This is a genomic window from Kocuria sp. CPCC 205263 (assembly GCF_040981075.1).
GTDB classification, from domain to species: Bacteria; Actinomycetota; Actinomycetes; order Actinomycetales; family Micrococcaceae; genus Kocuria; species Kocuria rosea.
On sequence record NZ_JAVKPV010000007.1, the window covers coordinates 1 to 55,159 of the forward strand.

Here is a 55,159-nt window from a genome sequence, read left to right on the forward strand (position 1 = left end):
CCCGGTCAGCACATCGTGGAGCGGTTCGTGCGCCAGGGCGGCTACGACGACCACCTGGCCGGCCTGCGCACGGAGTACCGGCGGCGCAAGCAGGCCATGGACGCCTCGATCGCCCGTCACCTGGGCTCCCGGGTGGTCACGACCGACCCCGAGGGCGGCTTCTTCCTGTGGGTGACCCTGCAGGGCGACGACGCGGCCGTGGCCACCCCCCGGCTGTTCGAGATCGCCCTCGCCGAGGGGGTCGCCTTCATCCCCGGTCCCGCGCTGTCCCCCTCGGGCCGGTTCCAGGACGCCTTCCGGCTGTGCTTCGCCTCCACGAGCCCGGAGCGCACGGAAGTGGGCGTGCAGCGCCTGGCCCGGGCCCTGGACCTCGCCCGGGCGGAGCTGACGGGACGGTAGTACCGGGCCGGCCTGGGACCCGGCGGCCGGGACGGCCTCGCCCAGGACCATGTCCACGGCCAGCTGGAGGTAAATCAGGAGTGGGATCCACACCATCGCGTCGCTCACGTCCGCGGCGCGCCCGCCCTCGGCCTGCGATCCCGCCGGCCACTCCGACCGCTGCCAGATCACGGCGGGGTCCAGCCAGGTGATGGGGTCCGTGGCGTGCTGGTGGTAGGCGATCCGCGGGCGCTCCCACGGCCCGTGCACGGCGTCGAACAGCGCCCGGCTCGAGGCGCGGGGCAGCTTCGGGGCGAAGAGGAAGGAGACCCAGCTGGGCCGGTAGGAGTACTGCGTCGCCACGATCGCCGTGCGCCCCGCGTTGAGGTACTCCACGGTGTCCACGGGCTGGCGCTCGAGCCAGCCCGACCCGGTGGGCGCGGCGACCACCGGCACCTCCCGCTCGAAGCCGCCGCGGGACGGCCCGTCACCTCCTCGATCTGTGCCGGGGTGGGCCCGCCGCCGACGAAGACGCGGCCCTGCATGCCGAGCGCCTCCCAGCGCACCGGCGAGTCCTCGCCCGCCGAGCGCCACCGGGAGCCGGACTCGACGACGCCCTCGGGGTCGTCGCGTCCCGTGCCGCGTAGACCCGGTCCGCCACGGCCAGCACGCCGAGCACCACGAGCAGGACGGCCAGGAGGACGGCCGAGGCCGCGCCCGGAGGCCCGGGCCCGCGGGTGCGGCGGGCGGCGGCCCGGAGCACGAGCCCCGCGAGCAGGACCCCCAGGCGGCAGCCGAGCGTGAAGCCGACCCCGGCGAGAAAGCCCTGGAAGACGGGCGGCCGCGGTAGCAGGGAGGGCGTCACCGCCGCCATGGAGAGGCCGAGCCCGGGCACGAGGCCGATCGAGCGCGCCACGGCGGGGGCGCTGGAACCGGGGTCCATGGCACGAGCGTGGTCGCCGCCCACCCCGGCGCCTGCGGGGCGCCTCACCCGCGGGTGGCGGGGGCCGGACCGGTGCGCTCCGCGGGCGCTGCCAGGAGCCGGTCGGCCACCAAGGACAGCACGGCGGCGAAGACCGGGCCGCCCCGCGCCTTCGGCGGCGCCCGGGTAGGCTTCGCGGATGAGAATTCCTCGTTCCTCCGGGCCCCGCCTGCTCCGTTCGTTCGCCGTCCGCTCCGCCCTGGGCATGGTGGCCGTGCAGGCGGCGGTGGTGGCCACCCTGGTGGCCACCGACGCGATCAAGCGCCGGAGCCGCTCGCGGCGCTCCGGGTTCCCGCGCCCGGGCACGTTCGAGCACACGGTCGCGGAGACCGGCACCACGATCTACACCTACGGCGAGGACCTCTACCGGGACATGCTCGCCGCGATCCGCGGCGCCCGGCACCGGGTGCTGCTGGAGACCTTCATCTGGAAGGACGACGAGGTCGGGCGCGAGTTCCTGGACGCCGTCAACGACGCCGCCGCCCGCGGTGTCGAGGTGCACGTCATGTACGACGGCTTCGGCAACCTCGTGGTGCCCCGCGGCTTCTACCGCTTCCACCCGGACGTGCACGTCTTCCGGTTCCCCGTCCTGCGCCCGCGCCTGCTGCTGAGCCCCCTGCAGGCGACCGGGCTGACCCACCGCAAGCTGCTGGTGGTCGACGACGAGGTCGGGTTCGTGGGCGGCTACAACCTCGGCTCGCTCTACGCCACGCAGTGGCGGGACACCCATGTGCGGCTCACCGGTCCCGCCGCCTTCGAGCTGGGCCACTCCTTCGCCGCGGTGTGGAACCACCCCTCGGCGCGGCGGACGAAGCTCCCGCACGTGAACCCGGGCTCCTGGGACTCGCGGGTGCGCGCGATCAACAACATCCCGGCCAGCCTCGTGTACCCGATCCGCAGCGTCTACCTCGACGCCATCCACCGGGCCACGGACCACATCTACCTGACCACCGCCTACTTCATCCCCGACCAGCAGATCCTCTCCGCCCTGATCGAGGCGTCCCGGCGGGGCGTGGACGTGCGCGTCATCCTGCCCGAGGACTCCAACCATGTGCTCGCCGACTGGCTCTCCCGCGGCTTCTACTCGACCCTGCTGGCCGCGGACATCACCGTGCTGCTCTACCGCCACGCCATGATCCACGCCAAGACCGCGACGATCGACGGGCAGTGGTCGATCGTCGGCACCGCCAACATCGACCGGCTGAGCCTGGGCTTCAACTACGAGACGAACCTCGAGATCCACGACCGGGACGTCGCCGCGGACATGGAGGCGGTCTTCGCCGCCGACAGCGAGAACTGCCGGGAGCTGACCGCGGGCCGGTGGGACGAGCGGTCCCCCGCGGCCTGGTTCGCCGAGACCGTCCTGGTGCCGCTGCGGCCTTTCCTGTGACGCCGTGGCCCCCCGGGCCGCTCAGTCCTGCGCGTCCGGCTCGTCCCCGGCCGGGGTAGGTCCGTCGTGCGGCCTCCCGCGGGCGTCGTGCTCCGTGGCCCCGAGCCGGCCGCCGGGGCGGTGCTGGTAGCGCATCCGCTGGTACTTCCACCGCTCGGCCATGCTCGCCTTGGACCGGGCGGTGTCCTGGGGGTCGAGCGGGTCCGGCCCCAGCACCGGGTCCTCCCCCGCCTGGTACCGGTCGCTCCACACCTGGATCACGGCCCAGCCCACCGCGGTGATCGGCACGGCGAGGATGGCCCCGAAGATCCCGCCGACGATGGTGCCCACCGTGAGGGCCAGGAGCACGACGATCGCGTGCAGGCTCAGGGTCCGGCCCATCACCACGGGCTGGAGGAGGTCGCCCTCGATCTGGTTGACGACGACGACGACGCCGGCCACGATCAGGGCGGTCCACGGGCCGTTGGTCACGAGCGCGACCAGGGCGGCCAGGATCCCCGCGACCGTGGCGCCGACGATCGGGACGAACCCGCCGATGAACACAATGACGGCCAGCGGCAGCGCCAGGGGCACCCCGAGCAGGGCCAGGGGCACCCCGATGAACACCGCGTCGACGGCGGCGACGACCGCGGTGCCGCGCACGTAGCCGCCGAGCACCTGGATCGCCCGGTCCCCGGACTCGGCGAGCCGCGCCCGGGTGCCGCCGTGGAACCAGCGCAGCGTGAAGTTCCACATCTTCGCGCCGTCCTTCAGGAAGAAGAACAGGACGACGGTCATGAGCACCACGCCGGCGAGGAACTCGGTGGCGGCCGTGAGCCCGCTGATGGCTCCCCCGGCGAAGGCGCTGGACGTGAGGAAGTCGGTGGCCCGCTGGAGCAGCGCGTCCAGGGAGGCGGTGTCCACGGGCAGGGGCCCGGACATGATCACGCGCTGCAGCTCCTCCCACCCCTCCACGGCCGAGGCCGAGAGGTTGTCCCACTCGCTGCGGACCGCGAGGACGATGCCCGTCACCACCCCGCCCACCAGGGCGAGGATGCCCAGGAACGCCGCCGCGGTGGCCAGCAGGGGCGACCAGCCCCGGCCCGTCAGCCAGCGCACGAGGGGGCTCACGGCCGAGGCCAGGATGAGGGCCACGAGCACGGAGATCACCACCAGCGACACGCGGAGCAGGATCCACGTCAGCCCGGCGAGCACGGCGGCGACGAGCAGGACCTGGGCGGAGCGGGAGCCCGCCCGTCCCAGGGGGTCCGACCACGGGCCCACGGCGGGGAGCACGGCCCGGGCCACGTCCCCGGGGTCCGCGGCCGGCCCGTCCGGCGGACCGCCGGAGGGGGCGGATGCCGCGCGCGCTCCGGGCGCGTCCGTGTCCGCTCCGGCGCCGGTGAATCCCGTCCCGGGCAGCGGGGAGGGTTGGTCGGGGGTGGGTGAGGTGCTCATGGGACGACTCCTGGTGGTGGGCCCGGCCGTTCCGTTCGAGCGGCCGGCGCTGGACGGCCTGCGGGTGCTCCCGCGTCCAGTAGAGCACCGCGGGCCGGGGCGCGGGAGACGGTGCTACCCTCGGGCGTCGGCGTGACGCGGGAGAGGCGGTGGTGGCCGTGGTGGCGGTGGTGGCCGTGGTGGCCGTGGTGGCCGTGGTGGCCGTGGTGGCCGTGGTGGCCGTGGTGGCCGTGGTGGCCGTGGTGGATCTCGACCCGAGCGCGGCCTTCGACGCCGTCGACCTGCTCGGCGTGCTGACCAACGGCATCCTGGGCGGGGTGGTGGCGCGCCAGCTGAAGATGGACCCCGTCGGCTTCGCGTTCCTGGCCGTTGTCTCCGCGCTCGGCGGGGGACTGCTGCGCGACACCCTCCTGCAGGTCGGCTTCCCCGTGGCCCTGACGAACCCCGCGTACCTGATCACGGCGATCGCCGGCGCCACCATCGCGTTCTTCCTGCAGTTCCGGGGGAAGTGGACCAACCGCGTGCTGGTGGTGGCCGATGCCCTGGCCCTGGGCTGCTGGGCGGCGACGGGCACGGGCAAGGCCCTCGACGTGGGACTGACCTGGCTGCCGGCCGTCATGATCGGGGTGATCACCGCCGTGGGCGGCGGGATGATCCGCGACATCGCGGTGGGGCGGGTGCCGATGATCTTCGGCGGCAACACCCTCTACGCGACCGGGGCGGTGATCGGCAGCGCCGAGATGGCGGTGCTGCACGGCCTGGGCTACCCAAAGTGGGGCATGGCCGCGGCGATCCTCACCGCCGCCACGGTCACCGTGGTGGCCCGGCGCCGGGGGTGGCGGCTGCCCGGGGCGGGCGAGTGGAACGTGCGCCTGCCCCGACGGGACTGGCCCCGCCCGACGTGGCGTCCGCGCCGGCCCGGCGGTCCCGGCCGCGGCGAGGAGCCCGGCGCGTCCTGACGCCCCGCCGGCCCGCGCGCGGGCAGGGGCGCGGCCCGCTCAGGCGCCCAGGACCCGCTCGAGGCCGTCCTGCATGTGGGCCCGCAGCAGCGTGTCCGCACGGTCCGCGTCCTGCCCGTCGAGCGCCTCGGCGATCTCGGCGTGCTCCCGGAGGCGGGCGTCGGCGGACCCGTAGGTCCCCTGCATGCCGGTCAGGGACATCCGGATCTGGGTGAGCAGCGTCCGGTGCATGCCGAGCAGCCGGGGGCTGCCGGCGAGCTCCACGAGCAGCTCGTGGAAGTGCAGGTCCGCCTCCGACATCGCACGCCCGTTCGGCTCCGGGGCGGCGGCCCGCATCTCGGCCAGCGGCACGGCCAGCGCCTCGGCGGCCCGTGAGCCGGTGCCCGTGGCCACGATCCGGCGCACGGCCGCGCACTCCACGGCCTCCCGGGCGAGGTACATGTCCCGGACCGCGTCCTCGGTCAGCTCCATCACGAACAGCCCGCGGTTGCGGTGACCCACCAGCAGGCCCTCCTGCGTGAGCCGCTGCATGGCCTCGCGCAGGGGTCCCCGGCTCACGTTGAGCTCCCTGGCCAGCTCCTGCTCCACGAGCTGGCTCCCGGGCGGGAAGCGGCCGTCGGCGATGGCCTCCCGCAGGATTCTGGCGATGAGCGCAGGGGTCGACTCCTGGACCACAGGGGGAAGGGCCGACCGGGCTGCCATGCTGCTCTCCATCTCTCGTCCGGCCCGGGGCGGGGCGCCCGGGCCGAGGATCCATCCTAGTTCGCGCCGTGCCGGCCGGCTCAGGGCTCCTCCGCGCGGGCGAACCGCAGGGTCTCGCCCCGGGCCCCGCCCATCCACACGTCCTGGCACGCGGCGGCCAGCTCGTCGAGGCCGTCCTCGATCGTGGCGAAGACGTTGCCCGGCACCCACCCCACGTCGCCGTTGAGCAGCAGGTTGTTCCGGCCGTAGAAGACGGCGAGGTCGATGAGCAGGCGGTGCTCGGAGGTCCCGGAGGAGGCGTCGTAGCCGTAGGCGGGGTTCTCGAGCACCCCGTCGAAGCTGAAGTAGCAGAGGTCCCCCGGGATGGGCGTCACGGTCTGGTTCTCGGGCCCCGGCTCCTCGGGCGCGAACGCCGGGACCAGGGCGTAGATCTCGTTGCGGGCGAACTTCCCGTGGAAGACCTGGCCGGCCAGGGGCAGCGCCCGCCAGACGGCCTCGGCGGTCCGGGGCGCCTCGCGGTCCAGGAGCCGGGCGCGGGCGGTGACGGCGCGCCGCTCCAGGCTGACGGTGAGGTAGCGGGTCACGGGGTGCTCCGCACCGGCACCGCGGCGGAGGACCGGGCCGCGGCCGGTGGGCGGAGGGCGCCGTGGCCGGCCGCGGCCTCGTAGGCGGCCGCGGCGTCGAGCACCCGCTGGTCGCCGTGGCGCGGGCCCACGATCTGCAGGCCGACGGGCAGCCCCTCCGCGGAGAGCCCGCACGGGACGGTGACCGCCGGCTGCTGGGTGAGGTTGAAGGGATAGGAGTAGGGCGTCCAGCTGGTCCAGTCCTGGCTCGGGGACCCGGCCGGGACGTCCGTGCCGGCCTCGAAGGCCGTCCGGGGCAGGGTGGGCGTGACGAGGACGTCGTAGCGCTCGTGCAGCAGGCCCATCCGGTGGCCCCATGCCATGCGGCAGGCCGTGGCGTCGAGGTAGTCCTGGGCGGTGAAGCCGTGGTGCCGCTCGAGCGCGGCGCGCAGGGAGGGGTCGATCCGTTCGAGCGCGCCCGCCCCGCCGCCGGCCACCACGGCCGCCGCGCCGCTGAACCAGAGCACGTGGTAGGCCCACACGGGGTCCTCCTGGCCCAGCTCCACCTCCTCGACCACCGCGCCGAGCTCGGCCAGCACCCCGACGGCCGCCCGCACGGAGCGCTCCACCCCGGGGTCGTTGACGCCGTAGCCGAGGTCCGGGCTGAAGGCCACCCGCAGGCCGGCTGCCCGCTCCGGGCCGGCCAGCCGGCCGAGGAAGCTCCCGGTGGGGGTGGGCAGCGCGGACCAGTCGCGGGGGTCGTACCCGGACAGGGCGTCGAGCATCGCGGCGGCGTCGGCCACGGTGCGGGCCAGCGGTCCGGTGTGGGCCAGCGTGCCGAAGGGGCTCGCCGGGTACAGGGGCACCAGCCCGTAGGTGGGCTTGAGCCCCACGATCCCGCAGAAGGAGGCCGGGATGCGGACGGACCCCCCGCCGTCGGTGCCCACCGACAGGGCGCCGAGCCGGGCCGCCACGGCGGCGGCCGAGCCGCCCGAGGAGCCGCCCGGGGTCCGGGCGGTGTCCCAGGGGTTGACCGTGACACCGGTGCGGGGGCTGTCCGTGACGCCCTTCCAGCCGAACTCCGGGGTGGTCGTCCTGCCGACGAGCACTGCGCCGGCCTCCTTGAGCCGGGCCACCGACGGGGCGTCCTCGACCCACGGCCCGGCGTCGTCGACGAGCAGGGAGCCCCGCAGGGTGGGCCGATCGCGGGCCAGGAGCAGGTCCTTGACCGTGGTGGGCACCCCGTCCAGCGGCCCGCGCCCCTCCCCGCGGGCCCAGCGCTCCTGCGAGTCCCGGGCGCCGCGCAGCGCCTCGTCGCCCTCCACGAGGCAGAAGGCGTTGAGGACCGGGTCCACGGCCTCGATCGCGCGCAGCGTCGCCTCGACGACCTCGACCGGCGACAGCTCGCCCGCGGCGTAGGCCGCCGTCAGCTGCAGCGCGGACAGCTCCAGCACGTCCTGCACGAGACCCCCTCCGGCCGCTACGATTGTCGACAATCAAACTGTAAGCTTTTCGCCGATCCCGTCCAACCCTCCCGGGAGGAGGCGCCCCGACGTGCACACCGTGGTCATGCTCTATCCGGGGCACAGCGCGGAGGACGACTACGCGGTGCTGGAGCGCCTCGTGCCGGACGCCGCCTTCCCCGTGGTGCACACCTGGGAGGGCGGCACCGCGCACGACGTCGGGGCGCTGCTCGACCTCGGCGCCCGCCGGCACCTGGAGCCCGCCGCCCGCCGGGCGCGCGCCCACGCCCCGGACGCCGTGCTGTGGGCCTGCACGTCGGGCAGCTTCGTGCACGGCCGGGAGGGCGCGCTCGTCCAGGTCCGCTGGGTGGCCGAGGCCGGCGGCGCTCCCGCCTCCTCGACGTCCTGGGCGTTCTCGGCGGCGGTCCGCCACCTGGGGGCCCGCCGGGTCGCGGTGGCGGCGACGTACCCGGCGGACGTCGCGGCCCGCTTCACGGCCTTCCTGGCCGGGGACGGCATCACGGTCACGGCGCTGTCCGCCCACGGCGTCCCCAGCGGCGAGGACGCCGGGCGCCTCGACGCCGAGTGGCTGCTCGGGGCCGCGCGTGCCGCGGACGTCCGGGGCGCCGAGTGCCTGCTCGTCCCGGACACGGCCCTGCACACGGTGACCGCCCTGCCGGGCCTCGAGCGGGCGCTCGGGCTGCCCGTGCTGACCGCCAACCAGGTGACGGCGTGGCACGGGCTGCGGCTGGCCGGACACCCCGCCCGCGCCGACCGGCTCGGCGCCCTCTTCCGGGCGTGACCCGGGCCGGCTCAGCGCAGCTCGGCCTCGCGGGACGGCAGGGCGCACAGGCGCTGCCCCGGGCCCTCCGGGGCCAGACCCAGCCGGCGCAGGCCCGCCCACAGCGTGACCTGGTTGGCGGTCAGTACCGGCTTGCCCAGCTCCTGCTCGAGGGGCGCGATGAGGTCGTAGGTGGGCAGGTTGGTGCAGGCGACGAAGACGGCCCGGGCCTCCTGCCGGTCCGCCCGGCGGACGAGGTCCGCCGTCACGGCGTAGGGGACGTGCCAGATGAGCCGGTCCAGCCCCAGGCCCGCGCAGGCGACGACGTCCCTGCCGTCCTCCGCGAGGAAGTCCTCCAGCCGCTGCGTGAGCCGCTCGACGTAGGGGGTGGCGATCGCGAGGGCGGTCACGCCCAGGGCGTCGAGCGCCTCGAGCAGCGCCTCGGAGGTGGTGAGGGCCGGGACACCGGTCTCCTCGGTGATCGTCCGGGAGATCCGCCGGGCCCCCCGCCAGCCGTGCACGAAGCTGCCGGACGTGCAGGCGTAGACCACGGCCTCCGGGCCCACGGCCGCCAGGGAGCGGGCCGCCGCCCTGATCTCGGCGTCGTCGCCGATGCGCGCGGCCATGAGCTCGTCCACGACCAGGGGATGGTACGGCGTGCGCGCCACCGCCAGGGACGTCGTCGCGGGCATCCACCGCCACATCTCGCGGTCGAGGGCCATGTCGTAGGGGTTCACCACGCCGAGCACGCGCTGGACGCCGGGGCCCTCCGGGATGGGCGTCTGCGGGGCGGCCATGCCTCCATGCTGGCACCGCTCCGGCCGGCCGACAACGGTCGTGACCGGACACGACGAGGGCCCGGGAGCCGTCCTCCGGCGTCCCCCGGGCCCTGGCGACCGCCGGGTCAACGCTGCAGCTGCTCCGCGGCGGTGGGGTCCGAGTCGTTGAGGAACTTCTGGATGCGCTCGGCCTCGTCGAACTCGCCGATGGCCGCGGCGGCCCGGCCCAGGGCCGCGAGCGCCCGCAGGAAGCCGCGGTTGGGCTCGTGGGAGAACGGGACGGGCCCGTGGCCCTTCCACCCGTGGCCGCGCAGGGCGTCGAGGCCGCGGTGGTAGCCCACGCGGGCGAAGGCGTAGCCCTCGAGGACGCGACCCTCGGCGAGGGCGTCCTCGGCGCACATGGCCCACGCGAGGGAGGCCTTCGGGAAGCGCGCGGCGAGGTCCTCCGCCTCGTCGCCCGCCTCGATGCGCTCGACCAGGCCCGGGTCCTCGGTGAGGAAGGTGGGCTCGGGGCCGCCGAGCAGGTTCTTGCCGGTGAGGCTCATGGGGGACGGGGTCCTTTCGGTGCGCGGGACTGCGGGGGCGTGCGGGACGGGCGCGGGAACGACGGCGGCGCCCCGCTCGGGCAGGACGCCGCCGTCGTGCTGCGCGGCCGCGGAGGGGCGGCTACTTGACGGAGGTCCCGGCGGAGCCGAGGTTCTGGCAGGCCTCGACCACGCGGGCGGCCATGGACTCCTCGGCCAGGGCCCCCCACACGCGCGGGTCGTACTTCTTCTTGTTGCCGACCTCGCCGTCGATCTTCAGGACGCCGTCGTAGTTGGCGAACATGAACCCGGCGATGGGGCGGGTGAAGGCGTACTGGGTGTCGGTGTCCACGTTCATCTTGACCACGCCGTAGGAGACAGCGTCGGCGATCTCCTGCGCGGAGGAGCCGGAGCCGCCGTGGAAGACGAGGTCGAACGGGCGGTCCTGGCCGAGCTTCTTGCCGACCTCCGCCTGGATCTGCTGCAGCAGCTCGGGGCGCAGCTTGACCCCGCCGGGCTTGTACACGCCGTGCACGTTGCCGAAGGTCAGGGCGGTGAGGTAGCGGCCGTTCTCGCCGGCGCCGAGGGCCTCGACCGTGGCGAGACCGTCCTCGACGGTGGAGTACAGCTTCTCGTTGATCTCGTTCTCGACGCCGTCCTCCTCGCCGCCGACCGCGCCGATCTCGACCTCGAGGATGATCTTGGCCTTGTTCGTGCGGGCCAGCAGGTCCTGGGCGATCCTGAGGTTCTCGTCGAGCTCGATGGCGGAGCCGTCCCACATGTGGGACTGGAAGATCGGGTCCTCGCCGCGGGCCACGGCCTTCTCCGACTCCTCCAGCAGCGGCAGCACGAAGCCGTCGAGCTTGTCCTGCGGGCAGTGGTCGGTGTGCAGGGCGATGTTGACGTCGTAGTTCTTCGCGACCTCGCGGGCGAAGGCGGCCATCGCGAGCGAGCCGTTGACCATGTCCTTGACGGAGGCCCCGGACCAGTAGGCGGCGCCGCCGGTGGAGGCCTGGATGATGCCGTCCGAGCCGGCCTCGGCGAAGCCGCGAATGGCCGCGTTGAGGGTCTGGGAGGAGGTGACGTTGATCGCCGGGTAGGCGAAACCCTTCTCCTTGGCCCGGTCGATCATCTCGGCGTAGACATCAGGGGTTGCGATGGGCATGCTGGCTCCTTCGGTTCGGGTGTGGCCTGGCTCCCACTCTAGCCAAAGCCGCGCCGCGGGACGACGGGGGAACGGCGGGTGGACACGGCGGGTCGCCCGTCAGGCGACCGGCTGGCCGAAGACGTGGCGCCGGATCCAGGCGTGCATCGCCACCGCGGCCGCCGCGGAGGCGTTGATGGAGCGGGTCGAGCCGAACTGGGCGATCGACAGGGTGGCCCGGGCCGCGGCGTGCATCTCGGGGCTCAGCCCCGGCCCCTCCTGGCCGAGCACCAGCACGCAGCGCTCGGGCAGGTCGTAGGTCTCGAGCCGCTGCGAGTCGGGGAAGTTGTCGATCCCGATCACGGGCAGGCCCTCGGCGTCCGCCCAGGCCGCGAACTCCTCGACGCTCGCGTGGTGGCGCAGGTGCTGGTACCTGTCGGTGACCATCGCTCCCCTGCGGTTCCAGCGGCGTCTGCCGATGATGTGCACCTCCCGGGCGAGGAACGCGTTGGCGGTGCGCACCACGGAGCCGATGTTCAGGTCGTGCTGCCAGTTCTCGACCGCCACGTGGAACCCGTGCCGGCGAGTGTCCAGATCGGCCACGATCGCGTCCATCGTCCAGTACCGGTAGACGTCCACGACGTTGCGCCGGTCCCCGTGCTCGAGCAGCTCCGGGTCCCACTGCTCCCCCTCGGGCCACGGGCCCGCCCAGGGGCCGACGCCCACCGCGGGGGCCGGTCCCGCGGCGCCGGTCTCGGCGGCGGGGTCAGTCAAGCCCGAGCTCGTCCTTCGTGAAGGCGTAGAGGCACGGCACGCCCGCCGTCTCCTCGATGCGCTCCTTGGCGCCGGTCCGCCGGTCCACGATGATCGCCACGGCCACCACGTTGGCGCCCGCCCGCTGCAGGGCCTCCACCGCGGTGAGCGCGGACCCGCCGGTCGTGGAGGTGTCCTCCACGACGACGACGTCGCGGCCCTGCACCGGGGGGCCCTCGACCTGGCGGCCCATCCCGTAGCTCTTCTGGGCCTTGCGGACCACGAACGTGTCGACGGCCCGGCCCTGGTCCCCCGCCGTGCGCATGATCGCGTGGCCCACGGGGTCCGCGCCCATGGTCAGCCCGCCCACGGCGGCGCAGGAGATCCCGGCCTCGTCGAGCAGCGCCAGCATCACCTGGCCCACGTAGCGGGACGCCTCGTGGTGGAGGGTCACGCGGCGCAGGTCCACGTAGTAGTCGGCCTCGATGCCGCTGGCGAGCGTGACCCGGCCCCGCACCACGGCGAGGTCGATGATCAGCTGGCGGAGGCGGTCGCGGGCCGTCGCGAGGTCGACGGGCGAGAAGTCGGTGGTCATGGGTCCCAGTCTATGGGGCGGGCTCTCAGCGGGGCGCCATGCGCAGCGCCCCGTCCATCCGGACGGTGGTGCCGTTGAGGTAGTCGTTGTCGAGGAACGCCGCCACGAGCTGGGCGAACTCCCTGGGCCGGCCGAGCCGGCGCGGGAACGGCACGCCCGCCGCGAGCGCGGCCCGGAACTCGTCGCCCACCGCCGCGAGCATGGGCGTCTCGATCACGCCGGGGGCGATGGTGTTCACCCGGATGCCGGCGCTCGCGAGGTCTCGGGCCGCGGTGATGCCCAGGCTGTGCACCCCGCCCTTCGACGCCGCGTAGGCGGCCTGCCCCACCTGCCCCTCGAACGCGGCGACGGAGGCCGTGTTGACGACCAGCCCGCGCTGGCCGTCGTCGTCGACGGGGTCGGTGGCGGCGATCCGCTCCGCGGCCAGGGCGAGGACCGTGAAGGTGCCGAGGAGGTTCACGCGCAGCACGGTCTCGAACAGGTCGAGGTCGTGCACGCCCTGCCGGCCCAGCACCCGGGCCGAGGGGCCGATGCCGGCGCAGTTGACCACGGTGCGCAGGGGCCCGGAGCCGGCCGCGGCCGCCACCGCCTCGCGCACCTGCTCCCGATCGGTGACGTCGGCGGGCACGCGGGTGACGCCGGGGGCGTCGGGGGCGTTCTCGAGCGCGGCCGGGAGGTCCACGCCGAAGACCCGCACGCCGCGCCCCGCGAGCATCGCGGCGGTGGCCGCGCCGAGGCCCGAGGCGGCGCCGGTGACGAGGGCGGAGGTGTCGGTGACGTCCATGCGGGGTCCTTTCGGAGGAGCTGCTCGAGGCGGTGGGGGGCGGACGGTGGTGCGGGGACCGCACTCAGACAAACGCGGAGACGCCGGTGACGGCGCGGCCCACGATGAGGGCGTTGATCTCGTAGGTGCCCTCGTAGGTGTAGAGGATCTCGACGTCGTTGAAGAGCTTGGCCATCTCGTGGTCGGTGACCACGCCGTTGCCGCCGAGCAGGTTCCGGCCCAGGGCCGCGGACTCGCGGGCCAGGGACGTGGTGGTGGCCTTGGCCAGCGCGGCGTGGGGCATGTCGAAGCCGCCGTCCTCCTGGAGCCGGGCGATCTGGGCCATGAGGCCCAGGGCGGCCGTGGCGTTGCCGAGGATCCGGGCGAGGGGCTCCTGGACGAGCTGGAACTTCGCGAGCGGGCGGCCGAACTGCCGCCGGGTCAGGGCGTAGTCGCGGGCGACGTCGAAGATCGCGAGCTGGACCCCGGCGCTCTGCCAGCCCACCCAGGCGCGGGAGTTGCGCAGCATCACGTTGGCCGCGGCGAAGTCCCGTGCCCCGGGCAGGGCGCCGGCGGCGGGGATCCGGACCTCGTCCAGGACGATGTCGGCGTTCTGCATGATCCGCAGCCCGATCTTGTGCTCGATTTTCGTGGCGGACCAGCCCGGGCGGTCGGTCTCCACGAGGAAGCCCTTGACCTTCCCGTCGGCGGTGTCCCGGGCCCAGACGATCGCGACGTCGGCGATCGTGCCGGCGCCGATCCAGCGCTTGGTCCCGGTGAGCACCCACTCGTCCCCGTCCCGGGTCGCGGTGGTGGCCAGGCCGCCGGCGATGTCGGAGCCGTGCTCGGGCTCGGTGAGGGCGAAGGCGCCGAGGGCCCGGAAGCGGCGCAGGTCGGGCAGCCAGCGGGCCTTCTGCTCCTCCGAGCCCAGGGCGGCGATCAGGTCGACGATGAGCTCGTTGTGGATCCCCACGAGGGCACTCAGCGACACGTCGGCCCGGGCGACCTCGACGTAGGCCAGGCCCCGGTAGAGCCGGCTCGCCCCGGAGAGCTCGAGCTCGCCGAGCCCGTGGGCGGCCAGTGCCGGGAGCAGGTGGGACGGGAACTCCTCACGGTCCCAGTAGGGCGTGACCACGGGGCGGACCTGCTCCTGGAGGAAGGTGTGCAGGTCGGCCAGCCGGGCGCGCTCCTCCGGGGGGAGCAGGGCGGCGAAGCAGAAGAGGTCGGCGTCCGGGAAGGGGATGCCGGGGTGCTGCTCCACGGACGGGGATTCGCCGCGCAGGACGGGAGTCATGGGTGGTCCTCTCGTCGGCCCGTCACGACGGGGTGGGTCGTGTGAGCCGGGTCATACGAAAACGGTGGTGGTCCCGATCGTACTGCGCGGGCCGGGGAGGCGCCGGAGCGCTCCGGCGCGGTGCTCAGCCCGCCGCGACCCGGCCGTGCTCGAGCACCACGACGTGCTCGGCGAGGGCGGCGGCGTCCCCGGGATCGTGACTGATGACCAGGGCCGTGCGCTCCGCCAGCACCCGGACGAGCAGCTCGCGGACGAGGGGCCGGGCGGCCGCGTCCAGGGCGGAGAACGGCTCGTCCAGCAGCAGCAGCCGCGGCTCGGCCGCCAGGGCCCGGGCGATCGCCACACGTTGCGCCTGGCCGCCGGAGAGCTGGGCCGGGCGGCGGTCGGCGAACTGCTCGGCGCCCACCTCGGCGAGCCAGTGCCGGGCGGCGGTCCGCGACCGGGCGCGGCCCGCCCCGCGGCTGCGCGGGCCGAAGGCCACGTTCTCGAGCACGCTCAGGTGCGGGAACAGCAGCGGCTCCTGGGCCATGAGCGCGATGCCGCGCTCGTGCGGGGGCATCCAGCGCCCGCGCCCGGTGGCGTCGAGGTCGAAGAGCACGGTCCCGCCGAGGGTGCACCGGCCGGTGTCCGGCACGAGCAGCCCGGCGAGGACGGCGAAGAGGGTGGACTTCCCCGCGCCGTTGTGGCCGGTCACCGCCACGGTGGCCCCCGGCGGGACGCTCAGCGAGAGGTCCACGTCCCGGGCGGCCAGCCGGGCGGTCACGGACAGCCCCTCCGTCGTCGCCGCCCCGGTCACCGCCGGCTCGCCGTCCGGCGCACGGGGGCGGAGAGCCCCACGACGAGGACCGCCACGACCACGAGCACGAGCGAGAGGGCGACGGCGGCGTCCGGGTCCGTCTCCCGCAGCAGGTAGATCTCCAGGGGCAGGGTCCGGGTGGTCCCCTGCAGGCTGCCGGCGAAGGTCAGGGTGGCCCCGAACTCGCCCAGGCAGCGGGCGAAGGAGAGCACCGCGCCGGACGCCAGCCCCGGCAGCACCAGCGGGAGGGTGACCCGGCGCAGCACGGTGGTGGGCCGGGCGCCGAGCGTGGCCGCGACCTCCTCGTAGCCCGCCGCCGCGCTGCGCAGCGCCCCCTCGAGGCTGACCACGAGGAACGGCAGCGCCACGAACGTCTGGGCGAGCACCACGGCCACGGTGGTGAAGGCGATGCTGATCCCCGCCAGCTCGAGGTGGCGCCCCACGAGCCCGTGGCGCCCGAAGGTGTGGAGCAGGGCGATCCCGCCGACCACGGGCGGCAGCACGAGCGGCAGCAGCACCAGCGCCCGCAGCAGCCGTGCCCCGGGCAGCCGGGCGCGGGCCAGCACCAGGGCCAGCGGGGCGCCCAGGAGCACGCACAGCGCGGTGGAGACGGTCGCGGTGCGCAGGCTCAGCCACAGCGCGGTGCGGGAGGACTCGGAGGTGATCAGGCCGAGGAAACCGCCCCCGTCCACCCGGGCGAGCATCCCGAGGACCGGCAGGACCACCACCAGGGCGCCCAGGGCCGCCGGGATCCACACCCAGCCGGGGACGGTGCTGAACCCGCGGGGACGACGCCGGGTCACGGCGCCCCGAACCCCGCCCCGGCCAGGACCTCCCGGCCGCGGTCGCCGGCGACGAGCTCGGTGAACTGCCGGGCGAGCTCCGGCTCGTCGGAGTCCGTGAGCGCGGCGACGGGGGAACGGGTGACGGCCTGCGCCGCCTGCGGGACCTCGACGACCTCGACCGCGTCCCCGGCCGAGCGTGCGTCCGTGGCGTAGACCAGGCCGGCGTCCGCCTGGCCCGAGACGACCTTGCCGAGCACGTCCGTCACGGAGCCCTCCTCGCTCACCGGGCTCAGCCGCACGCCCGAGGACTCCTGGACCCGCTCGCCGGCGGCGCCGCACGGCACCTGCGGGGCGCACACCACGACCTGCACGCCCGGCTCCGCCAAGTCCTGGAAGGACGCGACGTCGGCGGGGTTGCCGGCGGGCACGACCACGGTCAGGACGTTGGTCGCGAAGACCTCGGGCTCGCCGTCGACCAGGCCGGCCGCCACGGCCCCGGCCATGCTCCGCTCGTCCGCGGTGGCGAGGACGTCGGCGGGCGCCCCCTCCGTGAGCTGCTGGACCAGGGTGGAGGACCCGGCGAAGCTCAGGGACACCTCGACCCCCGGGTGCTGCGCCTCGAACTGCTCGGCGAGCTCGGTGAAGGTGCCGGTGAGGGAGGCGGCGGCGTGGACGTCGAGAACGGTCGCGGGGTCCCCACCGGCCCCGCACCCGGTGGCGCCGAGGTCGAGGGCGGCGAGGAGGACGGCCGCGGCGGGGGCCCTGGCGCGCACCGCCGCCTCACGCCCCGGGGGTCTCGACGACGACACTGGTCGACTTGACGACGGCCGTGGCCACGCGGCCGGGCTCCAGGCCCAGGTCCCGGACGGCCTCGGTGCTCATGAGCGAGACCACCCGGTGCGGACCGCACTGCAGCTCCACCTGGGACATCACGGTGTCCGAGACGACCTCGGTGACCAGTCCCACGAACCGGTTGCGCGCCGAGCTGGCGACGTGCGCGGGGTCCTCGGGCCGGACGGCGCGCTCCTTGAGCAGGCGGGCCAGCTCCAGTCCGTCGACCACGGTCTGGCCGGTCGCGCTCCGGGTGCTGTGCAGCGCGCCCTGGTCGATCCAGCGCCGGACGGTGTCGTCGCTGACGCCGAGGAAGCGGGCGGCTTCGGCGATCCTGAGCTCGGTCATGGCGCCATGCTATCCGCACCTGCGGTCATTCGTCCGGCATTGCATCCGCAGGTGCGGATCCTCAGGCGTCGGCGACGACCTGGCGGACGGCCTCGCCGTAGCGCTCGAGCTTGGCGTCGCCGACGCCGGAGATGCCGCGCAGCTCCCCCAGCGAGCTCGGCCGGGCCTGGGCGATCGCGGCGAGGGTCGCGTCGTTGAAGACGACGTACGCCGGCACGCCCTGCTCCTTCGCCACGGCGGAGCGCCAGGCCCGCAGCTGCTGGAAGAGCTCCTGCTGGGGCTGGTCGAGGACCGGGGGCGCGGCGCCGGTCCTCGGCGTGCGGACGGTCCTGGCCCGCTCCGGCTCGCGCCGCAGGCGCACCTCCCGCTGCCCGCGCAGCACCTCCCCGGCGGCCTCGGTGAGCGCCAGGACGCCGTACTCGCCCTGCACCTGGAGCAGGCCCTGGGCGAGCAGCTGGCGCACCACCCCGCGCCACTCCTGGTCGCTCAGCTCGGTGCCGATGCCGAACGTGGTGAGCTCGGTGTGGCGCATCCGCACCACCCGCTCGGTCTCCCGGCCGAGCAGGATGTCCACCAGGTGCCCGGCGCCGAACTGCTGGCCCCGCTCCCGCTGCAGCCGCACGATCGTGGACATGAGCTTCTGCGCCGGGACCGTGCCGTCGAAGGCCTCGGGCGGGTCCAGGCACGTGTCGCAGTTGCCGCACGGCTCGCTCGCCTCGCCGAAGTAGCGCAGCAGCTGCCGGCGGCGGCACTGCACCGTCTCGCACAGCGCGAGCATCGCGTCCAGGTGCAGCGTCTGGGCGCGCTTGCGCTGCCGGTCCCCCTCGCCGTCCTCGATCATCCGGCGCTGCTGGACGACGTCCTGCAGCCCGTAGGCCAGCCACGCCGTCGACGGCAGCCCGTCGCGCCCGGCGCGCCCGGTCTCCTGGTAGTAGCCCTCGACGCTCTTGGGCAGGTCGAGGTGGGCGACGAAGCGCACGTCGGGCTTGTCGATCCCCATGCCGAAGGCGATGGTCGCGACCATGACGACGCCGTCCTCGCGCAGGAAGCGGGTCTGGTGCTGCGAGCGCACCTCGGCGGGCAGGCCGGCGTGGTACGGCAGCGCGGTGACGCCCTGGCCGGCCAGCCACTCCGCGGTGCGCTCGACCGAGGCGCGGCTGAGGCAGTAGACGATGCCGGCCTCGCCGTCGTGCTCGGTCCGGATGAGCTGGAGCAGCTGTCGGCGGGCGTCCTTCTTGGGCCCGACCCGGTACTGGATGTTGGGGCGGTCGAAGCTGGAGACGAAGACCCGGGCGTCGTCCAGGCGGAGGTTGTGGACGATCTCCTCGCGCGTCTCCGCGGTCGCGGTGGCGGTGAGGGCGATGCGCGGGACCCCGGGCCAGCGGTCGTGGAGGATCGTCAGCCCGAGGTAGTCGGGGCGGAAGTCGTGGCCCCACTGGGCCACGCAGTGCGCCTCGTCGACGGCGAAGAGCGCGATGCGGGCGCGGTCGAGCAGGTCGGCCGCGACCGGGAGTCGCTCGGGAGCGAGGTAGAGCAGGTCGAGCTCGCCGGCCAGGAGACGACGCTCGACGGCGCGGCGCTCCTCGACGGTCTGGGTGGAGTTGAGGTACGCGGCGCGCACGCCGACCTGCTCGAGGGCGTCGACCTGGTCGTGCATGAGCGCGATGAGCGGGCTGATGACCACCCCGGTGCCCTCCCGGACGAGCGCCGGGATCTGGTAGCACAGGCTCTTGCCGCCGCCGGTGGGCATGAGCACGAGGGCGTCCTCGCCGCCGGTGACCGCGTCGATGATCTCGGCCTGCTGCCCGCGGAAGGCGTCGTAGCCCCAGACGCGGGTGAGCACCTCGAGGGGCGCGGGGCGCGTCACGGCGTGCGGGGGGCGCGCGGGGCGCGTCCCGGGGGCTGGCGCGGGGTGGGGGTGGGCGGGTGCGGCGTGTGCAGCGGCGCGGTCGCGGGGCGGTCGGCCGTGACGGCCAAGGCCTGGCCGTCGATCCGCAGCGCCACCTCGCCGGCGTCCCCGTCCAGGACCCGCACGGTCGTGCCCGAGCGGGTGATCTCCACGCCGAGCCGGCGGCCGTGCCACCGGAGGCGGAAGGCGATCCGGTGCAGCCGCTCCGGGAGCCGGGGGGCCAGGCACAGCTCGCCCCCGTTCGTGTCCAGTCCCCCGAACCCGCAGACCACGGCCAGCCACGACCCGGCGGCGGAGGCCAGGTGCAGCCCCTGCTCGGCGTCCTGCTGGATGTCCCGCAGGTCCACGAGGGCGGACTCGCGCAGGTGCTCCAGGGCGAGGTCCAGGTGGCCCACGCGGGCGCAGACCACGGCCTGGACGCAGGCCGAGAGGGACGAGTCGCGGACGGTGCGCTGCTCGTAGTAGTCCAGGTCCCGGGCGGTCTGCTCCGGGGTGAACGCCTCGGCGCACCACCACAGGGCGAGGACCAGGTCCGCCTGCTTGACGATCTGGCGGCGGTAGATCTTGGCGTAGTGGAAGTGCTCCTCCACGGGGTAGCCGTCGCGCTTGGCCTCGAAGTCCCACTCGCGGTAGGTCGTGAACCCCTCGTTGGCGGGGTGCACGCCGCGCACGGCGTCGTAGGGGACGTGGAGCGCGTCCGCCAGGGCCCGCCACCGCTGGAGCTCGTCCGCCGTCACGGAGAGCCGCCCCACGTGCTCGGGGTGCTCCTCGCACGCGTCGGCGGCCGCCCGGAGGTTGCGCCGGGCCATGAGGTTGGTGAAGACGTTGTCGTCCACCACGCCGGTGTACTCGTCCGGCCCGGTCATACCGAGGAGGTGGATGCCGCCCTCGTGGTCCTCGTGCACCATGGCCGCCCACACACGCGCCGTCTCCACCAGGACGTCGACCCCGCCGACCTCGGTGAGGTCCTCGCCGGTGGCGTCGGCCCACCAGCGGAAGGCCCGCGCGATGTCGGCGTTGACGTGCATGGCCGCCGTGCTGGCCGGCCAGTACGCCGACGTCTCGTGCCCGTCGATGGTGCGCCACGGGAAGGAGGCGCCGCCCAGGTCCAGGACCTGCGCCCGCTCCCGGGCCCGGTCCAGGGTCGAGGAGCGCCACTGCAGGAGCCGGGCGGCGTCCCGGGGGCGCAGCAGCGCCAGGGCCGGCAGCACGAAGCCCTCGATGTCCCAGAAGGTGTGCCCGCTGTACCCGCCGCCGGTCAACCCCTTCGCCCCGACCGGGGCGCGGCTGACGCAGGCCGCCGCCTGCAGGAGCTGGAACAGGTCGAAGCGGATCGCCAGCTGCAGCTCGGGGTCGCTGTCGATCTCCACCTCGGCGCCGTCCCAGTACTCGTCCAGCTCCGCCCGCTGGTCGGCGAGCAGCCCGTCCCAGCCGCGCCGCCGAGCCCCGGTCATCGCGGCGAGCACCCGCTCCCGCAGGTCGGCCGAGGGGTCCGCGTCCGAGGACGCGTGGCAGAGGTACTTGACGAAGCCCACCCGCTGCCCGGGCCGGAGGTCGGTCACGACGGTGGTGACCACCTGGTCGTCGTCGCACTGCGTGCTCACGGCGCCTCCGGCCGGCAGGTCGACCTCGTGCTCGACCGCCGCGGCCACCCCGATCCCGCTCCCGTGGGTGCGGTGGACCAGGACGCCGCCGGTCTCGTGGCAGCGGCTCAGGCGGGCGCGGAACGGCTGCTCCAGGACCGCTGCCACGCGCGGGTCCTCGTTCTCCACCTTGGGCGGGGTGCCGTTGACGACCAGGTCTGAGCGCAGCACCGCCTGGACCGTGCGGTCCAGCGCCTCGACCTCGTAGCGGATCGCCGTGACGGAGCGCTGGGTCAGCGAGACCAGGCGGGTGGACGTCAGGCGCATCCGGGCGCCGCGCGGGGTGACCCACTCCGTCTCGCGGCGCAGCGTGCCCGCGCGCAGGTCGAGCACGCGGTCGTGCTGCTCCGGCGGGGACTCCCGGACGTCCAGCGGCACCCCGTCCACCTGCAGGCGCACGGTGCTCCCGTCGGCCACGCCGATGATGGCCTGCCCGTGCTCCGGGTGCCCGTAGCCGCCCTCGGGGTAGGACAGCGGGTGGTACTCGTAGACCCCCGCCAGGAAGGTCCCGCGGGAGGCGCTGGGCTGCGCCTCGTCCAGCGTGCCCCGGACGCCGACGTACCCGTTGGACAGGGCGAAGACGGACTCCAGGGCGCCGTGCGCGCCGGGGTCGAGAGCGGACTCGCGGACCTGCCAGACGGAGGCATCGTTCGACGGTTGAGGCATGGCACCACGTTAGCCTCCGCGGCCGGGCGGCACCCGGCCGCGGCGGGGGTTCAGCGGTGCGTGAACCGCGGCTCGCGCTTCTCCGCGAACGCGGCCATGCCCTCCTTCTGGTCCTCGGTGGCGAACAGCGCGTGGAAGAGCCGCCGCTCGAGGTGCACGCCCTGCGCGAGGGTGGTCTCGAACGCGGTGTCCACGGCCTCCTTGGCCGCCAGGACCGAGGGCAGGGACTTCGCCGCGATGGTCGCGGCGACTTCCAGGGCCTCCGCCAGCAGGTCCGCGGCGGGCACCACGCGGGAGACGAGACCCGCCCGCTCCGCCTCCGCGGCGTCGAGGTGCCGGCCGGTGAGGACCATGTCCATGGCCTTGGCCTTGCCCACCGCACGGGCCAGGCGCTGGGAGCCGCCCATCCCGGGGATCACCCCGAGGTTGATCTCGGGCTGCCCGAAGCGGGCCGTGTCCGCGGCGATCAGCAGGTCGCACATCATCGCGAGCTCGCACCCCCCGCCCAGGGCGTAGCCCGAGACCGCGGCGACCACGGGGGTGCGCACCCGGGTGAAGGCGTCCCAGCCCGCGAACCAGTCCGCGAGGTACATCTCCGGGGCGCTGCGCCCCGCCATCTCCTTGATGTCGGCGCCGGCGGCGAAGGCCTTCTCCGAGCCGGTGAGGACGATCGCCCCGATCCCGGGGTCGGCGTCCAGGGCGGTGGACGCGGCGACGACCTCCCGCAGGGTCGCGGCGTCGAGGGCGTTGAGCGCCCGCGGCCGGTTCAGGGTGATGATCCCGACCCTCCCGCGGGTCTCAACCAGGATGTTCTCGTACGTGCTCCCCGAGGCGTTCTGGGAGGCGTTCTGGGAGGTGTTCCCCGGGGTGTCCTCGGCGGTGTTCCGGCGGTCGGTCCCGTGCTGCTCGCTCATGCTGCGCTCCTGGTTCGCTCGGTCGGTCGGATCCCGGTGCTCCCGGGGGCGGCTCCGGTGCGGGGGCATGGCCCGCATCCTACGCAAGGGCCCCGCCGTTCCGGGACCGTGTTCCCCTTGCCCTCCCGGGCGCGGCCCGCACTAGCATGGGCCCATGCGGACACTGCAGGCAGCAATCATCGAAGAGATGGGCGTGAAGCCCGAGATCGACCCCGAGCAGGAGATCGAGACGCGCGTCGGCTTCCTCTGCGACTACCTGCGGGCCAGCGGCACGAAGGGCTTCGTGCTCGGCATCAGCGGGGGCCTCGACTCCACTCTGGCCGGCCGGCTCGCCCAGCTGGCGGTCGAGCGGGTGCGCGCCGAGGGCGGCGAGGCGGAGTTCGTGGGCGTGCGCCTGCCCCACCGGAAGCAGCACGACGAGGAGGACGCCCAGGCGGCCCTGCGCTTCGTCGCCGCCGACCGCACCATCACCTACGACATCGCCCCGGCGGTGGACGGCTTCGAGCACGGCTACGAGGGCGCCACGGACCGGGGAATCTCCGACTTCAACAAGGGCAACATCAAGGCCCGGATGCGGATGATCGCGCAGTACGCGATCGCCGGGGAGCACAACTACCTGGTGATCGGCACCGACCACGGCGCCGAGTCCGTGACCGGGTTCTTCACCAAGTACGGCGACGGCGGGGCGGACGTGCTGCCGCTGTTCGGGCTCGACAAGCGGCAGAACCGTCTCCTCGCGAAGACCCTCGGCGCCGAGGAGCGGCTGTGGGCGAAGGCCCCCACCGCCGACCTGCTCGACGACGCCCCGGGCCAGACCGACGAGGCGGAGCTCGGGCTGTCCTACGACGACATCGACGACTACCTCGAGGGCCGCGAGGTCGCCGACACCGTGGCCGAGCAGATCGAGCACCGCTGGCGCATCACCCGGCACAAGCGCACGACCCCCGCCACGATCCTCGACGACTGGTGGCGCTCCTGACGCCCGGAGCGCCCGTACCACCACGGAGCCGCGCACCCTGATCGGGGTGCGCGGCTCCGTCGTCGTCGGGGCCCCTCGGCTCAGCGAGTCGGAGGTGCTGGGGAGAATGGTTCCATGACGGCGACGGCGCAGCGGCGGACCCGGTTCCAGGCGATGGCGCAGGCCGAGGTCGCGATGTCCGTGCACGGGTTCCTCCGCCCGGACCCGCTGAACCCGCTGGCCGAGGCGGAGCACCAGCTGCTCGTGGACGTCGCGGCCGAGGTCGGTCCGGCCCTGCGGCTGCCGGCGGGCACGGACGGCAGCCCGCGCGGGGGCACGGCCGGGCACGCCGCGGTCCTGGAGTGGACCTCACCGGGCGGGCTCGTGCACCGCACCGCACCCGAGCACACCGTTGCCGACACCGCACCCGACCGCCGGAGCGCCCCGGCCACCGGCCGGCCGCCCGGCAACCCTCCGCCCGTGGGTCCGGCCGCTGATCCTCCGCCCGGCGACCTCCGACTCGACGATCTCCCGTCCGACGCCCCCGGCCGTTCTGAGACCGGCGAGCCCGCGTCTTCCTGATTCCGGCTCCCTCGAGGCCGGTGTCGTGGTGAGGTGATCCGGACCGGCCGCGCGAGGGCGCCTGTTGCCCACGGCCGGGAACGACCCGCAGCCGTTTCCCCTGAGCATCCCCTCAGGTCACCGGGGCAGGAACCGCGGTGGAACCGCGGTGGAACCGCCGAACCGTGCTCGCGCCACGTCGGAACACCCCCGGCTCGGCCGATCCCACCGCACGGAGGGACCCTCGACGGCTTCGGGCTCAGCGGGTGACCCAGGTGCGCCCCGCGGCGTAGTGGACGGTGACGCCCTTCGAGAAGCGCTGGCGCACCTCGGCGCCGTAGCGGTACTCGTCGGTGACGGGGAAGCCCCAGCCGCGCTCGGAGCCCGCGGCCTTCCAGGCCCGCCCGATGGCCCCGTACTGCTTGACCGCGCGGGAACCCGTGCCGGGACTCCACAGGAGCATGGTGGAGCGACCGTCGCGGCGGAAGACCTGGTACGCCCCACCGGTCGCCGGGCGCTCGTCCGTGACGGGCAGGCCGAAGTGGTGCTCCCGGCCGGCCGCGACCCACCGGCCACCGATGGATCCGTAGTTCTTCACGGCCATCGCGCCGTAGCCGGGGGCCCAGTAGACGGTGGTGGTGCGGGTGCCCTTCCGGAACTGCTGGTAGACGCCGCCCTCGATCAGGCCGCCGCGCTCGTTCATGGTGGGCTCCCCGAGCACGGCCGCCCCGCCCAGACGCTGGTACTTGGTGCCGATCGCCCCCCGGACGGCGTAGGACGGCGCCGTCACCGGCGGTGCGGTCACCGGCGGCACGAACCCCTGCGCCGGGCTCGCGACCGTCCCGGGCACGGCCTGCCCGGCCGGATAGGCGTAGTAGTAGATCGTCAGGTAGGTCTCCCACCCGGAGCCGCCCGAGCCCGACGTGGCGACGTGACTCACCCCGATCCCGAGGTGGGTCAGGTCCCGGGCGAACTGGTCGGTCCCGTTGCGGGGGAAGAAGTCCAGCAGGTAGTGCGCGAGCGCCTCGACCGCCTCGACGCCCTCGAAGGGGCCGGTGAAGACGCCCTTCCCGTAGTACTGGTCCATCCGGATCCCCCCGGCGGGGGCGCCTACCCAGGGGTCCGGGTTGCGGGACTCCTTGCGGGCCCCGGCCATGGTCTCCGCCCACTGCTGGGCGTTGCGGGACAGCGCGGTGTTGTAGACCAGCGGGGCGCGCCTCGCCTGGCCGCGGTGGTCGTTGACGATTTTGAAGGCCTCGGTGATGTCCTCGACCGTGGTCGGGTGGGCGCCGGCCGACGCCGTCCCGGCCAGGCCGCCGGCGGCCGGGTCCTCCGCGGCCGCCGGCGCCGGCGCCCCGGCCGGGGCCGCGTCGGTGCCCGAGCCTCCGTGCAGGCTCAGGGCGGGCGCGCCCGCGGTGCCGGCCGGCTCGGCCGGACCGGACAGCTCGGCCGGAGGAGTCGGGGCTGCGAGCGCGGCCGGGACTCCGCCGAGGAGGAGGGCGAAGGTGGTGGACACGACGAGCGCGGTCCGTGCGAGGTTCATGGGGGTCTCTCCCTGCTGGGGGCGGCGCCGCCGGGGGCACGGGCCAGCAGGAAATTAGCATGTGCAACCACTGTGGGGAAGGGCGCGCGGGGAAACCCCTGGTCCCCCGGCGCGGCGGCGCTCGCCGCGCCGGGGTGCTCAGCGGACGGAGACCCGGCGGTACAGGCCCCAGCCCAGCAGCACGAGCAGCACGGGCGCCGCCGCGGCCAGGAGCACGAGTCCCGCCGGGACCCCCGCGGCCCCCGCGCCGACGGCCGCGGCGGAGCCCGCTCCGGTCGCGGCGGCCCACACCAGCACGGCCAGGGTCGTCACGACGGTCCCGATGATGGACAGCGTCAGCGCCACGGGGCCGCCCCGGACGTACACCGTGGCGAAGACCGCCCCGACCAGCTGCGCCCCGAGGTAGACCAGGAAGGCCACGAGGAGGGCCCACGCCGGGGACCCTCCGGCGAAGAGGTGGACGTCGAAGGCGGGCAGGCCCAAGAACCAGCCGCCGGTGGCGCGCTCCAGGAGCAGGAACACGGTGAGGACGGTCGCGGCCAGCAGGGCGTGGAGCACGAACGTCAGCACCGAGCCCCACCACATCGACCGGCGGGTGGCCCCCAGCGCCAGGGCGAGGGGCGTGCTCGTGCCGATCACCTGGGCGGCGTGGACGAGCAGGGCGATCCCGGGCCACCAGAGCAGGACCTGGTTGTAGCGCAGGCCCTCGGCCACGGCGCCCACCGGGGCGCCCAGGACCACGTGCAGCACGACCCCGGCGAGCAGGCTGAGCAGCCCGGACACCGTGATCACGCCCACGACCATCCAGACCCCGGCGGACCGGTTGACGGTGTTGAGCTTGAGGACAGGGGTGAGTCGTGACATGGCGGAGGTCCTCTCAGGCGTTCTGGAGCTGGTCGGCGGGCACCGGGACGAGCCCGTGGGCGGCCACGGCCGACTGCAGGGAGACGGCGTCGATCTCGATCCCGTGGCGCGCGGCGGCCGCCCGGGCGTCGTCGTCGTGGGGCGCCGCCACGGTCACGGTGCGCAGCGCCCCGATCCGCTGCTCGCGGGAGACCTGCTGCTCGAGCCGCCGCTCGGCCAGGTAGCCGGCGACGTCGGCGGCGGGACCCGCGACCGTGTGGGCGCTGGCGCGGGCGGTCTCGAGACCGGCGTCCAGCACGAGCCGCCCGCGGTCGAGGAGCAGGACGTGGTCGAGGAGGTTGGCGACCTCGTCGACCAGGTGCGTGGAGATCACCACGGTGCGCGGGTGCCGCGCGAAGTCCTCGAGGAGCCGGTCGTAGAACAGCTCCCGGGCCACCGGGTCCAGCCCGCCGTAGGGCTCGTCCAGCATCGTGAGCTCCGCGCGGGACGCGAGGCCCAGGACGATGCCGAGGGCCGTGTGCTGACCCGTGGAGAGCTTCTTGATCCTGGTCCGCGACGGGAGCCGGAGGTCCTCGGCGAGACCGCGGGCGAGCTCCTCGTCCCAGCCGGGGTAGAACGCCGGCGCGGCGTCGAGGACGTGGCGGACCCGGAACTCCTCAGGGTAGCGCTGCCGGTCCCGCAGCAGCACCGTGCGGGAGAGCGCCTCGGGGTTCTCCCACCCGGGGCGGACGAACAGCTCGACCCGCCCGCCCCGGTCGGGGCGGACCTGCTGGCCGATCACGGACAGCAGGGTGGTCTTGCCGGAGCCGTTGCGTCCCACGAGTCCGTAGATCCGGTCCGGGGCGAGATCGAGGTCGACGCCGTCGAGGGCCCGGGTCTCCCGGTAGGTGCGGGAGACGCCGCGCAGGGCGACGACGGGGGCTGGCGTGCCGTTCATGGGGTGGACTCCTGACGGGTCGGTGCGGCGGCCTCGGACCGGCCGAGGGCGGAACGGACGAGGTCGAGGACGTCCCCCGGCGGGAGCCGGAGGGAGTGTGCCTCGGTGACGAGCGGTGCCACGTAGCGGTCGGCGAACTCCTGCCGCCGCTGCTCGAGGAGCCGTTCCCGGGCGCCGGCGGCGACGAACATGCCGATGCCGCGGCGCTTGTAGAGGATCCCCCGGTCCACGAGCCGGTTGACGCCCTTGCCGGCGGTGGCCGGGTTGATCCGGTAGAAGGCGGCGAACTCGTTGGTGGACGGGACCTGGGTCTCCTCCGGGTAGGCGCCCGCGAGGATGTCGGCGCAGATCCGTTCGGCGATCTGCTGGAAGATCGGGCGGTCGTCGGCGATCACGGCCATCTCCCTCACTGGTTCATTAGTTATGTAACTAACCATGGCACCTGGCCCGGTGCTGCGCAAGGGGGTGCTGCGAATTCCCGTCCGGGGCAGCCGGTAACGTGGGGCCCATGAGGATCGCCACCTGGAACGTGAACTCCGTCCGCGCCCGCGCCGACCGCGTGGAGGCGTGGCTGCAGCGCTCGGACGTGGACGTCCTGGCCATGCAGGAGACCAAGGCGAAGGACGACAACTTCCCCTGGGAGCTCTTCGAGTACATGGGCTACGACGTCGCCCACTTCGGCCTCAGCCAGTGGAACGGCGTGGCGATCGCCTCCCGGGTGGGCCTCGAGGACGTCGAGCGCACCTTCCCGGACCAGCCCTCCTTCGGCAAGCCCGGCGAGGAGCCCGTACAGGAGGCCCGCGCGATCGGCGCCACGTGCGCCGGCGTGCGCGTCTGGTCCCTCTACGTCCCCAACGGCCGCGGCCTGGAGGACCCGCACATGCCCTACAAGCTGGAGTGGCTGCGCGTGCTCAAGGACCACGCCAAGCGGTGGGTCGACGATGACCCGCAGGCGCAGGTCGCCCTGGTGGGCGACTGGAACGTGGCCCCGCAGGACGAGGACGTGTGGGACATGCAGTTCTTCCTGGACAACGGCCTGACCCACGTCAGCGCGCCCGAGCGCGCCGCCTTCGGCGCCTTCCTCGAGGAGGCCGGCTACCAGGACGTGGTCCGCCCCCGGCACCCCGGCCCGGGCGTCTACACGTACTGGGACTACAAGGGCCTGCGCTTCCCGAAGAAGGAGGGCATGCGCATCGACTTCCAGCTCTACTCCCCCGCCCTGGCCGGCCGCGTCACCGACGCGTCGATCGACCGCGAGGAGCGCAAGGGCAAGGGCGCCTCGGACCACGCCCCCGTCGTCGTCGAGATCGCCTGAGCCGCCGTGGCCCAGCTGCTGCAGGTCGGCCGGACGTTCCGCTCGGCCACCGGGATCCCCCACCAGTTCGCCCTGCGGGTGTACGTGCCCGCCGAGGAGCTCGACGCCGTGTACGCCCCGCTGGTGCCCCGGGCGCTGTCCCCCGAGGAGGCCGGGGTCAACGAGCTGACCGAGCAGCTCGCCCGCCTGGCCGAGCCGGGCCAGGAGCCCCTGCCCCCGGCCGTGGAGCCGCTGTGGACCCTGCCGTTCTCCGCGGCGCCCCGGGGCCGGGACATGCTCGCGGCCGGGGCCGGGGACTTCCCCGTCTACCACCCCCCGCAGCGGCTGCGGCGCTCGCTGCGGCTCGTGGCGCTCGCCGAGGAGGAGGGCGGCCAGCCCCTGCCCAACCTGCTCATCCCCGAGGACGCCGTCCGGGCCGCGGGCGATCGCGTGAGCCGGGAGCACTTCGTGCCCGTCCACGCGCGCCAGTCCGCCTTCACCGTCCCCATGGCGTGGTTCTCCCTCTTCACCGCCCAGGACCACACCGAGAGCTTCCACCACGGCAACCGCGTGCACCGGTGCGCGGTGCCGGTGGACCTCGCGACCCGTCGCGTGGTGCGCGCCGCGCAGGTGGTGGAGGACGCGGGCGGCGAGGACCTCGAGGACCTCGCCGAGGACCTCACGCACCTGGGCCGGTGGCTCGGGGCGTTCTCCGCCAACTCCCTCGTGGTCCTGCACTACGGCTCGCTCGCGGACCCGTTCCAGCCGGACGAGAGCCCGCAGGACTTCTCGGACGCCGTGGAGCTGCTGGCCGCGCGGGACACCCACGGCGCCGCCGTGGCGTTCCGCCGACTCATGCACCGCTGGCTGCGCCTCGCGCACCTGGAGAGCGCCAGCTGACACCGGACTAGGGCCGGGCGGTGTCCTGCGCGGCCTGCGCCGGCCCGGCCCGGTCGAGGCGTGCCGTGCTGCTGCGCACGACGACGCGGGTGGGCAGCTTCTGCGCCAGGTCCGGCTCCTCCCCGCGCAGCAGGGCCAGCAGCAGGCGCCCGGCCCGCAGCCCCTGGTCCCGGACGGGCTGGCGCACGGTGGTGAGGTCGACCAGCTCCGCCAGGGGGTGGTCGTCGATGCCGATGACGGAGACGTCCTCGGGCACGCGCAGACCGGCGCGCCGGATGGTGCGCATCGCGCCCAGTGCCATCTCGTCGGAGTGGGCCAGGACGGCGGTGGGGAGGTCGCGGACGCTGAGCAGCCGCTCCATGGCCTCGGCCGCCGGGACCCCGCCCCACGCGGTGGTGACGACCAGCTCCTCGTCGACCGGGACGTCGGCGCGGGCCATGGCCTCGTAGAAGCCCCGGGTGCGTCCGCGGTGGACCGGCTGGTCGGTGCGGTCCGGATCGACGGCGGTGATCATGGCGATCCGTCGGTGGCCGAGGCGCAGCAGGTGCTCCGTGGCCTGGCGCACGGCGGCGGCGTCGTCGATGGAGACGTAGGGGTAGGTCGCGTCCTGGCCGCCGGCGGCGACGATGGTGACGCCCATCAGCTCCAGGCGGCGCCGTTCGTGGTCGGTGACCGGAACGGCGACCACCACGACCGCGTCGACCTTCCGGCGGGCGGGCAGGTGCTCGAAGAACGCGTGCCGGCCCTCGGGCTCGCCCACGTGGTACAGCAGCACGTCGTGGCCGGCCTCCCGCAGCACGTCCTCGAGACCGCTGACCATCTCCCCGAAGTACCAGCGGTCCAGGTGGGGGACGACCAGGGCCACGCTGCGGGTGGCGCCGGTGGCCAGGCGCGAGGCCTCCGGGGAGGCGACGTACTCCAGCCGGCGGGCGACCTCGGCGACCCGTTCCCTGGTGGTCGCGGCGACCCCGTAGGCGCTGTTGAGCGCCCGGGAGGCGGTGGCCAGGGAGACGCCGGCCTCGCGGGCGACATCGGCCAGACCGACGGACTTCGAGGAGTTCATAGCCCCAGTGTAGATGTTTAGGAAGCGCTTTCTACATACCGCCGCGAACGGCACGGCCGCACCCTCCCGCTCGGAAGCACCTTCCCGTGCTGCGTCGCTTTCCAAGGGTTGACACTCTTCCGGTATGACATGGATCATATTCGGAAGCGCTTCCGAAAAGGGGAGGCGCAGCCACCCTTCCGGAGGAGGAAGTCCCATGACCGATCGACTGGTCGCCCAGGATTCTGCCCGTCTGACCCGCACGAGGCTGCGCGTGCTGGGAGCGGGCGCCTGCGCGCTGTTCGCCCTGGCGGCCTGCGCGCCTCCCGGGGCCGGCTCGGCCCCCGCCGCTCCCGAGGCGGCCCCCACGGACGTCTCCACCGACCTGGGCGAGGAGCCCGTCGAGCTGACCCTCTACGACGGTGCCGGGCTGAGGGCCAAGGACGAGGCGCTGATCGAGGCCTTCACCGAGAAGCACCCCAACGTGACCATCACCGGCCGCTACGACCCCGACGACGTGCAGGCCCAGAACTCCCCGCGCGTGCTGGCCTCGGACGACCCGCCGGACATCGCCCGGGTGATCGCCCTGTCCGACGTGGCCGGCGACGGGCTGCTGACCGACCTGGACGCCTACGCCGACGCCTACGGCTGGGACGACCTGCCGGAGGGCCAGCTGGCCCAGTACCGGGTGGACGAGGACGGGGTCCGCGGCGAGGGCTCCCAGTACACGCTGGCCGACGGCTTCACCGTGACCGGCTTCTACTACAACAAGGACCTGGCCGAGCAGCTGGGCATGACCACCCCGCCGCAGACCGTGGACGAGCTCGAGGACCTGCTGGCCCGGGCCGAGGAGTCCGGCACCGTGCCGATCATGGCCGGCAACCAGACCGGCCAGGTGATGACCACCACCCAGATGCTCCTCAACAACGCCCTGGGCGCCGAGGCGGTCAACGAGTGGGTCTTCCACGCCCCGGAGGCCTCGATCGACACCCCCGAGGCCGCCGAGGCCCTGGCCACGGTCCAGGACTGGGCCGAGGCCGGGTACTTCCCCGCGGACACCAACGGCACCGACGCCACCGGGGCGCTGGGGCGCTTCGCCAGCGGCGAGGCCCTGTTCTACGCCTCCGGGAACTGGGACGCCGCCGCCCTGGACGAGCAGATGGGCGAGAACGTCGGGTTCTTCCTCCCCCCGGCTCCCGAGGGCGGCGAACCGGCGACGATGTCGGACCCGGCCTCCAACTTTGCCATCCCGGCCGGCGCCGACGACAAGGACGCCGCCGCCGCGTTCCTGGACTTCCTGCGCAGCGAGGAGGCTCGCCAGGTCGTCGCCGACGCCGGCTTCGCCCCCTCCGGCGAGGGCGAGGTCCCGGCCACCGAGGAGGGCTCGGTCAAGGCCCAGATCCAGGAAGCCTTCGCACAGCTGGTGGAGGCCGACGGGCAGGTGCAGTTCGTGCAGAACGCCACCAACGGCCTGACCACCACCTGGAACTCCGAGGCCCAGCGCCTGGTCGAGGGCGCCACGAGCCCGGAGGACATGCTGGCCGCGGTCCAGCGCCAGTACGAGAGCGAGCTGGGTCGATGAGCTCCCTCGACGGCTCCACCGGCCCCCTGCAGGGCATGGTCCTGCCCACCCCCGCGCCGGCGGAGGACACCGGGCGGCAGGACCGAGCCGAGCAGGTGGGCCGCCCGCGGCGACGGCGGCGGCGGAACTGGGGCGGCTGGCTGTTCGCCGCACCGGCGGCGCTCATGTACGCGGTGTTCGTGCTGCGCCCGCTGGCCGCCTCGGTCCAGTACTCCTTCTACGACTGGGACGGCATCACCGTGGCCACGTTCGTGGGCCTGGAGAACTACGTGCAGGTCTTCACCGACCCGCAGCTGCTGTCCTCGATCTGGCACGCGTTCTTCCTGATCCTCTTCTTCACCGTCATTCCCGTCACGGTGGCGCTGCTGGTGGCCGGGCTGATCCGGGAGCTGCGCAGCAAGGGCCTGGGCAAGCTGGCCCAGACCCTGCTGTTCATCCCCTACGTCATCCCCGCCGCCGCGGCGGCGATCGCCTGGAGCTGGATGTACGCCACCACCGGAGCGGTCAACCAGCTCCTGTCGGCCGTCGGCCTGGAGTCCGTGACCCGCGCCTGGTTCGGGGACTTCACCTGGGCGCTGCCGGCGGTGGGTCTGATCGGGACCTGGATCAACCTCGGGTTCTGCACCATCCTGCTCATGTCCGGCATCGGCAAGATCGACACCTCCCTCTACGAGGCCGCCAAGCTGGACGGAGCCGGGTTCCTCCAGACCTTCCGCGCGATCACCCTGCCGGGGCTGCGCCAGGAGATCGGGGTGTGCGTGACCATCACGATCATCGCCGCCCTGGCCAGCTTCGACATCGTCTTCATGGCCACCCAGGGCGGGCCCGGCTACGCCACCATGGTGCCCGGTGTGCAGGTGTACCAGCTCGGTTTCACCGAGTCCCGCATCGGCCTGGCCTCCGCCCTCGCCCTGGTCCTCAGCGCCCTCGTGCTGGCCGTCATCCTGCCCCTCCAACGACTGTTCCGGGAGAAGTGAGCATGCGTACCTCCAAGAGCACCCAGATCCCCGGTGTGGCCCTGCTGCTGCTGGCGATGGCCTTCTCGATCTTCCCGCTGCTGAGCATGTTCTCCACCGCCCTGCAGCCCCAGGGCTCCGTGCCCGTGGGCCTGAGCTGGCCCGCCGATCCGCAGTGGCACAACTTCGTCGACGCCTGGAACGTCGCCGACATCACCACCCTGGCCGGCTCCAGCTTCCTGCTCGTGCTCGGCGTGGTGCCCCTCGGGGTGCTGCTGGCCACGATGGCCGGCTACGCCCTGGGCCAGCTGCGCATCCCCGGGGGGCCGGTCCTCTTCGTCCTGCTGCTGCTGGGGCTGACCCTGCCCTTCGAGGTCACGATCGTCCCGCTGTACCACCAGATCCGCGAGATGGGCCTGCTCAACACCCGGCTGGGGCTGATCCTGCCGCTGATCGGGCTGAACATGCCGTTCGCCGTGTTCTGGATGCGCGCCCACTTCCTCAACGCGCCCCAGGAGCTCTCCGAGGCCTCGAGCATGGACGGGGCCAACGCCTGGCAGTCCTTCCGCGCCATCCACCTGCCCCTGGCCCTGCCCTCGATCGCGTCCCTGGCGCTGCTGATGTTCATCTCCACCTGGAACCAGTTCCTGCTGGCGATCGTGCTGATGGACGACCCCGCCAAGCGCACCATGGCCGGTGCCCTGCAGAACTTCGTCGGCCAGTACTCCACCGACGTGGTCCTGCTCAACGCCGGATCCCTGCTGATCATGGCCCCGATGATCCTGGTGTTCCTCTTCTTCCAGCGCCACATCGTCAAGGCCATGCTCGCCGGCTCCGTGAAGGGCTGAGCCGGCCCACCCCTGCGCCACCGGCGGCGCCGTGCCCGTGCCGCCGGCGGCCGCCCACCCTGCCGGGGCCCGCGCGCCCCTCCCCCGACCCCTTTTCCACGGACGGAGCCCTCGTGCCCTCTTCTGCCCTCCCGCCCACCGTCGCCACCGATCCGGACTGGTGGCGCACCGCGGTCGTCTACCAGGTCTACCCCCGGTCCTTCGCCGACTCCGACGGCGACGGCGTCGGGGACCTGGGCGGGCTGCTCTCCCGCCTGCCGTACCTCGCCGCGCTGGGGGTCGACGCGATCTGGCTCAGCCCCTTCTACCCCTCCCCGCTGGCCGACGGCGGCTACGACATCAGCGACTACCGCGACGTCGACCCGCGCCTGGGCACCCTGGACGACTTCGACCGGGTCGTGGCCGCCGCCCACGGACTGGGGGTCAGGATCATCGTCGACATCGTCCCCAACCACACCTCCGACCAGCACCCCTGGTTCCAGGAGGCCCTCGCCTCCCCGAAGGGCTCCCCGGCCCGGGACCGCTACATCTTCCGGGACGGCACCGGCGACGACGGGGCGTGCCCGCCGGCGAACTGGGTCTCGCACTTCGGCGGCCCCGCCTGGGAGCGGCTGGCGGACGGCCAGTGGTACTGCCACCTGTTCGCCAAGGAGCAGCCCGACCTGAACTGGGACCACCCCGAGGTGCGCCAGTACTTCGAGGACACCCTGCGGTTCTGGGCCGACCGCGGCGTGGACGGCTTCCGCATCGACGTGGCCCACTCCCTGGCGAAGGACCTGTCCCACCCGCTGCGCGACCAGCCCACACTGGACCGCATGCTCCCGATGGACGGCACCGACCCCCTCTACGACCGGGAGGAGGTGCACACGATCTACCAGGAGTGGCGCCGGGTCTTCGACGAGTACGACCCTCCGCGGATGGCGGTCGCCGAGACGTGGCACCCGGTCAACGAGCGGACCTATCTCTACGCCCGCCCCACCGAGCTCGGGCAGGTCTTCGACTTCTCCCTGCTGAAGTCCCCGTGGGGCGCCGACCGCTTCCGGGCCGTGATCGACCAGGCAATGGCCGGCCACACCGGCGCCGGCGGCGGCCTCACCTGGGTGCTGTCCAACCACGACGTCCCCCGCCACGCCTCCCGCCTGGCGCTGCCGCACGACGCGGACCTCGACGAATGGCTGCTGGCCGACGGGCGCCACCCGGTGCTCGACCCGCGGCGGGGCCTGGACCGGGCGCGGGCGGCGACCCTGATGATGCTGGCCCTGCCCGGCTCCCCCTACCTGTACCAGGGCGAGGAGCTAGGCCTGCCCGAGGTCCCCGACCTCCCCCGCGAGGCCCTGCAGGACCCCGTGTGGGAACGCACCGGCCACACGCTCAAGGGACGCGACGGCGCCCGCGTCCCCCTGCCCTGGACCCGCACCGGCACCTCCTTCGGCTTCGGCGACGGCGGCGCCTGGCTCCCCCAGCCGGAGAGCTTCGGGGAGCTGTCGGTCGAGGCCCAGGACGGGGTGGACGGCTCGACCCTCGAGCTGTACCGGGCGGCCCTGCGGATCCGCCGGGCCCACCCCGGGCTCGGCACCGCCGGCTTCGCCTGGGCCGGGGCGCCGGCCCGGTGCCTGGCCTTCGACCGGGGGCCTGGCTTCCGGTGCCTGGTGAACCTCTCCGACGAGTGCGTCCCGCTGCCCGAGGACGCCGAGGTGCTGCTGGCCAGCGCCCCGGTCCCGGGCGGGCAGCTGCCGCCCGACCACACCGTCTGGCTGGCGGTCTTCTGAGCCCTCCGGGCACCGCCGGGACCCGATCCGGGCCCCTCCGCGGTGCGACGAGGATCACGCCCGAGACGCCGCACTTCGCCGGGACGCGCGAGGACTCGACAGTTGCCCATGTCGTAGGGGTACACTCTGGTCCTTCCGTGCAGGGCACCCTCTGCACAGCACCACCCCGTTCCAGGAGGACGCACCACATCATGGCCACCGATTACGACGCCCCGCGCACCCGGCCCGAGGACGAGCCGGCCAACGAGTCCCTGGAAGCAATCCAGGCCCAGCGCAGCGCCACCACCCAGACCGCGGTCATCGACGCCGAGGACTTCGACACCGCCGAGGGCATCGACCTGCCCGGCGCCGACCTCTCCCACGAAGAGCTCACCGTGGCCGTCATCCCGGAACAGGTCGACGAGTTCACCTGCGCCTCCTGCTTCCTGGTCCGGCACCGCTCCCAGCTGGCCCGCCAGGCCGGCGAGACGCGGTACTGCACCGACTGCGAGGGCTGAGCGGACCGTTCCGTCCGGCCCGCGCCCCGGTGCCGCCGCACCCCGTGATAGAACAGGCCGGTGCGCCCGTCCACCCCGCCCCCTGACCGTTCCGCCGTCCCGCCCCGCGTGCCGGGGTGGCTGGTGGTGCTCGCGGTGGCGGTCGTGGCGGTCGATCTCCGCCCCGGGGCCACTTCCGTGGGGCCCGTGCTCGCGGAGGTGCAGCAGGGACTGGGGCTGAGCCCCACGATGGCCGGGGTGCTGACCGCCCTGCCCGGGCTCACGTTCGCCGCGGCGGGGGCGTGCGCGGCCGCGCTCTCGCGCAGGACCGGCATCAGCGGCGCCGTCACCGCCGGTCTGGTCCTGGTCGCCGCCGGGCTGCTGGCCCGGTCGGTCACGGGCTCGGTGCCGGTGTTCCTGCTCCTGTCCGTGCTGGGCTTCGCCGGCATGGCCGTCGGCAACATCCTGGTGCCGGCGTTCATCAAGCGCCACGGGGGCCGGCGCACGGCGGCGCTGAACTCCCTCTACACAACCGGCCTGGCCGTCGGCGCCACGCTGCCCCTGCTGGCGGCCGGGCCGCTGGCCGCGAGCGGGCCCGACGGGTGGCGGGCCGCACTGGGCCTCTGGGGCCTCGTGGCCCTGGCCGCCGTGGTCCCCTGGGTCCTGGTCACCGTCCGCGACCGGCGGGAGCCCGCCACGACCCCCGGCCGCGCCCTGCGTCCCGGCCGCGGCACCTCGATCCTCCGCTCCCGCACCGCCGTGGCGCTGTGCGTCTACTTCGGCGTCCAGTCGATGCACGCCTACGTCCAGTTCGGCTGGGTGGCCCAGATCTACCGCGACGGCGGCCTGGGCCAGGCCCAGGCCGGGCTGATGGCCGCCCTCATCGCCGCCATGGGTATCCCGGGAGGGCTCCTCATGCCCGTCCTGGTGGCCCGCTCACCGCACCTGCGGCGGTGGATCGTGGGCCTGGGCGCCTGCATGGTCGCCGGCTACTCCGGCCTGCTCCTGGCGCCCGCCACCACCCCCTGGGTTTGGGCCCTGCTCCTGGGGGTGGGCGGCTTCGCGTTCCCCACCGCCCTGGCCCTGCTCACGGCCCGCTCCCGGGACCCCCGGGTGACCGCGCAGCTGTCCGGGTTCACCCAGCCGGTGGGCTACCTGCTCGCGGCGGCCGGGCCCTTCGCCGTCGGTGCCCTGCACGAGGCCACCGGCAACTGGACCGCTCCCCTGCTGCTGCTGATGGGCACCGCGGTGCTCCTCGTCGTCGCCGGCGGCGTCGCGGCCGCGCCCCGCTTCGTCGACGACGAGATCGCCGGCCCGGACGGGCCGTAGCGGCCCGGTGCGGCCCGGTGCGGCCCGGTGCCAGGGGCTATCGTGACCGCATGACTGATCAGGGTGCAGGACGAGTGCTCACCGCCGGACTCGTCGGATACGGCATGGCCGGGCGGGACTTCCACGGGGACCTGCTGCGGCGGGCCGGCGGGCGGGTCACCGACGTCGTCACCGGCGACCCGGAGCGGGCCGCCCGCGCGGGCGCCGACTGGCCCGGGGTGCAGGTGCACCGGGACCTGCCCGGGCTGCTGGAGCGCTCGCGGCCCGACGTGCTGGTCGTCGCCTCGCCCACGGGGCTGCACGTGGAGCACGCGCTGGCCGGTCTGGAGGCCGGGATCCCCGTGGTGGTCGACAAGCCGCTGGCCATGGACCACGAGGGCGCGGTGGCCGTGGTCCGCCGCGCCGAGGAGACCGGGACCCCGCTGACGGTCTTCCACAACCGGCGCTGGGACAGCGAGCAGCTGACCCTGGCCCGGGTGCTCGCCGAGGGGCACCTCGGGGACGTGCACCGGTTCGAGCGCCGCTGGGAGCGGTGGCGCCCGGTGCCCAAGGACCGGTGGCGGGAGAACGCGGTCGGCCGGGGCGGCGGGCTGCTGCTCGACCTCGGTCCGCACCTCGTGGACGCGGCGATCCAGCTGTTCGGGCCGGTGGCCGCGGTGCGGGCCGAGCTGCGCGCGCTGACGACCCCGGCCGAGGACGACGTCTTCCTGGCCCTGGACCACGCCTCGGGCACGATCAGCCACCTGTGGGCCGGGAGCCTCGTGGGGGCGCCGGGGCCCCGGACCCGGGTGCTCGGCTCGGCCGGTGCCTACCTCGTGGCCGGGCACGCCGACAGCCCCGGCCCCTTCGACCCGCTGGACCCCGGGGAGGGCCTGACGGGTCTGCTCGTCCGTGGCACCGGGACCGACCCCGTGCCCACCGCCCCCGGCGAGCCCGCCGACTTCTACCGGGCCGTGGCCCGGTGGCTCCTCGGCGACGGCGAGGCCCCCGTGGACCCGTGGGACGCCGTGGCCGTCGCCGCGGTGCTGGACGCGACCCGGCGCAGCGCCCGCACGGGGGCGCGGGAGGTGCCCGCAGCGCCCTGAGCGCTGCGCACCGCGCCGAGGACGCGCTCGAGGGGTCGTGCACCCGTGGCCGCGCGGTAGCGCAGGACGCCGGGGACCGCCCCGGCGTCCGCCAGCGGCTCGCCACGGGCGAAGCAGGCCCACAGCCCCCGGAGGCGCCGGCCGTGGGCCTGGACGTCCTCCCACGGGGCCCCGGTGAGCAGCCCGGTGCCGGCCCACGCGGCCTCGTCGCCGAACAGGAGCGGGAGGTCGACCGTGTGGGCGGATCCGTACGGGCTGCCCGGCGCGCTCCAGGTGAGCAGGTAGGTGTGGGCGCTGCCGCCGGCCCGGGCGTGCCGGGCGGCGAACCGGCGGACGGCCCGGGCGTGGACGGCCGCGGTCACATGCCCCACGACGGCGCGGCGGAGCACGGGGCCGAGCAGCGGGACACGGGTGACCCGGTGGAGGACGGGCAGCGTGGGCAGGTAGAGCCGGGCCTCCTCGGCGGTGTGGCCGATGAGCACGTCGATGTGCGGGGCCACGCGGTCCCAGGCCGCCTCGACACTCTCCTCGGCGGGCAGGGGGTGGTGGCCGTACTGGGTGCCGAACGGCATCCGGCCCCGGAGCCCGAAGGAGGACGCGCCGGCCTCGACCTCGGCCTGCAGCGCCACCACCTCCGCGGCCGGCGTTCCCGCGGTCACGGCACCGGCCGCGGCCGCCATCGCCGCGGTCATCGCCGCCCGGCCGCGGGCGATGCCCAGCGGAGGGCTCTGCAGAATGGCCCGGCGGAACAGCAGCTCCGCGCCCGGGACGGCCATGAGGTGGGCCACGGCGTCGCCCCCGGCGGACTGGCCGAACACGGTCACCCGGTCCGGGTCGCCGCCGAAGGCGGCGATGTTGCGCCGCACCCAGCGCAGCGCCTCGAGCTGGTCGAGCAGACCGAGGTTGGCGGGGCGGTCCCGGCCCGCGCCGAGGTAGCCGAACAGTCCCAGCCGGTAGGTGACGCTCACGACCACGACCCGCTGCTCGGCGACCAGAGGACGGGGATCCATGATCGGGGCGTCCCCGGCCCCGGTGGTGTAGGAGCCGCCGTGGATCCAGACCATCACCGGCAGCTGTTCCGCCGCCCCCCGCTCGAGGGGCAGGGTCACCGACAGCCGCTGGCAGTGCTCGTCCCGCGGGAGCCCGGCGAGGGTGTCGCCGAGGACCCCGGTGAGGAAGGGCGAGTGCGCCTGGGGGCAGGCCGGGGCCGGGCGGGTGGCGTCGAACGGTTCCTCCCGGTCCGCGACCGGGACGGGCGCGGCGAACCGGTCCGCCGTGGCGTACGGGATCCCGGTCGCCCGGACGACGTCGCCGTCGACCCGGCCGCGCACCGGCCCGCAGGGAGGCGTGAACGCGCGCGTCGGAGTGGTCATGCCCTCTTCTACCACGCGGCCCACCCGGGACGGGGACGGGCCGGCTGCCGCGAGCGCCGGCTGCGCCCGGCGCACCGTGCCCGGGGCACCCGCCGCCCGCCCTGGGTAGATTGGACCGTCGACCGACAGGAGCCCGCCCATGACCGCACACCCGCAGCGCCCGGCGCCGCCCCGCGTCCGCGCGCACGACGACCACCGAAGTGCCGGTCGCACCGTGAGCCGCGCCGTGGGGCGCAAGGGGCGCCACGCCGGACTCGGCGTCGCGGCCATCCTGCTCACCGCGGTCCTGTGGGGCACGACCGGGACCGCGGCGACCTTCGCCCCCGGCGCGGGGCCGCTGGCGATCGGGGCCGCCGCCCTGGGCGTGGGCGGGCTGCTGCAGGCGGCGATCGCTCTGCCCGCCCTGCGCCGCTCGCGGCGGGCGCTGCGCTCGCACGCCGGGCTGGTGGCGGCCGGGGCCGCGGCCGTGGCCGTCTATCCGCTGGCGTTCTACAGCTCGATGCACCTGGGCGGCGTCGCGATCGGCACGGTCGTCTCCCTGGCCTCCGCGCCGCTGGCCTCAGGCGTCCTGGAGCGCGTCCTCGAGCGCCGCCCCCTGAGCCGGTGGTGGATGACCGCCGCGCTCCTGGGCGTCCTCGGCAGCGGCCTGCTGTGCCTGTCGAGGGCCGGCGGGTCCGGGGCCTCGGCCGCGGACACCGCCGCCGGCATCGGGCTCGGACTGGTGGCCGGGGCGACGTACGCGCTCTACTCGTGGGTGGTGCACCGGCTGATGGGCCACGGGGTGGGGCGCGCGGCCTCGATGGGCGCCGTCTTCGGCGCCGGCGGGGCGCTCCTGCTCCCGGTCCTCGCCCTCACGGGGGCGCCCCTGCTGGCCTCGGGGCAAGCGTTCGCCGTGGCCGCGTACATGGCGCTGGTGCCGATGTTCCTCGGGTACTTCCTGTTCGGCGTGGGACTCGCACGGGTGCGCCCGAGCACGGCGACGACCCTCACGCTGACCGAACCGGCCGTCGCGGCGGTCCTGGCCGTCGTCGTCGTCGGCGAACGGCTGACGGGCGCCGGCTGGACCGGGCTGGCGGTCCTCGCCGCCGCGCTCGTCGTCCTGGCCCTCGCCCCCACCAACGTGGTCGCGCACCGGCCGGGCGGTCCCGGCCGGACACCGGCCGCCCCGGCGGCCGCCCCAGCGCCGGCCGCCGTGACACCGCGCCCAGGGACTGACTAGGTTGGGGACGCCCCCGCACCGGTCGCTGCCGCACCGGAGACCCCCGACGAAGCACCCGAGGAGCACCCCCATGACGCAGCAGGTCAGCCAGTCCCTCGCGACCGAGGAGGGCGAGTGGTGGCGCTCCGCGGTGATCTACCAGATCTATCCCCGGTCCTTCAACGACTCCGACGGTGACGGACTGGGCGACCTGCCCGGGATCGTCGACCGGCTGGACTACCTCGCGGACCTCGGCGTGGACGCCCTGTGGCTGTCCCCGTTCTACGTCTCGCCGCAGCACGACGCCGGCTACGACGTCTCCGACTACCGGGACGTGGACCCCCGCTTCGGCACCCTGGAGGACTTCGACCGGATGCGCGCCCGGATGGCGGAGCTCGGGATGCGGCTGATCGTGGACCTGGTGCCCAACCACACCTCGAGCGAGCACGAGTGGTTCCGGGCCGCCGTGGCCGCCGGGCCCGGCAGCCCCGAGCGGGACCGGTACATGTTCCGGGACGGCCGGGGCGAGCACGGGGAGCTGCCGCCGAACAACTGGCGCTCCGTGTTCGGCGGCGAGGCCTGGACCCGGCTGCCGGACGGGCAGTGGTACCTGCACCTGTTCGACAGCACCCAGCCGGATCTCAACTGGGAGAACCCGGAGGTGTGGGAGGAGTTCCGCTCCGTGCTGCGCTTCTGGCTGGACCGGGGCGCGGACGGCTTCCGCGTGGACGTGGCCCACGGCCTCGTGAAGGCCGAGGGGCTGCCGGACTGGGACCACCAGGTGCACATGGTCGAGGGCGAGCACGACGCGCGGGAGCACGACGCCCCGGACACCCCTCTGAGCACCGGCAGCCCCTACTTCGACCAGGACGGCGTGCACGAGGTCTACCGCGACTGGCACCGGGTGCTCGCCGAGTACGACGGCGACCGGATGCTGGTGGCCGAGGCGTGGGTCGAACCGGCGCACCGGCTGGCGATGTACGTCCGCTCCGACGAGATGCACCAGGCGTTCAACTTCGACTTCCTGGTGGCCGGGTGGGACTGGGCCCGGATGTCCCGGGCCATCGAGGACTCCCTGGCGGAGTCGGCCAACGTCGGCGCGCCCACCACGTGGGTGCTGTCCAACCACGACACCGTCCGGCACGTCTCCCGCTTCGGGCTCACGGACCCCATCGCCTACCCCAAGGGGATCGACGCGGACGGCGAGCAGCCCGACCACGAGCAGGGCCTCGCCCGCGGCCGCGCCGCCGCGCTGGTGGAGCTGGCCCTGCCCGGCTCCGCCTACCTGTACCAGGGGGACGAGCTGGGCCTGCCCGACCACACGCGCCTGCCCGCCGAGCTGCGCCAGGACCCGGCGTTCGCCCGGACCGGGGGCCAGGAGATCGGCCGCGACGGCTGCCGGGTCCCGCTGCCCTGGGCCGCGGGAGAGCCCGGCCACGGCTTCGGGGCCGACCCGTGGCTGCCGCAGCCCGAGGAGTTCGCGCAGCTCGCGGCGGACCGGCAGGTGGGGGTCCCCGACTCCACGCACACGGTGTACCGCGCGGCACTGCGGGTGCGCAGGGAGCTCGGTCTCGGCCGCGGCGCCTTCGCGTGGCACGCGAGCCACGACGCCGCGACGGGCCTGCTGTCCTTCGTGAACACCACGGGCGCCGGAGAGCGGGTCCTCGTGGCGGCGAACCTGGGCGGCGCCCCCGTCCCCCTGCCCGCCGGAGAGCCGCTCGTGCTCAGCCGCGGGGACGCGGTGCAGGACGGCGTCCTGCGGCCCGAGCGGGCCGTGTGGTGGCTTCTGGCCACCTGAGCCGTCCTGCCGGCCCTCGGGGTCCCGGCCTCGGGGGCCCCGGTGGTCCTGGCGCACGGCAGGCGGCGCCGCGGCAGGCCGTTCGGCGCCGCACGCCGGCACGCCGCGGACGCCCGCTCGTCGCGGACGCCCGGTCCGGCACGCCGGTCAGTGGCTGGTGCGCCCCCGGCCCGACACGAGCACCGGTGCCACTAGCCGGTCCGCGAGCACGCCGGTGACCACGGAGTACACCGCCTTGTGCAGGACGTCCACAGCCTGCTCGCCGGCCGGCCAGGACGACGGCGGGGCCCCGACCCCCGTCGCGTTCTCCACGGTCTGGTCGAAGGCCAGCCGCACCACCGTGTGCCAGGCGTTCGCGTGCGGACCCCGGATGCCGGTCACGGCCCACACGCCGCGCAGGGCGCCGAGGGCGGCACCCGTGCCGTAGTGCATGGCGGAGTTCCAGCCCGTGGGCTGCTCGCGGTCCCCGGGGTGGCGCCCCAGCAGGGTGAGCAGGGCGCGCGCGGGGACGTAGGAGTCCGGCCGGTGGGTGAGCGCCTGCTCCGCCTTCTCCCCCAGCACCATCAGAGCGGCCCCGGCGATCCCCGCCGCGGCGCCGGTCGCCGCGGCCCGTCCGAGCGCGCTCGGACGGCCGGGGCCGGTCACGGCCGCCCCTGCTCGTCGCCGGGCCGCTCGGTGCCCAGCCCCTGCTGCTCCAGGTCGCGGTCGAGCTCGGCGCCGGGCTCGACGACCACGCCGTCCTCGCGCTGGTCGTCGACCGGTCCGTGCCCCGGTTCCTGCTCGTGTCGGTGCTCGGTCATGTCGGCTCCTCCCGTCGGGGCCACCCGGGCCGGGCGACCTGCCCTCCAGTCTAGACAGGCTGCTGATCAGTTCGAGGGGCTGGGCTCCGCGCACGCCCGGCGGAGCCAGTCGCCGACCGGCGCGAGCGTCCGCTGCAGATCGGCCAGCTCGGCGGGCTGCACGGACGGGCCCGCGGCGTCCAGGGCGGCCACGGCGTCCTCGAACGCGGGGCGCAGCTCGGCGGGCAGCCGGGAGGTGAGGTCCCGCACGGAGGCGGCCGCCCCCTGCGGGCGGAAGTGGGGGTCCGGCTCGTCGCCGGACAGCGGCACGAGGGTCAGCGCCGTGTAGGCGCTCGCCACGTCGAAGCAGGCCTCCGGTTCCGCGGTGGGCCCGGCCGGCACCGGGGCGGGCGAGCCCGCGGTCGGCTCGAGGACGAGCCCGGAGGACTGCGGGCCGGCGCCGCAGCCCGTGAGCGCCAGCAGGCTCAGGGCGGTCAGCGCGGCCGCTGCTGCCCCGCAGGGGCTCGGGCGACGGGGATACCGGATCACGGCTCCCAGGGTAGGGAGCGAACCTCCGTGTCCGCTGGCAACCGGCGGCAGGACCCCCGGCACGAAGAAACCGCCGGCCCCTCGAGGGGACCGGCGGTTTCCGCGGTGGCTCCGACCGGCGTCGATCCGGTGACCTTACGATTTTCAGTCGTACGCTCTACCAACTGAGCTACAGAGCCCCGGCACATCCACAGCGGATATGCCGCGACGGCGCCGCATCGACTCGATGAACGCCGTCTGAGCGACCCTGACGGGACTTGAACCCGCGACCTCCGCCGTGACAGGGCGGCACGCTAACCAGCTGCGCTACAGGGCCTTGCTGTTTCCAACGAGGACTGATCTTACCAGCATTCCTCGGCGGTTGTGCAAATCGGTGGGCGGACCCTCCGATCGCGTACCCCCAACGGGATTCGAACCCGTGTCGCCGCCGTGAAAGGGCGGTGTCCTAGGCCACTAGACGATGGGGGCCGGACACCCGCGTCGACGACCACGACCTCGGCGACCGAGGACCGTGACACGGGAGAAACCGAGTACAGCTTAGAGGCTCGCGCGGATCCCGCACAATTCCCTCACTGCCCCCGGGGGACCCAGCCGGCGCCCGGGCTCGTGGGGTAGGAAGGGGAGCGTGATCGAGATGACCCGCGAGGAGTTCGACGGCGCCGTCGACGACGCCATCGACCTGATCCCGGACGCGCTGTTCCGGGCGATGGACAACGTGGTGATCCTGGTCGAGGAGGAGCCGCCGGAGCACTCCCCCGGGTTGCTCGGCCTCTACGAGGGCGTGCCCCTGACCGCCCGGGACGGCGGGTGGGGCGCCGGCTCCCTGCCGGACCGGATCTTCGTCTACCGGGGTCCGCTGCAGCGCATGTGCGCGGAGCGCGAGGAGCTCGTGGAGGAGATCACGGTGACCGTCATCCACGAGGTCGCCCACCACTTCGGCATCGACGACGAGCGCCTGCACGAACTGGGGTGGGGCTGAGCCGGACCGCTCAGGCGTCCCAGGGGCGGATGTCGTCGGAGTCGAAGTCCTTGCGGGTCTCGATCCGCTCGTCGTAGCGGTCCGGGACGATCAGCACGGGCCCCGCGGCGTTGTGCAGCACGCCCTGCGACGTGGAGCCCAGGAGCATCCCCGCGAAGCCGCCCCGGCCGCGCGTGCCCATCACCACCAGGCCGTTGCGCCGGGTCTGCTCGACCAGCACCTGCACCGGCGCGCCGTCCGCGAGCTCCGAGCCGATCTCCAGGTCGGGGAACCAGCTCTCGAGCCAGGCGACGCCGCCGTTGAGCGCCCGCGCGACGTCGTCGTACATCACCTCGAAGTCCACCGCCGTGGGCATCCATGCGAGCGCCCCGCTCACGGGCGGGAGCGCGCACAGCACCGTCAGGGGCACGCCGAGCAGGCGCGCCTCCTCCGCGGCGTAGAGCATGGCCGCCCGGGCCTGGGTGGAGCCGTCCGAGCCGACGACCACGCGGTCCACGAGGGCCCGGGTGCTCGTGAGCTCCTCCGCGCCCAGATGCTGCTGCGCCCACGGCAGTGGGACCACACCCGTGGGGCACTTCGAGTGCGCCGGCACCGCCGTGGAGACCGTGCCGAGCAGCCGGCCCAGCAGACCGCCCCGGCCGCGGGAGCCGAGGACCAGCAGCTCCGCCGTGCGGCTCAGCTCGAGCAGGGCCCCGGAGGGGTCCCCGGTCTCGACGGTCGCCCGCAGCTCGACCCCCACGTCACGGACCTGGTCCGCCGCGTGGTTCAGCAGCTCCTCGACGCCCTGGGTGAGGGCGGCCTCGTCCACGGTGGCGTAGCCGGTGTCGAACCCCGAGCCGGAGAACACCGGCAGGCTGTACGCGGTGACCAGCCGCACCGGACGACCGCGGCGGCGGGCCTCCCGGGCCGCCCACCGCAGCGCCCCGAGGCTCTGGTCGGAGCCGTCGATGCCCACGACGATCTCCCCCGTGGCGTCGAGGGACCGGCTCTGCCCGCCGCCCGAGGGGACGCGGTCGCGCACCGCCTCCTCGCCCAGCGTGGTCTCGTGGGGCTCCTCGCGCTCCCGGTCCGGGGACGGGTCGTCGGTCATGGTGCTGCCTCCTGTGCGCGTCCTCGGTCCGCGGTGCTCCGGATCCCGCCGCGGGCTCCGCCTCCGATGGTACGCGCGGCGGGGCCGCAGGACGGGGTCCTCGAGGGCGCCGGAGCGCCCCCCGGGATGACATGATGAGGGCGCACTGTGCACCTGCCTGCGAGGAAGGACGGTCCCGCCGATGAGCGAGGTCTCGTTGCCCGACGCCCTGCCCGGCGAGACCGGGACGGGAGAGTGGGTCACGTGGGGCAGGACGCACTCCGTCACCCCCCGGCACGTGCTGCGCCCCACCTCCGTCCCGGAGCTCGCGGAGGGCGTCGCCGCCGCCGCGCGCCGCGGACTGGGCGTGCGCGCGGTGGGCTCCGGGTGCAGCTTCTCGGCGCTGCCCCTGGCCCCCGACGTCATGGTCGACCTCTCCGGGCTGTCCGGGCTGCCGGCCGTCGACCGGGAGAACCAGCGGGTCACGGTCCTCGCGGGCACCACGATCCGTGACCTGAACCAGGAGCTGGACGCCCACGGGCTGGCCGTGACCAACCTGCCGGACAGCGACTGGCAGACGGTCGCCGGCGCCGTCTCGACCGGCACCCACGGGACCGGTCTGGCCTTCGGCTCCCTCTCCCAGCAGGTGGTGGCCCTGAGCCTGGTCACGGCCGACGGCGAGCTGGTGGAGTGCTCCGCCGAGCAGCGCCCCGAGCTGTTCCAGGCCGCGCGCGTGGGCCTGGGCGCCATGGGGGTCCTCGCGAGCGTCACCCTGGTGTGCGAGCCGACGTTCCGGCTGCACGCGGCGGAGCTCAAGGAGCCCCTCGGCCAGCTCGTGGACACCCTGGGCAGCCGGATGGCCGGGGCCGACCACTTCGAGTTCTTCTGGACGCCGGGCACCGCCACCGCCCAGACCCGGATCCTCACGCGCCTGCACAAACTCCCGGACTCCTACACCCGGCCCGGCTCCCCCGTGGCCCGCACCGTCCGCCGGCTCGACGACGCCCTGCTGCGCAACACCCTCACCGCGGGGCTCAACCAGCTGGCCACGGCCCTGCCGCGCTCCACGCCGGGGCTCAACCGGCTCGACGCCCTCACGAACAGCCCGCGGCAGTACAGCGACCTGTCCTTCCGGGTGTTCACCGTGCCGCGCCGGACCCGGTTCGTCTCCTCCGAGTACGCCCTGCCGGTCGAGGAGCTCGTCGTGGCCTTCCGGGAACTGCAGACGCTCATCGAACGGCGCGACTACTCGTTCTCGCTCCCGGTGGACGTGCGCTGCGCCGCGGCCGAGGACGCCTGGCTCGCCCCCGCCCACGGCCGGGAGACCGGCTGGATCGCGCTGCGGCAGTACTGGCGCCGGTACGACCCGAAGGTGTTCGCCGCGGCCGAGGAGATCTTCGTGGCCCACGGCGGCCGCCCCCACTGGGGCACCGTGCACACGCAGGACGCCGAGTACCTGCGCTCCGTGTACCCGCGGTTCCAGGACTTCCTCGAGGCCCGGGCGTCCGTGGACCCGGACGGGGTGTTCCTCAACGACCACGTCCGCGGGCTGCTGGGCCTGTAGGCCCGGGTCCGGCGCCCGGGGTCCTCGGGCCCGGCGGCGCGAGGGGCCCGGCAACGCGAGGGGCCGCGCCCGGCAGGACGCGGCCCCTCGCGGCTCGGCACGGCGGTGCGGTGGCTCAGACGGGCGAGGAGACCGGCTCCGCCACGCCCTCGCGGGAGACGCTGACCATCTCCTCGCGCTCGACCACCTTGACGCGCTCGCGCGGGTTGCCCTCGGCGTCGTGCGAGGACTGGCCGAGGCCCTGCTCGTACTCGTCGAGGGCCAGCCACCCCTCCCAGGTGGTGTACTCGACGCCGCGGGCCTCCAGCACGTCGTTGACGGACCCGGGGTCCGGGCGGGTGGCGCCCGGCAGCACGGCGCGGTCCTCCAGGAGGTGGGTGACCGTCTCGAGGGCGTCGGACTTGGTGGCGCCGATCAGCCCGACCGGACCGCGCTTGATCCACCCGGTCGCGTAGAGGCCGTGCAGCACGGTCCCGTCCTCGGCCAGCACGCGGCCCTCGGCGTTGGGGATCACGCCGCGGCCGTCGTCGAACGGCAGCTCGGGCAGGCGGGAGCCGAGGTAGCCCACCGCGTGGTAGACGGCCTGCACCGGGTAGTCGATGTGCTCGCCGGTCCCGGACACGGAGCCGTCGCCGTTGAGGCGCGTCCGCTCCATGCGCAGCCCCGTGACCCGGCCGTCCTCCCCCAGCACCTCGCGGGGGCTCTGCAGGAAGTGCAGGTGCAGCCGGCGGGAGGCGGTCTTCGGGGAGTCGTCGGCCCGCCACTTCTCGAGCGTCTTGACCATGACCTTGACCTGGTTGTTCTCGGCGATCGTCAGCTCGGAGCCCTCGTCGTACTGGAAGTCCTCGTCGTAGACGACGATGTCGACGTCCCGGGACTTGGCGAGCTCGCGGAGCTCGAGGGGGGTGAACTTCACCTGGGCGGGACCGCGGCGGCCGAAGATGTGCACGTCCGTGACCGGGGACGCCTTGAGCCCCTGGTAGACGTTGCCGGGGATCTCGGTGAGGAGCATGTCGTCGGCGTGCTTGGACAGCACGCGGGCGACGTCGAGGGCCACGTTGCCGTTGCCGATGACCGCGATCTCGCGGGCCTCGAGCGGCCAGGTGCGCGGGAAGTCCGGGTGGCCGTCGTACCAGGCCACGAACTCGGCGGCCCCGTGCACGCCCTGGAGGTCGTTGCCGGGGATGTTCAGCGGGGCGTCGTAGACGGCTCCGGTGGCGAAGATCACGGCGTCGTAGTGGGCGCCGAAGTCGGCGAGGGTCAGGTCCCGGCCGAACTCCACGTTGCCGAAGAAGCGGATGTCGCCGCGCCCCAGGATGGCGCGCAGCGCGGTGATGATGCCCTTGATCCGGGGGTGGTCGGGGGCCACGCCGTAGCGGATGAGACCGAACGGGGTCGGGTAGCGGTCGAACAGGTCGATGCTGACCTCGAGCTCCCCGTTCTTCACGGGCTCGGACTTGGTGAGCATGTCCGCGGCGTAGATGCCGGCCGGACCGGCGCCGATGATGGCGACGCGCAGGGGGCGGGTGGTGGTGTCAGCCACGTGGCTTCCTTTCGATTGCGCGCACGGCGTCCGCCGCGCGCATCGTAGACCGGGTACAAGGGTAGTGAATCCGGCGCAGAATCTCCTGGGTGCGGAGGCTCACGAGCGGTGGCCGAGCAGCCCTCGCCCGCGCAGCAGGCGCCGTTCCACGGGGTTGAAGAACAGCAGCTCCACGAGGATGCCCACGGCGAGGATCGCGAGCACCGCGACCATCACCACGGCCATGTTCGACACGGTCCTGCCCTGGGCGAGCAGGGAGCCGAGGCCGAAGCCGATGGAGCCGCCGATCGCGATGAGCTCGGCGCCCATGAGCGAGCGCCACGAGAACGCCCAGCCCTGCTTGAGGCCGGCGACGTAGCCGGGCAGGGCCGCGGGCAGCACGATCCGGCTCGCCATCGTCCAGCCCGACGCCCCGAGCACGTGCCCGGCGCGGCGCAGCTGTGGCGGGATCTGGTCCACGCCCGCGAGCATGCCGTTGACGATAGAGGGGACCGCGCCCATGAGCACCACGAAGTACACGGTGGCGTCGGACAGGCCGAACCAGATGATCGCGGCGGGCACCCACGCTACGGAGGGCAGCACCTGCAGCCCGGAGATGAGCGGGCCGACGGCGTTGCGCAGCCCCTGCCACTGGGCCACCAGCAGGCCCAGCGGGGTGGCGACGGCCACCGCGATCAGGAACCCGCTGATCCCGCGCCACAGGCTGGTGCCCAGCGCGCCCAGCACCGTGCCGTCGGAGAGCAGCACGGCGACCTGGCGGGCGACGTCGAGCGGGCCCGGCACCACGTCCGGGCGGGGCCCGAAGACGGCGACGAGCAGCTGCCACAGCAGCAGGGCGAACAGCAGGGCCACCAGCGGCGGGGCCACCTTGGTGCGCAGCACCTCAGCCCCTGACGTGCGGCGGGTGCGCTCGGTCTGCAGGGCGTCGAGCCCGGCGAGCTCGTCCCCGGCGGGGCTCGGGCGGGCGCCGGACGGGGCCGGCGGGGGCGCTGCGGCGGGGCGCGCCACGGCGGGCCGGGCCGGGACGGAGGGTGCGGCGGTCTCAGGCGGCATGGCGGCTGATCTCCTCCCGGAGTCGTGCGGTGATCGTGCGGGTCAGTTCTCCGAGGGTGTCGTCGAGGGACTGGGCGTTGCCCTCGAAGCCGTAGGCGTCGGGGTCCTTCCAGGGGCGGGTGTCCCACTCCTGGACGATCCGTCCCGGCCGGGAGGACATGAGCAGCACCCGCTGGCCCAGGCGCACGGCCTCGCCGACGTTGTGCGTGATGAACACGATCGTGCGGCCGGTTGCGCGCCAGATCCGCAGCAGCTCCTCGTGCAGCAGGTCCCGGGTGATGGCGTCCAGCGCGGAGAACGGCTCGTCCATGAGCAGCACCTCCCGATCCTGGGCGAGCGCCCGGGCCAGGGCCACGCGCTGGCGCATCCCGCCGGAAAGCTCGTGCGGGCGCTTGTCCGCGGCGTGGCCGAGCCGGACGAGCTCGAGCAGCTCGCGCGCCCGCTCGGGGCGCTCGGCCCGCGGCATGCCGCGCAGCTCGAGAGCGAGCTCCACGTTGCGGCGGGCGCTCAGCCACGGGAAGAGGGCGGCGTCCTGGAACATCAGGGCCGCACCCTCGGCCGGGACGGTCACGGAGCCGCCGGTGGGCTCCTCGAGTCCCGCCACGATGTTGAGCAGCGTGGACTTGCCGCAGCCGGAGGCGCCGAGCAGCGCCACGAACTGACCGCGCTCCACCTCCAGGTCCACGTCCTCCAGGACAGGACCGTCCGCGGGGCCGAAGCTCTTGCTCAGCCCGTCGAGCCGGATCGCGGTCACGGTGCCTCCTCCCCCGCCGGCGCGGACGGGCGGGCCTGCTCCAGGAACCGCTCGTCCACGATCCCCTCGAGCGGGGCGTCCTGGGTGGTGCCGGCCGCGACGCCGTCGGCGAGCAGCGCGGGGTAGGTCCCGGTGAGCGGGTCGACCGTCCACTCGAGCGCGCCGAGCGCGTCGATCAGGGTGGCCTGCGGCAGGGCTTCGGTGCCGGCCTCCACGAGCCCGGCGTTGAGGGTGCCGGCCACCGTCACGGGGTCGTCCTCGTGGGCGTCGAGCCAGTCCACGGACCGCTCCAGACCGCGGACGAGGCGCTCGACGGTCTGCGGGTGCCGCGCGAGGTAGTCCTGGCGGACCACGAGCACCGTGGTGGGGAACCGGCCGTCGGCCCAGAGGTCCCGCTCGTCCACGAGGACGCGGGCGCCCTCCTCCTGGACGGCGCGGGTGGCCCAGGGCTGGGGCAGCCAGCCGCCGTCGATCTGGCCCTGCCGCAGCATCTGCAGCGCCTGCCCGTTGGGCATGGGGGTGATCGCGACGGAGCGCTCCCCGTCGCCGTCGACCCCGTAGCCCTGCCCGGCGAGCCAGGTGCGCAGGGCCACGTCCTGCGTGCCCCCGAACTCGGGGGTCGCCAAGGTGGTCCCCGCGAGGTCGCCCTCGTCCGCGACGTCGCCGGTCACCACGAACTGGGCGCCGCCGGAGGCCGCGCCCGCCACGATCACGAGGGACTCCCCGCCGGACTGCGCGTAGGAGTTGATGGCCGGGCTCGGACCCACGAACGCGGCGTCCAGGGTCCCGGCGTTCATGGCCTCCACGGCGGTGGGCCCGCTGCCGAAGACCTGGGTGGACAGCGCGGTCCCGCCCAGCTCCCTGGCGAACAGGTCCTCCTCGAGCCCCACCAGGGCGGGCCCGTGGGTGAGGTTGCCGAAGTAGCCCAGCCGCAGCTCGGCGGCGTCGGAGGTCTCCGCCGAGGCCTGTTCCCACGCCTCGAGGGTCCCGTCGGCGCGCAGCCACGTGGCGGCCGCCGTGAGGGCGGTCAGGAGCACGAGCGCGGTCAGCACCAGCGGCCAGCCGGGGCGGCGGGACGCGGCGGGACGCCCGCCGCTGCCGGCCGTCACCGTGACGAGGGCCGGCGGCTGCTGCCCGCCCACCTCAGGCTTCCCGCACGAGCCCGGCGGCGAGCGTGTTGCCCGTGGCCGGGTCGACGACCAGGAAGGCGCCGGTGCGCCGCAGCCGGTCGTAGGGGTCGACGGGCAGCGGGGAGGCCAGCCGCAGCCGGACCCGCCCGATGTCGTTGAGCTCGAGGGTGCCGGCGTCCCGCAACACCAGCTCCTCGAGGTCCAGACGTCCCTCGAGCTCGAGGACCATGGCCTGGACCGTGGCGGCGCCGTGCTTGACGAGCACGCGGGCGCGGGGCTGCAGGGGCCGCTCGCCGAGCCAGGCCACCGAGGCGACGAGGTCCCGGACGGGCTCCGGCAGCTCGTCGTCGGCGCTCGCGACGAGGTCGCCGCGGGCGATGTCGATGTCGTCGGCCAGCCGCAGCGTCACGGACAGCGGCGCCGCGGCCTCCGTGAGCTGCTCGCCGGGCAGGGGCGCTCCGGGGGCGGGCGCGGTGCCCGCCACGTCGATCCCGGTGACCGTGGTGCGCCGGCCCGCGGGCAGGACCACGACCTCGTCCCCGACCGCCACGGTGCCCGAGGCGATCTGGCCCGCGTAGCCGCGGTAGTCCCGCAGCCGCTCGGCGTCCGCGCCCGGCGCCGTGCCGCCCTGCGGGCGGATGACGTACTGGACGGGGAAGCGGAAGGGGCGGGCGGTGCCGCGGCCGGACTCGTCCACCGTGGGCAGCTCCTCGAGCACCCGCAGCAGCGGCCGCCCGGAGTACCAGGGGGTCCGCGCGGAGGGCTCCACCACGTTGTCGCCCTCGAGGGCGGAGACGGGCACCACGTGCACGTCCTCGACCCCCAGCCGGGCGGCGATGCCCGTGGCGTCCGCCGCGACCCGGTCGAAGACCTCCTGGTCGTAGTCGACGAGGTCGATCTTGTTCACGGCGACCACCACGTGCGGCACGCGCAGCAGGGACACGACGGCCAGGTGCCGCCGGGTCTGCTCGACCACGCCGTGCCGGGCGTCCACCAGGAGCACGACGGCGTCGGCCGTCGAGGCGCCCGTGACCGTGTTCTTCGTGTACTGCACGTGGCCGGGGCAGTCCGCGAGGATGAAGGAGCGGCGGTCCGTGGCGAAGTAGCGGTAGGCCACGTCGATCGTGATCCCCTGCTCCCGCTCGGCGCGCAGGCCGTCGGTGAGCAGGGCGAGGTCGAGCCGGCCCGTGCCGCCGCCGAAGCCGCGCTCGGCGGAGGTCCGGCCCACGGCCTCGAGCTGGTCGGCGAGGATCGCCTTGGCGTCGTGCAGCAGCCGGCCCACCAGGGTGGACTTGCCGTCGTCGACGGAGCCGGCGGTCGCGAACCGGAACAGCGAGCCGGGATCGATCGTGGGGACGTGCTCGGCCGCGGGGGCGTGCCCGGTCACGGTGCTGGGGGAAGTCATGTCTAGAAGTACCCGTCCTTCTTGCGGTCCTCCATGGCGGCCTCGGAGATCCTGTCGTCCGCGCGGGTGGCCCCGCGCTCGGTGAGCGTGGACACGGCGACCTCGGCCACCACGTCGGCCACGGTGCGCGCCCCGGAGAGCACGGCGCCGGTGCAGGACATGTCCCCCACGGTGCGGTAGCGCACGGTCTGCCGCTCCACGGCCTCGGCCGCGGCCGGCGCCGAGAACTCGCCCACGGCCATCCACATCCCGTCCCGGCGGAAGACGTCCCGCTCATGGGCGTAGTAGATGGGCGGCAGCTCGATGTTCTCGCGCTCGATGTAGCGCCAGATGTCCAGCTCGGTCCAGTTGCTGATGGGGAACGCCCGCACGTGCTGGCCGGGGGTGTGCCGGCCGTTGTAGAGGTTCCACAGCTCGGGGCGCTGGTTGCGCGGGTCCCACTGGCCGAACTCGTCGCGCAGGGACAGGATCCGCTCCTTCGCGCGGGCCTTGTCCTCGTCGCGGCGGCCGCCGCCGAACACGGCGTCGAACCGGTGCTCCGCGATGGCGTCCAGCAGCGGGAGGGTCTGCAGCGGGTTGCGGGTGCCGTCGGCGCGCTCGAGCAGCCGGCCGTCGTCGAGGTAGTCCTGCACGCTCGCCACGACCAGCCGCAGGCCGAGCCGCTGCACGGTACGGTCCCGGAACTGCAGCACCTCCGGGAAGTTGTGGCCCGTGTCCACGTGCAGCACGGGGAACGGGATCCGCCCGGGCCAGAAGGCCTTGGCGGCCAGGTGCAGCATGACCACCGAGTCCTTGCCGCCGGAGAACAGCATGGCCGGGCGATCGAACTCCGCCACGACCTCGCGCAGGATGTGGATGGACTCGGCCTCGAGCGCGTCGAGGCTGCTGTGCACGCCGGCCTCCGCGGGGGCCGGGGCGGTGGTGGGGATGGTCACGTTCGCCTCCGTCGTGGTGGGTGCGCTCACAGGTGGATACCGCACTCGATCTTGTCCTGACCGGCCCAGCGGCCCGCGCGCGGGTCCTCGCCCGGGGCGGTGGGCCGCGTGCAGGGGGCGCAGCCGATGGAGAGGTAGCCCTCCGCCATCAGCGGGTTCGTCGGCACGCCATGGTCCTGCGACCACTCGACGAGGTCGTCGAGGGTCCAGCGCACCATGGGGTTGACCTTGACGAGCTTGTGGGTCTCATCGAAGGTCACCATCGGGGCGTTGGTGCGGGTCCAGGACTCGTCCCGGCGCACGCCGGTGAACCACACCTCGTAGCCCTCCAGGGACTTCTTGAGCGGGGCCACCTTGCGGATCGCGCAGCACAGGCCGGGGTCGCGGGCGAAGAGGTCCTTGCCGTGCTTCTCGTCCTGCTCGGCCACGGTCAGCTCCGGGAGGGCGTCGACCACGGTGATGTTGAGCATGTGCGCCACGGCGTCCC

General features: G+C 74.4%; 53 protein-coding genes, 3 tRNA genes and 3 pseudogenes (1 of these 59 cut by a window edge). 19 read left to right on the forward strand and 40 right to left on the reverse strand.

Annotated elements, in window-relative coordinates; translation table 11 throughout:
• Positions 1-399: aminotransferase class I/II-fold pyridoxal phosphate-dependent enzyme (locus tag RF647_RS12360; RefSeq protein ID WP_368811967.1), on the forward strand; the 399-nt coding region annotated here is incomplete at its 5' end.
• A 36-nt stretch (positions 400-435) separates the two neighbouring features.
• On the opposite strand, the pseudogene RF647_RS12365 reads toward RF647_RS12360, so the two are convergent.
• Positions 436-939, reverse strand: a pseudogene (locus RF647_RS12365) (alpha/beta-hydrolase family protein); the annotation flags it as partial.
• 106 nt (positions 940-1,045) lie between these two features.
• Positions 1,046-1,567: pseudogene (locus RF647_RS12370) on the reverse strand (alpha/beta-hydrolase N-terminal domain-containing protein); the annotation flags it as partial.
• Here RF647_RS12370 and RF647_RS12375 point away from each other — a divergent pair.
• Complete coding sequence (locus RF647_RS12375; RefSeq protein ID WP_368811968.1) at positions 1,500-2,750, forward strand: phosphatidylserine/phosphatidylglycerophosphate/cardiolipin synthase family protein; 1,251 nt, start codon at positions 1,500-1,502, stop codon at positions 2,748-2,750. The pseudogene RF647_RS12370 and the gene RF647_RS12375 sit on opposite strands and share 68 nt — an antisense overlap.
• A gap of 21 nt (positions 2,751-2,771) precedes the next feature.
• Here the strand turns inward: RF647_RS12375 and RF647_RS12380 are convergent, their stop codons facing one another.
• Positions 2,772-4,187: an AI-2E family transporter gene (locus RF647_RS12380; protein WP_368811969.1), complete on the reverse strand. Its 1,416-nt coding sequence runs from the start codon at positions 4,185-4,187 to the stop codon at positions 2,772-2,774.
• Between the two features lie 149 nt (positions 4,188-4,336).
• Here RF647_RS12380 and RF647_RS12385 point away from each other — a divergent pair, with 149 nt between their 5' ends.
• Entirely contained in the window at positions 4,337-5,146 is an 810-nt protein-coding gene (locus RF647_RS12385) for a trimeric intracellular cation channel family protein (RefSeq protein ID WP_368811970.1), read from the forward strand.
• 39 nt (positions 5,147-5,185) lie between these two features.
• On the opposite strand, the gene RF647_RS12390 is transcribed toward RF647_RS12385, so the two are convergent.
• From RF647_RS12390 to RF647_RS12400, 3 genes are all read right to left on the reverse strand, one after another.
• Positions 5,186-5,848, reverse strand: a complete 663-nt coding sequence (locus tag RF647_RS12390) for a GntR family transcriptional regulator (RefSeq protein WP_368811971.1) — start codon at positions 5,846-5,848, stop codon at positions 5,186-5,188.
• An 80-nt stretch (positions 5,849-5,928) separates the two neighbouring features.
• The gene (locus RF647_RS12395) at positions 5,929-6,432 is read right to left on the reverse strand and encodes a DUF3830 family protein (protein ID WP_368811972.1); all 504 of its coding nucleotides are present in this window, start codon (positions 6,430-6,432) and stop codon (positions 5,929-5,931) included.
• Positions 6,429-7,874 (reverse strand): amidase, encoded by a 1,446-nt coding sequence (locus RF647_RS12400; protein WP_368811973.1) that lies wholly within the window; start codon positions 7,872-7,874, stop codon positions 6,429-6,431. The genes RF647_RS12395 and RF647_RS12400 overlap by 4 nt, the downstream gene beginning before the upstream one ends.
• A 91-nt stretch (positions 7,875-7,965) precedes the next feature.
• Between RF647_RS12400 and RF647_RS12405 the strand changes: the two genes are divergently transcribed.
• On the forward strand, positions 7,966-8,676 hold the full coding sequence (locus tag RF647_RS12405; RefSeq protein ID WP_368811974.1) for a maleate cis-trans isomerase: 711 nt from the start codon (positions 7,966-7,968) through the stop codon (positions 8,674-8,676).
• 11 nt (positions 8,677-8,687) lie between these two features.
• Here the strand turns inward: RF647_RS12405 and RF647_RS12410 are convergent, their stop codons facing one another.
• The 14 genes from RF647_RS12410 to RF647_RS12475 all read right to left on the reverse strand — a co-directional run bounded on the left by RF647_RS12410 (position 8,688) and on the right by RF647_RS12475 (position 22,399).
• The gene (locus RF647_RS12410) at positions 8,688-9,452 is read right to left on the reverse strand and encodes an Asp/Glu/hydantoin racemase (protein ID WP_368811975.1); all 765 of its coding nucleotides are present in this window, start codon (positions 9,450-9,452) and stop codon (positions 8,688-8,690) included.
• A gap of 107 nt (positions 9,453-9,559) precedes the next feature.
• Positions 9,560-9,979, reverse strand: a complete 420-nt coding sequence (locus tag RF647_RS12415; protein ID WP_126346908.1) for a DUF3151 domain-containing protein — start codon at positions 9,977-9,979, stop codon at positions 9,560-9,562.
• Positions 9,980-10,100: 121 nt separating this feature from the next.
• Positions 10,101-11,123, reverse strand: coding sequence for a class II fructose-bisphosphate aldolase (gene fbaA, locus RF647_RS12420; protein WP_126346907.1), 1,023 nt, complete (start codon positions 11,121-11,123; stop codon positions 10,101-10,103).
• 99 nt (positions 11,124-11,222) lie between these two features.
• The gene (locus RF647_RS12425) at positions 11,223-11,876 is read right to left on the reverse strand and encodes a TrmH family RNA methyltransferase (protein ID WP_368811976.1); all 654 of its coding nucleotides are present in this window, start codon (positions 11,874-11,876) and stop codon (positions 11,223-11,225) included.
• Entirely contained in the window at positions 11,869-12,450 is a 582-nt protein-coding gene (gene pyrE, locus RF647_RS12430; protein WP_017833050.1) for an orotate phosphoribosyltransferase, read from the reverse strand. Before pyrE ends, RF647_RS12425 begins: the two co-directional genes overlap by 8 nt.
• 25 nt (positions 12,451-12,475) lie before the next feature.
• Complete coding sequence (locus RF647_RS12435; protein WP_368811977.1) at positions 12,476-13,234, reverse strand: SDR family NAD(P)-dependent oxidoreductase; 759 nt, start codon at positions 13,232-13,234, stop codon at positions 12,476-12,478.
• A 64-nt stretch (positions 13,235-13,298) separates the two neighbouring features.
• Positions 13,299-14,507, reverse strand: a complete 1,209-nt coding sequence (locus RF647_RS12440) for an acyl-CoA dehydrogenase family protein (RefSeq protein WP_368811978.1) — start codon at positions 14,505-14,507, stop codon at positions 13,299-13,301.
• A gap of 124 nt (positions 14,508-14,631) precedes the next feature.
• Positions 14,632-15,270: a sulfate/molybdate ABC transporter ATP-binding protein gene (locus tag RF647_RS12445; RefSeq protein ID WP_368811979.1), complete on the reverse strand. Its 639-nt coding sequence runs from the start codon at positions 15,268-15,270 to the stop codon at positions 14,632-14,634.
• 29 nt (positions 15,271-15,299) lie between these two features.
• Entirely contained in the window at positions 15,300-16,106 is an 807-nt protein-coding gene (locus RF647_RS12450) for an ABC transporter permease (RefSeq protein ID WP_368811980.1), read from the reverse strand.
• A complete protein-coding gene (gene modA, locus RF647_RS12455; protein ID WP_368811981.1) occupies positions 16,103-16,861 on the reverse strand; it encodes a molybdate ABC transporter substrate-binding protein in 759 nt (252 codons plus the stop codon). Before modA ends, RF647_RS12450 begins: the two co-directional genes overlap by 4 nt.
• A 7-nt stretch (positions 16,862-16,868) precedes the next feature.
• Positions 16,869-17,267 (reverse strand): molybdopterin-binding protein, encoded by a 399-nt coding sequence (locus RF647_RS12460; RefSeq protein ID WP_017833044.1) that lies wholly within the window; start codon positions 17,265-17,267, stop codon positions 16,869-16,871.
• A gap of 61 nt (positions 17,268-17,328) precedes the next feature.
• Positions 17,329-19,134 carry a DNA helicase RecQ gene (gene recQ, locus RF647_RS12465; protein WP_368811982.1) on the reverse strand — a complete coding sequence of 602 codons (1,806 nt, stop codon included), beginning with the start codon at positions 19,132-19,134 and terminating at the stop codon, positions 17,329-17,331.
• On the reverse strand, positions 19,131-21,485 hold the full coding sequence (locus RF647_RS12470) for a glycoside hydrolase family 65 protein (protein ID WP_368811983.1): 2,355 nt from the start codon (positions 21,483-21,485) through the stop codon (positions 19,131-19,133). The genes recQ and RF647_RS12470 overlap by 4 nt, the downstream gene beginning before the upstream one ends.
• 50 nt (positions 21,486-21,535) lie before the next feature.
• Positions 21,536-22,399, reverse strand: a complete 864-nt coding sequence (locus tag RF647_RS12475) for an enoyl-CoA hydratase (protein WP_368811984.1) — start codon at positions 22,397-22,399, stop codon at positions 21,536-21,538.
• 154 nt (positions 22,400-22,553) lie between these two features.
• On the opposite strand from RF647_RS12475, the gene nadE reads away from it, so the two are divergent.
• Positions 22,554-23,378, forward strand: a complete 825-nt coding sequence (gene nadE, locus RF647_RS12480; protein WP_368811985.1) for an ammonia-dependent NAD(+) synthetase — start codon at positions 22,554-22,556, stop codon at positions 23,376-23,378.
• 114 nt (positions 23,379-23,492) lie between these two features.
• A complete protein-coding gene (locus tag RF647_RS12485; RefSeq protein WP_368811986.1) occupies positions 23,493-23,939 on the forward strand; it encodes a hypothetical protein in 447 nt (148 codons plus the stop codon).
• Between the two features lie 238 nt (positions 23,940-24,177).
• On the opposite strand, the gene RF647_RS12490 is transcribed toward RF647_RS12485, so the two are convergent.
• From RF647_RS12490 to RF647_RS12505, 4 genes are all read right to left on the reverse strand, one after another.
• Entirely contained in the window at positions 24,178-25,461 is a 1,284-nt protein-coding gene (locus RF647_RS12490) for a CAP domain-containing protein (RefSeq protein WP_368811987.1), read from the reverse strand.
• 138 nt (positions 25,462-25,599) lie between these two features.
• Positions 25,600-26,325, reverse strand: a complete 726-nt coding sequence (locus RF647_RS12495; RefSeq protein ID WP_368811988.1) for a hypothetical protein — start codon at positions 26,323-26,325, stop codon at positions 25,600-25,602.
• A gap of 13 nt (positions 26,326-26,338) precedes the next feature.
• Positions 26,339-27,262 (reverse strand): ATP-binding cassette domain-containing protein, encoded by a 924-nt coding sequence (locus RF647_RS12500; RefSeq protein ID WP_368811989.1) that lies wholly within the window; start codon positions 27,260-27,262, stop codon positions 26,339-26,341.
• Positions 27,259-27,657 (reverse strand): GntR family transcriptional regulator, encoded by a 399-nt coding sequence (locus tag RF647_RS12505; protein WP_017833036.1) that lies wholly within the window; start codon positions 27,655-27,657, stop codon positions 27,259-27,261. The genes RF647_RS12500 and RF647_RS12505 overlap by 4 nt, the downstream gene beginning before the upstream one ends.
• A 113-nt stretch (positions 27,658-27,770) precedes the next feature.
• On the opposite strand from RF647_RS12505, the gene RF647_RS12510 reads away from it, so the two are divergent.
• Entirely contained in the window at positions 27,771-28,577 is an 807-nt protein-coding gene (locus RF647_RS12510) for an exodeoxyribonuclease III (RefSeq protein WP_368811990.1), read from the forward strand.
• A 6-nt stretch (positions 28,578-28,583) separates the two neighbouring features.
• The gene (locus RF647_RS12515; RefSeq protein WP_368811991.1) at positions 28,584-29,456 is read left to right on the forward strand and encodes a hypothetical protein; all 873 of its coding nucleotides are present in this window, start codon (positions 28,584-28,586) and stop codon (positions 29,454-29,456) included.
• A 7-nt stretch (positions 29,457-29,463) separates the two neighbouring features.
• Here RF647_RS12515 and RF647_RS12520 read toward each other — a convergent pair whose 3' ends face one another.
• Positions 29,464-30,519 carry a LacI family DNA-binding transcriptional regulator gene (locus RF647_RS12520; protein WP_368811992.1) on the reverse strand — a complete coding sequence of 352 codons (1,056 nt, stop codon included), beginning with the start codon at positions 30,517-30,519 and terminating at the stop codon, positions 29,464-29,466.
• A gap of 196 nt (positions 30,520-30,715) precedes the next feature.
• Here RF647_RS12520 and RF647_RS12525 point away from each other — a divergent pair, with 196 nt between their 5' ends.
• From RF647_RS12525 to RF647_RS12555, 7 genes and pseudogenes are all read left to right on the forward strand, one after another.
• Positions 30,716-32,080: an ABC transporter substrate-binding protein gene (locus RF647_RS12525; protein ID WP_368811993.1), complete on the forward strand. Its 1,365-nt coding sequence runs from the start codon at positions 30,716-30,718 to the stop codon at positions 32,078-32,080.
• On the forward strand, positions 32,077-33,057 hold the full coding sequence (locus tag RF647_RS12530; protein ID WP_368811994.1) for a carbohydrate ABC transporter permease: 981 nt from the start codon (positions 32,077-32,079) through the stop codon (positions 33,055-33,057). Before RF647_RS12525 ends, RF647_RS12530 begins: the two co-directional genes overlap by 4 nt.
• Before the next feature lie 2 nt (positions 33,058-33,059).
• Positions 33,060-33,884, forward strand: a complete 825-nt coding sequence (locus RF647_RS12535) for a carbohydrate ABC transporter permease (protein ID WP_368811995.1) — start codon at positions 33,060-33,062, stop codon at positions 33,882-33,884.
• A 113-nt stretch (positions 33,885-33,997) separates the two neighbouring features.
• Positions 33,998-35,653, forward strand: coding sequence for a glycoside hydrolase family 13 protein (locus RF647_RS12540; protein ID WP_368811996.1), 1,656 nt, complete (start codon positions 33,998-34,000; stop codon positions 35,651-35,653).
• Between the two features lie 191 nt (positions 35,654-35,844).
• The gene (locus RF647_RS12545; RefSeq protein WP_368811997.1) at positions 35,845-36,150 is read left to right on the forward strand and encodes a DUF4193 domain-containing protein; all 306 of its coding nucleotides are present in this window, start codon (positions 35,845-35,847) and stop codon (positions 36,148-36,150) included.
• Positions 36,151-36,210: 60 nt separating this feature from the next.
• Entirely contained in the window at positions 36,211-37,458 is a 1,248-nt protein-coding gene (locus tag RF647_RS12550) for an MFS transporter (protein ID WP_368811998.1), read from the forward strand.
• Positions 37,459-37,508: 50 nt separating this feature from the next.
• A pseudogene (locus RF647_RS12555) lies at positions 37,509-38,459 on the forward strand (Gfo/Idh/MocA family protein); the annotation flags it as partial.
• Here the strand turns inward: RF647_RS12555 and RF647_RS12560 are convergent.
• Entirely contained in the window at positions 38,402-39,916 is a 1,515-nt protein-coding gene (locus tag RF647_RS12560; RefSeq protein WP_368811999.1) for a carboxylesterase family protein, read from the reverse strand. The pseudogene RF647_RS12555 and the gene RF647_RS12560 overlap by 58 nt on opposite strands.
• Before the next feature lie 139 nt (positions 39,917-40,055).
• Between RF647_RS12560 and RF647_RS12565 the strand changes: the two genes are divergently transcribed.
• Positions 40,056-41,135 carry a DMT family transporter gene (locus RF647_RS12565; RefSeq protein ID WP_368812000.1) on the forward strand — a complete coding sequence of 360 codons (1,080 nt, stop codon included), beginning with the start codon at positions 40,056-40,058 and terminating at the stop codon, positions 41,133-41,135.
• Between the two features lie 70 nt (positions 41,136-41,205).
• On the forward strand, positions 41,206-42,912 hold the full coding sequence (locus tag RF647_RS12570) for an alpha-amylase family glycosyl hydrolase (RefSeq protein ID WP_368812001.1): 1,707 nt from the start codon (positions 41,206-41,208) through the stop codon (positions 42,910-42,912).
• Positions 42,913-43,059: 147 nt separating this feature from the next.
• Here the strand turns inward: RF647_RS12570 and RF647_RS12575 are convergent, their stop codons facing one another.
• The 6 genes from RF647_RS12575 to RF647_RS12600 all read right to left on the reverse strand — a co-directional run bounded on the left by RF647_RS12575 (position 43,060) and on the right by RF647_RS12600 (position 44,708).
• A complete protein-coding gene (locus tag RF647_RS12575) occupies positions 43,060-43,557 on the reverse strand; it encodes a hypothetical protein (protein WP_368812002.1) in 498 nt (165 codons plus the stop codon).
• Positions 43,554-43,712 (reverse strand): hypothetical protein, encoded by a 159-nt coding sequence (locus tag RF647_RS12580; protein WP_368812003.1) that lies wholly within the window; start codon positions 43,710-43,712, stop codon positions 43,554-43,556. Before RF647_RS12580 ends, RF647_RS12575 begins: the two co-directional genes overlap by 4 nt.
• Positions 43,713-43,778: 66 nt before the next feature.
• A complete protein-coding gene (locus RF647_RS12585; RefSeq protein WP_368812004.1) occupies positions 43,779-44,240 on the reverse strand; it encodes a hypothetical protein in 462 nt (153 codons plus the stop codon).
• Positions 44,241-44,346: 106 nt separating this feature from the next.
• A tRNA-Phe gene (locus RF647_RS12590) sits at positions 44,347-44,419 on the reverse strand.
• A 63-nt stretch (positions 44,420-44,482) separates the two neighbouring features.
• Positions 44,483-44,556: transfer RNA gene (locus RF647_RS12595), tRNA-Asp, on the reverse strand.
• Positions 44,557-44,635: 79 nt separating this feature from the next.
• Positions 44,636-44,708 (reverse strand) — tRNA-Glu (locus tag RF647_RS12600).
• Positions 44,709-44,874: 166 nt separating this feature from the next.
• Between RF647_RS12600 and RF647_RS12605 the strand changes: the two genes are divergently transcribed.
• Entirely contained in the window at positions 44,875-45,219 is a 345-nt protein-coding gene (locus tag RF647_RS12605) for a metallopeptidase family protein (RefSeq protein ID WP_172604431.1), read from the forward strand.
• A 10-nt stretch (positions 45,220-45,229) separates the two neighbouring features.
• On the opposite strand, the gene RF647_RS12610 is transcribed toward RF647_RS12605, so the two are convergent.
• Positions 45,230-46,309 carry a universal stress protein gene (locus RF647_RS12610; RefSeq protein ID WP_368812005.1) on the reverse strand — a complete coding sequence of 360 codons (1,080 nt, stop codon included), beginning with the start codon at positions 46,307-46,309 and terminating at the stop codon, positions 45,230-45,232.
• A gap of 181 nt (positions 46,310-46,490) precedes the next feature.
• Here RF647_RS12610 and RF647_RS12615 point away from each other — a divergent pair, with 181 nt between their 5' ends.
• Positions 46,491-47,852: a D-arabinono-1,4-lactone oxidase gene (locus RF647_RS12615; RefSeq protein WP_368812006.1), complete on the forward strand. Its 1,362-nt coding sequence runs from the start codon at positions 46,491-46,493 to the stop codon at positions 47,850-47,852.
• Positions 47,853-47,967: 115 nt separating this feature from the next.
• Here RF647_RS12615 and RF647_RS12620 read toward each other — a convergent pair whose 3' ends face one another.
• The 7 genes from RF647_RS12620 to RF647_RS12650 all read right to left on the reverse strand — a co-directional run.
• Complete coding sequence (locus RF647_RS12620) at positions 47,968-49,395, reverse strand: FAD-dependent oxidoreductase (protein WP_368812007.1); 1,428 nt, start codon at positions 49,393-49,395, stop codon at positions 47,968-47,970.
• Between the two features lie 99 nt (positions 49,396-49,494).
• Complete coding sequence (locus tag RF647_RS12625; protein ID WP_368812008.1) at positions 49,495-50,448, reverse strand: ABC transporter permease; 954 nt, start codon at positions 50,446-50,448, stop codon at positions 49,495-49,497.
• Positions 50,438-51,193, reverse strand: coding sequence for an ABC transporter ATP-binding protein (locus tag RF647_RS12630; protein WP_368812144.1), 756 nt, complete (start codon positions 51,191-51,193; stop codon positions 50,438-50,440). The genes RF647_RS12625 and RF647_RS12630 overlap by 11 nt, the downstream gene beginning before the upstream one ends.
• A gap of 5 nt (positions 51,194-51,198) precedes the next feature.
• Positions 51,199-52,344 (reverse strand): ABC transporter substrate-binding protein, encoded by a 1,146-nt coding sequence (locus tag RF647_RS12635; protein ID WP_368812009.1) that lies wholly within the window; start codon positions 52,342-52,344, stop codon positions 51,199-51,201.
• A gap of 1 nt (position 52,345) precedes the next feature.
• Positions 52,346-53,737 (reverse strand): sulfate adenylyltransferase subunit 1, encoded by a 1,392-nt coding sequence (locus RF647_RS12640; protein ID WP_368812010.1) that lies wholly within the window; start codon positions 53,735-53,737, stop codon positions 52,346-52,348.
• Positions 53,738-53,739: 2 nt separating this feature from the next.
• Positions 53,740-54,672 (reverse strand): sulfate adenylyltransferase subunit CysD, encoded by a 933-nt coding sequence (gene cysD, locus RF647_RS12645; RefSeq protein ID WP_368812145.1) that lies wholly within the window; start codon positions 54,670-54,672, stop codon positions 53,740-53,742.
• A gap of 26 nt (positions 54,673-54,698) precedes the next feature.
• A protein-coding gene (locus RF647_RS12650; protein WP_368812011.1) for a phosphoadenylyl-sulfate reductase crosses the window boundary here: on the reverse strand, positions 54,699-55,159 show its 3' portion. Its footprint extends 307 nt past the window's final position; only the last 461 of its 768 coding nucleotides appear in the window; its start codon lies off the right edge, out of view; its stop codon occupies positions 54,699-54,701.

Excerpts from the sequence above, each read along its gene's own strand:
- RF647_RS12375 (WP_368811968.1), top strand. The coding sequence starts at position 1,500 with ATGAGAATTCCTCGTTCCTCCGGGCCCCGCCTGCTCCGTTCGTTCGCC.
- RF647_RS12380 (WP_368811969.1), bottom strand. The coding sequence starts at position 4,187 with ATGAGCACCTCACCCACCCCCGACCAACCCTCCCCGCTGCCCGGGACG.
- RF647_RS12390 (WP_368811971.1), bottom strand. The coding sequence starts at position 5,848 with ATGGCAGCCCGGTCGGCCCTTCCCCCTGTGGTCCAGGAGTCGACCCCT.
- RF647_RS12410 (WP_368811975.1), bottom strand. The coding sequence starts at position 9,452 with ATGGCCGCCCCGCAGACGCCCATCCCGGAGGGCCCCGGCGTCCAGCGC.
- RF647_RS12415 (WP_126346908.1), bottom strand. The coding sequence starts at position 9,979 with ATGAGCCTCACCGGCAAGAACCTGCTCGGCGGCCCCGAGCCCACCTTC.
- fbaA (WP_126346907.1), bottom strand. The coding sequence starts at position 11,123 with ATGCCCATCGCAACCCCTGATGTCTACGCCGAGATGATCGACCGGGCC.
- pyrE (WP_017833050.1), bottom strand. The coding sequence starts at position 12,450 with ATGACCACCGACTTCTCGCCCGTCGACCTCGCGACGGCCCGCGACCGC.
- RF647_RS12435 (WP_368811977.1), bottom strand. The coding sequence starts at position 13,234 with ATGGACGTCACCGACACCTCCGCCCTCGTCACCGGCGCCGCCTCGGGC.
- RF647_RS12440 (WP_368811978.1), bottom strand. The coding sequence starts at position 14,507 with ATGACTCCCGTCCTGCGCGGCGAATCCCCGTCCGTGGAGCAGCACCCC.
- RF647_RS12460 (WP_017833044.1), bottom strand. The coding sequence starts at position 17,267 with ATGACCGAGCTCAGGATCGCCGAAGCCGCCCGCTTCCTCGGCGTCAGC.
- RF647_RS12470 (WP_368811983.1), bottom strand. The coding sequence starts at position 21,485 with ATGCCTCAACCGTCGAACGATGCCTCCGTCTGGCAGGTCCGCGAGTCC.
- RF647_RS12475 (WP_368811984.1), bottom strand. The coding sequence starts at position 22,399 with ATGAGCGAGCAGCACGGGACCGACCGCCGGAACACCGCCGAGGACACC.
- nadE (WP_368811985.1), top strand. The coding sequence starts at position 22,554 with ATGCGGACACTGCAGGCAGCAATCATCGAAGAGATGGGCGTGAAGCCC.
- RF647_RS12485 (WP_368811986.1), top strand. The coding sequence starts at position 23,493 with ATGACGGCGACGGCGCAGCGGCGGACCCGGTTCCAGGCGATGGCGCAG.
- RF647_RS12490 (WP_368811987.1), bottom strand. The coding sequence starts at position 25,461 with ATGAACCTCGCACGGACCGCGCTCGTCGTGTCCACCACCTTCGCCCTC.
- RF647_RS12495 (WP_368811988.1), bottom strand. The coding sequence starts at position 26,325 with ATGTCACGACTCACCCCTGTCCTCAAGCTCAACACCGTCAACCGGTCC.
- RF647_RS12500 (WP_368811989.1), bottom strand. The coding sequence starts at position 27,262 with ATGAACGGCACGCCAGCCCCCGTCGTCGCCCTGCGCGGCGTCTCCCGC.
- RF647_RS12510 (WP_368811990.1), top strand. The coding sequence starts at position 27,771 with ATGAGGATCGCCACCTGGAACGTGAACTCCGTCCGCGCCCGCGCCGAC.
- RF647_RS12520 (WP_368811992.1), bottom strand. The coding sequence starts at position 30,519 with ATGAACTCCTCGAAGTCCGTCGGTCTGGCCGATGTCGCCCGCGAGGCC.
- RF647_RS12525 (WP_368811993.1), top strand. The coding sequence starts at position 30,716 with ATGACCGATCGACTGGTCGCCCAGGATTCTGCCCGTCTGACCCGCACG.
- RF647_RS12530 (WP_368811994.1), top strand. The coding sequence starts at position 32,077 with ATGAGCTCCCTCGACGGCTCCACCGGCCCCCTGCAGGGCATGGTCCTG.
- RF647_RS12535 (WP_368811995.1), top strand. The coding sequence starts at position 33,060 with ATGCGTACCTCCAAGAGCACCCAGATCCCCGGTGTGGCCCTGCTGCTG.
- RF647_RS12545 (WP_368811997.1), top strand. The coding sequence starts at position 35,845 with ATGGCCACCGATTACGACGCCCCGCGCACCCGGCCCGAGGACGAGCCG.
- RF647_RS12560 (WP_368811999.1), bottom strand. The coding sequence starts at position 39,916 with ATGACCACTCCGACGCGCGCGTTCACGCCTCCCTGCGGGCCGGTGCGC.
- RF647_RS12565 (WP_368812000.1), top strand. The coding sequence starts at position 40,056 with ATGACCGCACACCCGCAGCGCCCGGCGCCGCCCCGCGTCCGCGCGCAC.
- RF647_RS12570 (WP_368812001.1), top strand. The coding sequence starts at position 41,206 with ATGACGCAGCAGGTCAGCCAGTCCCTCGCGACCGAGGAGGGCGAGTGG.
- RF647_RS12580 (WP_368812003.1), bottom strand. The coding sequence starts at position 43,712 with ATGACCGAGCACCGACACGAGCAGGAACCGGGGCACGGACCGGTCGAC.
- RF647_RS12605 (WP_172604431.1), top strand. The coding sequence starts at position 44,875 with ATGACCCGCGAGGAGTTCGACGGCGCCGTCGACGACGCCATCGACCTG.
- RF647_RS12610 (WP_368812005.1), bottom strand. The coding sequence starts at position 46,309 with ATGACCGACGACCCGTCCCCGGACCGGGAGCGCGAGGAGCCCCACGAG.
- RF647_RS12615 (WP_368812006.1), top strand. The coding sequence starts at position 46,491 with ATGAGCGAGGTCTCGTTGCCCGACGCCCTGCCCGGCGAGACCGGGACG.
- RF647_RS12625 (WP_368812008.1), bottom strand. The coding sequence starts at position 50,448 with ATGCCGCCTGAGACCGCCGCACCCTCCGTCCCGGCCCGGCCCGCCGTG.
- RF647_RS12640 (WP_368812010.1), bottom strand. The coding sequence starts at position 53,737 with ATGACTTCCCCCAGCACCGTGACCGGGCACGCCCCCGCGGCCGAGCAC.